This window comes from Dolichospermum compactum NIES-806, from assembly GCF_002368115.1.
Classification (GTDB): Bacteria; Cyanobacteriota; Cyanobacteriia; order Cyanobacteriales; family Nostocaceae; genus Dolichospermum; species Dolichospermum compactum.
The window spans coordinates 2,767,787-2,825,457 of the sequence record NZ_AP018316.1 but is presented as its reverse complement, the minus strand read 5'-3'; the positions used below and the strand labels follow the sequence as shown (position 1 = coordinate 2,825,457).

The following is a 57,671-nucleotide window of genomic DNA, read 5'->3' as shown; positions in this document are numbered from 1 at the left end:
GGTCCTCAGCGCGATCGCCTAAACCGCTCGGTCCATTGTGTCCGAGAAAAATAATATGATCACAAGTAACACTTTTTACTACCTTAACAATTTTATCTGCGGATTCCTCCAAACTAGAGACACCATAGCGTTCTTGACACATTTGGGCAAATCGCCATTCGGGTCCTCCCCAGGTAAAAGGACGACCACCCACCACAGTTAAATTCCACTGAGGGAAATCTAACTTACCATAACCGACTTGAGCAGAACCTAATAAATCTAGCTGTTCCTGTACCCAGTCTTCCTTCGTGCGGTCATAAGGACATTTTTTGCGTCCCCATTCAGTCGCCGAGTACCAGGCATCGTGGTTGCCCATTACCGCCGCTTTGGGAAGATCCAGAGAAGCGATCGCTTTTACCACTTCCACCGACTCATTCCCGAAATCACCGACAAATAGCGCCAAGTCAACATTGAGATGCTGGAGTGCTATGCCGTCCTCTACTTCCCATTGGTCGTGAACATCGCCAATTACAGCAATTTTGATAGGTTTTGATTGATTTTTCTGACTGGTCATGCCACTTTAAAAAGCCGTATATCTCCAGGATATGAAACTCCACCGGATTTGGACTTGACACTCTCCGGTCTAAAGACGCGGAGATTCTATAGAGAGTTTCAGTCTATATCCCTCAGTTATCCCAGTTTCAGGCACTGCCTTAAATATTTGGGTTCTTGCCCTGATTTCGTTGGACTTGGCGGGCGAAATCATATCTGACAAGCGTAACTTTCCGAGAGTCCCTCGGTAGCTTTTTACGTCTTTAGTGACAATATAGTTGTATCACGAATATGGATTAAAATCAATGCAGGATAAATCCTGCCTCTAGCCTTCATCCCTTGTCTAAAGCACAGATGTAGCTGACTTAGGAAGCTACATCTTCAAGGGTTTTCGGCATTTCCCTTATAAATTGCTAGAATCAATCCCTCACTCTTTTTGGTAAAAACTACTATAATTGAATTTACAAGGTAATCTTAATTGTACAAAAAAGCAGTTTTTAATTGTGTTTACAACTACACTTACTCAACCAAAATCAGGCATTTTACCCTTAGATTTATTTGCCGCCATTGCGGATCTCAAAACAGAACTGAATGCAGTGATATTAGCCCACTACTATCAAGATCCTGACATTCAAGATATTGCCGATTTCATTGGCGATTCCTTACAATTAGCTAGAGCCGCAGCTAATACCAAAGCCGATGTCATTGTCTTTGCCGGTGTTCACTTCATGGCGGAAACTGCCAAAATCCTCAACCCTGATAAATTGGTTTTATTACCAGATATCAATGCAGGATGTTCTTTAGCAGATAGTTGTCCTCCCCAAGAATTTGCCAAGTTCAAAGACGCACACCCAGACCATTTGGTAATTTCCTATATTAACTGCTCGGCTCAAATCAAAGCCATGAGCGATATCATCTGTACCAGTTCCAACGCTGTGAAAATTGTCCAGCAAATACCCCAGGAACAACCGATTATTTTCGCCCCAGATCGCAACCTGGGACGGTATGTAATGGAACAAACAGGACGGGAAATGCTGTTATGGCAAGGTAGCTGTATTGTCCATGAAACCTTTTCCGAAAAGAAAATAGTCCAGTTAAAAATTACACATCCTCATGCAGAAGCGATCGCTCACCCCGAATGTGAAACCAGCGTCCTCCGCCATGCCAGTTATATTGGCTCTACAGCCGCCTTACTCAATTATTGTCAAACCAGCCCTAGTCAAGAATTTATCGTGGCTACAGAGCCAGGAATCATTCACCAGATGCAAAAGCTAGCACCTGACAAACACTTTATTCCCGCACCCCCCCAAAGTGATTGCAACTGCAACGAATGTCCATTTATGCGGCTAAACACCCTAGAAAAACTCTATCTAGCCATGAAAAACCGCACCCCAGAAATTACCCTCCCAGAAGAAATCCGCATAGCCGCACTGCGACCCATGCAGAGAATGTTAGAAATGAGCAAATAAATAGGGCTTGCTGAAACAGTGAAGCCAGCAGGACTTACGCAAGCGGTACATTAGGAAGGTGCGCCAGATATCAATAATCTGTTTATTTGCTGGATTTATTCAGTCTGACGCACCCTAAAACTGTCAGGAGGTAGGGGCGCAGGGCTTGCGCCCAAGGAGTCAGGAAGAAGGAGTCGAGAATAGAAAAAATACATCCTGTTCATCCTTAAATCCTGGACATCCTGATATGGCTTACGCCACGCTTCGCTATCAGACATTGTTAAGATTTACTCTTTTGAGCTTCTTTCTGGGCAGCCTCACTAAACTTTTTATACAACTTAGTTCTAATCTGTGCTTCCTGATAGCGGCTGTGACTAGGTGCGACCTGACCCATTAAATCAGAAGCCCGTTGCCAAGTAGCAGCTAATTCCAACCACTGAGTTGAAGTTATAGCCGTTTTACCAGTCACAGTTGCCTGGTTCGCCAGTCTCACAGATGCCACAAACGGATCATCAGATGGAATCGAAAAACTTTGGCTCACAGAACGATTCGATGATTCTGGCGGTCTTTGGTTGACTGTTTGAGAAGAAGGAGAACCCACTAATGGCAACAGCTTCTTCAATGGATTACCTAACCGAAAATCTAGTAACCAAGCCAGTAACATTACTGAAGATAAACCAGCAACCCATAGAAATAAAGTTTTGACAGAAATTTTGCCCTGATCTTGATTCTTTAGCAAAGATTGGGGTTTTGTTAAAATAGGCTTTCTTGATTTGGTATAAACTTCAGTTAACTCTGGAATTAACCGCTTAAATAAATTTGGTTGGTATACAGTAATTTCCTGTAACCACAGTAATTGACCATCATTATCGCGGTTAATTTCCTCCAACCATAGTAATTGCTCTTCTCGAACAATTCGACTACTAATATTAACTCGGCGAATATGACGTGGTGTCAGTGAGTCCAAAATTTCTTGAATTTTTGGCACTAAGACAGATTGCTCCAGTTGCTCTACCGTAGCCGCTTCACACAAGAGTTGTAAAATGCCATTAACAAAAACTGCTCTAGTTCTGACACCAGACACAACTAGCCTTTCATTCAAAACTTGAATAATTGCCGCCACGCTGCCCTGGTGAGCTTGCCAAGCGATATCATTTATCCGATCTACCATTTGATATTTAGTGATAGCTCTCACACCCTGACCTGTGAAATAATATAACTTAAGTTACTAGTGGTCAGTGGTTAGTGGTCAGTGGTAAACTACTTTTGACTCTTGCCCCTTGCCTATTCTCAACTAGTAACTTACGTTAATATACATTCAATTTGCATATATCAATTGTAAATTTTAGCAACTCTATATTCTATTTGCTCAAGTGCAAATTGCCACACTTGATATCCTGCTAATGATAAATGTAATCCATCTGTAGTTAATTCGGGGCGCAAATTGCCATCAATATCCGTAAACCAATTGTGAATATTGAGGTAATTAGCCCCTTGCTTTTGGGCAATTACAGCCAGTTGGGCATTAATATGACGAATTCGACTATTAGGGATTTTCTGCGATCGCACAGGTAAAATAGATTGGACAATAATCTGACTGCTGGCATGACTCTGACGTAAGCTATGAATAATCCGCGAGGAATTGACCAAAATCGACTTGTCAGTAGCACCCTTACGTAAATCGTTAATCCCAATCATTACATAAATTACATCTGGTCTGGTGCCAGAAAATGCCGACAATCTTTTAGAAACGCCCTCGGAAGTGTCTCCAGATATACCTTGATTTAGCCATAATTTACCCGTAGGTAGTTTGTCTTTGGGAAACCACAAACTTAAAGAATCACCTACTAAAATACTCAACCGATTCGCACCTTGACCTTTGGCCATAGCTTTAGCTTCCATAGCTAATAAGCTTTTCCAGTCTTGATAAGTCAGTTTATATGCCTTATTAGATTCCCCGGACAATTCTAAATTTTCATCATTATCAGTGCGCGTATAAATTTGACCAGATACAAGTGATGCTAATCTTTGCTGGTAGAGTTGACTACCAGAAATAGGTGATGTAGTTGGTGTCGTTGGGGAATTGAAGTTAAAGGATGATTGCACAGGTACTGATAACCCATGCTGTCTAAATTCTGATAATAGAATCTCTAAGCTGGGGAGGTTTTTCCTGATTACTGATGATTGTTCAACCGTCGCCGGCGTTTGTCTACTAAATTCTGGTAATGAATTATCAGTCTTGACAAGACTCTTCTTTGCTGGTGAAGACTTTTCAATTTGATTACTAAATTCAGGTACAGCAATTTGACGTGGAGAATTTTTTTTGCCCTCGTAAACCTGGAAACCCTCGGCTAAATCCAATAAAGATAGAGAATCTTTGGGAAGATTGGTTATTTGGGGGGGTGCTGATGTTGGTATTACCAATCCTATTAATAAACTTGCAGCCAACAGATAAGGTTCACTCATCGTTGTTTTGTTCCTTGTGCGTATTCACTACTTTTCCTTATGACGGCGTTAACTAAGTGAATTCAGGAAGATTTCGATTTCTGTCTATACCCCATCTATTTTGCAACCTTGCGCTTTGCTATCAAAAAACTATAGGTTTTAACTTAGACTGGATTTATTGTGCTAGTTTACAATATTCAATATTATTAATTAATTCAATGCTATTCAATCCATTAAATCATAACAAATATCCTCCCGTCAGGATTAATCAACAGTAAATTTTGGGATTTTCCATATTAGAAGCTTTGCTGTATAAGCTTTATAGCTTTTTGAGTATCTCGCTGTTACCAGTATTTTTCAAAATCTTATTTGGTCTCATACTTTTGGTAGATGACAATAATCAATTGTTTATGATGTGAGTTGTAAGAAAAATTAATAAATAATTATATAGGTATCAATTTTTGTGGATAAAAAAATAGCAATAAAACGCCAGAAAGTCTAATTTATAAGGTTTAAATGTAGTTTTTTCTTTCTAAAATAGCTACGTTTATTTACACCTACTTACAAAAGAATCCTAGTAATTAATACTAGTGCAGTATCCGTCATTATATTGTGTAATTTTAGTGACGTGACTGGGTGTAACAGAGTAAGTAAATCGTTAAAATGCTTGCTACAGAAGAGTTATGTCCGTCGTTAAAAAGTTAGATTTGCAGAATTATTGAGTCTGTTTGCTATTTATAGTCTGGATTAGACATACAAAGATTTATCGAAACTAAAGTAGATCAGTTCCGGGGATGTAGAATAACTTAGCGAAAAGTGCTAAGATTTATCCGATGTCAATAATGTTTCTTTTTATAACGTGGCTAGAGCTAGTACAGCAATCGGTGTATCTCCCATCATTAAGGAGATTGTGCAAAAACAGGCACATTCAACTCGCTTAACTTTGAAAGAAGTTATTCTCATGGGAATGTTGGCAATTGATAAGTTAGATGATCAAAATTGTCAAGAATTGGCAGATCAAGTTCATCAAATGCAGGTTAATGGTGAAATCTAAAGCTGCTGGCAGGAGTCTAAAATTTAAAGTCTCAAGCCTTCAGTTCACAAGCTAAAAAATAGCGAAAGTGGTAGTTTGATTTATCAAGTCTCTACTTTTGACTAGAACCTTAGCTAGTTGCCATTAAATAGTTCTCATTTAAGTCCAAACTTAACTAACGGTGTTGCTAATTTACAGCAATAAAGTCCGTTATGTTAAAGGCAAAAAAGGGATCTGAAGCTAGATCCTTTTTGTCCGTCAAAAATTTAATAAAAAACTCAGCGAAAGTTTCATTAACTTTGCTAAATGATGTTTAATTTCTGCTTGTTTACAGCGGTGTAAATGGTCAATATTAGACTTGATAGCGGCGATTTCCAGTAAATTGGCAAGATTGCCTCCATGATTGGGAAATTGATTAAAAATATCATTTCCAATTCGTAAAATATTTTAGCCTCATAGCCATTTTCGAGTATTTTTGCATACTCTGGCGATGGGGCTTTAATATTTTTTAATTGAAAGAAGGGAATAGGGAACAGGGAACAGGGAACAGGGAACAGATAAGAAACTAAAGTTTCAGAGTCTGAGGAGAATAGTTGAAAAGAAAAAATTTAAAATAATGCCATGATTGCAGCGGGAGAACCAGAACCTCCTCTTAATCTGAGAATTCCAATGATTAAGGTGATACTATGCGGTGGTAACTGATCTAAATTGGTGAGGTTTTCGAGAACAATTAGCGATTCCTGCAACAGCAACCGGTTAATAGTAAAATTAGTATCCTGTCCAGAATCTACACCATGAGTATCAATACCTACTCCAGTAATTTTCCGATGTGCAATTAAAAACTCAGTTGCATCATAACTAAAACCAGGAAAGTGCATTTTTCCGTCTTTATCTTGATTAAAAAATGCCTGGTGATTTAACCATTTTTCTTGCCAACCAGTATATAATATCACTAAGCTCCCTGTGGGAATTTCTCCAAATTCAGTTTCCCAAGTTTGGATATCACTAATAGTCAAGACATAATCAGGATTTATTGATGCCTGCTCACAAATATTGATAACTATAGCTGGTAATATTAGGGATGATGCTGGATACTGGTCAATACTTGCACCGTTTGCATAAAAACTATTGGGACCATTAATATGAGTCCCGCTATGTTCTCCCAAGGAAAAGCGGCGTAAGTAATAACCATCATCTGGAATTTCTGCAACACTGGTAAATTCTACGGAAGGATCACCTGTCCATTTTGGTATATCTTGATCAATGAGATGGCTAAGATGGATGACGCGAGAGTAACTAATATTACTTAATGGTTGGAAATTTTTGCTGATCAAAGGGATTTTTTTATAAGTTTAAGACATTTTAACAAATATAGGACTTATGCACGCTCACTAAATTAAGTAGGTGGGCGTTAAAAATTGTCGTTGGGGCAAGGGAACAGGGAACTCTTAACTGGGAACAGGAAGAGAGTTTTGAGTGATTTTACTTTTCTTCACATACCTTTAAATTTTTCTGTTCACCTACTTACCATCATAATGAATGAAAGAAATTGCGTCATTTTCAGCTTTGGGAATAACTTATAAAAGTAGGGTGCGTCAGATAAAGGAAATCTGTTTTCTACCAAATTGTTGGGTCTGACGCACCCTACAAGAGATAAAATCCACATTGCATATTTAGGAAACTTTGTCAATGTGTAAGCCCTAAAATAATCCCCCAAACCTTTTCACTTGAAGGTAATGGGGGGGATTTTTAATGTTGCAGCAAAAAGTGAATTTAAACCTAGTGAACAGTAAAAAAGTTAAGCTTTATATAAGGAAGAGTTAATTTTACATGAATTTTAGAATGAGAATGATGACCAACCAGACTTCTGTAACCGTTCTAATTCTTCCTCCTGAACTCCTGACGGGGCGCAGGCCCTGCACCCCTACCGACTGACTTCAATTACCTATGACCTTGGGTACAACTAGGACTTTATCAACCCGATTTCCGTCCATATCCATGACTTCAAACCGCATACCATCCCATTCAAAATGATCTGCGGCTGCGGGAATCCGTCCTAAATGGGTGATGACAAAACCGCCTAATGTTTGATAATTTCCTCTTTCTTCATGTTCTAATTCTTCAAGATCAAATAGTTCTAAAAATTCTTCTATTCCTAACATTCCATCTACTAACCAAGAACCATCTTCCCGTTGTACGGCTTGGGGTTCTTCTTGTCCTGGTTCTGTGGGAACATCACCGACGATTTCACTCATGATGTCATTGAGGGTGACTAAGCCTTGAATTACGCCATATTCATCTACGACTAAAGCCATGTGTGTGACGGTTTGTTTGAATAATTCTAAAACTTTTAAACCGCGTGTGCTTTCGGGGACAAATACGGGTTGACGTAATCCTAGAGTTAAGTCTAAGGGTTCGTTGCGTAAACTTCTAGCTAGGAGGTCGGTGACGGGAATAATTCCCAGGACGTTATCTAATCCTTCTTGACAAATGGGATAGCGAGAATAACCGCTTTCTGCCATTTTCAGGCGGTTTTCTTCGGGGGGGTCTTCCAAGTCTAACCAAACTATATCAGGTCGGGGTGTCATAAAGGAGGTGACGGGGCGATCGCCTAACCGGAAAACTCTCTCTACCATGTCCTGTTCTGCTTCTTCAAATGTTCCCGCTTCTGTTCCTTGTTCGATGAGAATTTTGATTTCTTCTTCTGTGACTTGTGGTTCAGCAGAGGGTGTGATTCCTAATATTCGCAAGACTAAATCTGTAGATGCACTCAAAAGATAAACTATGGGTGAGGCTATTTTTGCTAAAGCCCGCATGGGTATGGCTACTGAAGCAGCGATTTTTTCGGGGTTATTTAAAGCCAGACGTTTGGGGACGAGTTCACCAACAATGAGGGAAAAATAGGTGATGAGTAAGACTACGATGCCAAAGGCGATCGCATTACTATAATTAGCTAAAATGGGAATTAGCTTGATATAATCTTCTAATCTTTTGGCAATGGTCGCACCACCAAAGACACCATTCAGAATATTGATCAGTGTAATCCCTACCTGGACGATAGAGAGAAAATGATTGGGAGATTCTGCGAGTTTTAATGCAGCCTTGGCGTTGACATCTCCTTGATTGGCTAACTGCTGTAGTCTGACTTTCCGGGCTGAAACTACGGCCATTTCCGACATGGAAAATACACCGTTGGCGAAAATTAGCACTAAAATCGTTAAAATTTCAAACGTGAAGGAAGACATTTTTAAAATTGCTGGTATAAAGAATAGAAGTATACGGTGATCAGAAGTTGCCCAGTGTTTATTCAATCAGACTGATCTTAGTATCCAGTATTTTAGGTAATTCTCTAAATACTTTGACTATACACAAAGTCATAGTTATATTTTTCGGTCTATGAGTAGTTGGGTTTGATTCTTTCCTATTTATCGTCAAGAGAGGGGTTAACACTTTTAAAATGGTTAACAGGAAATACTTCGAGATTTTCACATCAGCAGCGACTTCCTTTTTTTAGCGTAAAACTTATGGCCTTTTCTTCTATTGTGCGTGCTTTGGCACAATTTGTCACTAGCAAGTGTTTTAATTAATAAAGCACTTTTAATAACGCTTAGTTACAATAATTAAAGGAAGTAAGTTGAAAAACCCGGATGAAACCTGTCCCAATTCGTCGCGTTAGGTACTGTAGTATTTTCAGTCTGGCTATTGATAATTGCCCAATTTACTAAAAATATGGTTTAATATTTAGTTAATATTATTTACTATTCAATGAGAGAAATGAAATCTTTATTTTCTACAATATCAAAACAAATAGAATTACCTTTGCAATTAGTAATTTATCCAAATAAATTTACTTTTATTGACTTGTTTGCAGGTATCGGTGGATTTAGAATTGCTTTAGAAAAATTAGGTGGTCAATGTTTGGGTTATTCTGAAATAGATAAACAAGCTAGTAAAGTGTATCAACAAAATTTTATTAATTATTTAAATAAAAATGAGATTGAATTAGGAGATATTACAAAAATCAATCAACTACCTATTAATATTGACATAATAGTTGGTGGTGTACCTTGTCAACCCTGGTCAGTTGCAGGTTGTTTAAGAGGTTTTAAAGATCCTAGAGGTAAATTATGGTTTGATGTAATTCGTTTAGTTAATCAAAGTCAACCGAAGGCTTTTATATTTTAAAATGTAAGTGGATTAGCAAATCCTAAAAACCGTGATAATTTAGAACTAATTTTAAATGAATTGACACATATAGGGTATTGTGTGAAATGGAAAGTTTTAAACGCTTATGATTTTGGTTTACCGCAAAATAGAGATAGAGTTTTTATTGTAGGAATTAGAAATGATTTAGAGAAATATCAAGAATATAATTTCCCTCATCCTTTAAATATTCATCCTAAAGTTTTAGATATTTTAGATGAACTTAAAAATATCAAATGTGTTGAAAAAGTTAAATTGGATGCAGATACTTTATTTAAAGGTGCGATTCCAACATCAAGAACCCGATTTCAAAAAGATGATGAATTAAATGATTTTTTTATTTTCTCAGATTTACGAAATGGACATACAACAATTCACTCTTGGGATATTATAAAAACGAGTGATAGAGAAAAAATAATCTGTTTAACTCTTCTCAAATATAGAAGAAGTAAAAAATATGGGGAGAAAGATGGTAATCCTTTATCATTAGAAAATTTTCAGGAGATAATACCTGATATAGATATAAATGAATTAAATGAATTAGTTAAAAAACAAATATTCCGGTTAACTGCTGATAACAAGTATGAATTTGTTAATTCTAAAAATATGACCGGCATTAATGATATTTATCGCATCATTTTACCTACTGCTGATATTTTTCCAACTTTAACAGCTACTGGTGCAAAAGACTATATTGCAACAGTATCTATTCATGCAAATCATCCAGAAGATTATAAAAATCTTTTTCTAGAAAAAATTTATCAACCTAAAAAATATATACCAATCACTGCAAAACACGCTTGTAAATTGCAAGGTTTTCCTACAGATTTTGAATATCACCCGAAAAATGAGGTAGGTAAAAAACAATTTGGTAATGCTGTTCCTGTACCTGTGGTTGAGTATGTCACTAAAGAACTACTTAAAATTATTGATATCTAAACTATTTGGGATAAAAAATGTCATAAAATTCTCCTGCAAAATCTTCTTGTCCTAGTTCAATAAAAAGTGATTTTAATGCTTCAAATGTATTTTCAGTTCCAGAACAAAAATCCCAAAACTCATTTTCTACCCATATATCTTGAGTAATATCTAAAGGAGAACTAGATAAGATAACTTACTTTTTTGTTCTTCATACCAAGGTTTTGGAAAAGGGTTAAAAGGAATAGCAATACGAGCTTCTAAATTAGCATCAGGATTTTTAGCAAGACTGTAAGCAAACCATTCAAGCATTTGCTTATTAAATTTCTTAAAATCACCCAGATTTGGTTGTGTAGTTTTAATGTCAAATAGATAATTAACTCCGTCCTTAAATAAATGAATATCAACCCCAGTTCCTTTTGGAGGATATATATATTGAATGATATCTTGAGGATTAGTTTTTAAAGCAGTATTTTTTAGTCTCTTTATACATTCTTCCGTTGGAATTATACATTGATTAGGTTTATTTTCGCGCTCATGAACTAATTTATCTAATTCTTTCTGCAAAACTTGAGGAAATGGATTTGGTACTAAGATTTTCTCTGGGATGATTTTAAATCCATTTATCTCAGCTAATGTTTTAGCTATCGGTTCCCAAAAAGTTGTTCCTAAACTTGTTTCTAGTCCACCTACGAGAGATCGTATTCGTCTTTCATTAGGAAAAATATCATCTAATACTTGATATTTTATTTTTTTTGACTTTTTAAAAAATCTTCTAATTGAATTTCTAAGATTTTCTTTAATTATCTGTTTAATATGCTCATCCATAACTCAATTTTCTGATATGTTATTGCAGGTTACAAACAAATCAGATATGGATATATTTAGGGATTTGGCTAATTTTTCTATATTGTCTAGGGAAATATTACATTTTCCTGATTCAATACTTGAAATATAAGTGCGATGAAGTTCTGCTTTTTCTGCAAGTTCTTCTTGAGATAAATCTAGTTCTCTTCTTCGCTTTCTTATAGCACGACCAAAAATCTACCGTATATTTACTTCATTATTCGCTTCCATATTGTATAATCAGTTAATCAAAGATATTAAGTCTACAGATTATACCTGACATTTTGTAGTTTATAGTTAACATAGATGAGATTTACATAACGATACTAGTGTAAACTTGTAACACCCTTGAATTTACTGCTAGATATCCTGAATACCAAATCTGCCGTAGTTAGTTGACAATTGTTAAGATAGTATAGATAACGCAGTGGACAGGGTAGTTAGTGCATCAATTGATGATGAAACTCTTACTATTACGAGAGTTTTACGCCCGATTCCCAACTTCTGTTAAGCATATAATTTATGGCCTTTTCTTCTATTGTGCGTGCTTTGGCGCGATCGCCTCTTACCGCAGAACTCATTACTAAACTCAACAAACAGCAGGAATTGCGGTTAAATGGGATTTCTCGGCTACCCAAAGGACTGATAGCTTCAGCATTAGCAAGTTATGAAGATCAGGATTTATGTGTGGTCTGTGCCACTCTAGAGGAAGCTGGGCGGGTTTTTGCCCAAATGGAAGCAATGGGATGGAAAACTGTCCACTTTTACCCCACTTCCGAAGCTTCTCCCTATGAACCCTTTGACCCTGAAAATGAGTTGAGTTGGGGTCAAATGCAGGTGTTAGCTGATTTGGTCAATGGTCCGTCGTCAGTCGTCAGTCGTCAGTTGCCAAAACAAAGAACTGCCATAATTGCTACTGTGGGGGCGTTGCAGCCGCATTTGCCACCACCGGAGGCGTTTAAATCATTTTGTGTCACCTTGGAAAAAGGGATGGAATTTGATTTAGACGGGTTTGGGGAAAAAATCACGATTTTGGGATATGAACGAGTTCCCCTGGTGGAAACTGAAGGACAATGGAGTAGACGGGGAGATATTGTGGATGTGTTTCCCGTGTCCTCAGAGTTGCCTGTGCGCTTGGAATGGTTCGGGGACGAAATTGAACAAATTCGGGAATTTGACCCGGCTACCCAGCGTTCTGCCTTGGATAAGGTGGAAAAAGTTACCCTCACCCCTACAAGTTTTGCACCGATTATCAACACAGCACTTACAGAAAATGTAGAGACGTTTCATGAAACGTCTCTACAAGAGTTAGGAACATTAGAAGGAAGTCGGCGGTTTTTGGGGTTGGCTTTTGCAAAACCGGCTTCATTGCTGGATTATTTAGCAGAAAATACCCTTGTGGCCATTGATGAACCAGAACAATGTTATGCTCATAGCGATCGCTGGGTGGAAAATGCTAATAGTCAGTGGTCAGTGGTGAGTCAGCGCCGTCTTGGGGGTTTCCCCCATGAGGGACTGACGAACTCCGAAGGAGTCAGTGGTCAGTTGTCGGTTGGATTACCGAAAATTCATCGTAATTTTCATGAGTGTATAGGGGAAATTGGGAATTTTAGAAAGTTATATTTATCAGAATTATCGGAAGAAAATAGTGGACTAAATTTAGCAAGTAGGCCTTTACCTGTCACACCTCATCAATTTGCCAAGTTAGGGGAAACTATTAGAAATGAGAGAGAACGCAATTTTGCAGTTTGGATAATTTCGGCTCAACCTTCCCGTTCGGTTTCTTTGCTACAAGAACATGATTGTCCTGCCCAGTTTATCCCCAATCCCCGTGATTACCAAGCCATTGATAAACTACAAATTAATCATATCCCCATTGCTCTTAAATATTCCGGTTTGGCTGAATTAGAAGGGTTTATTTTACCTTCTTTTCGGTTAGTAATTGTTACCGATAGAGAATTTTATGGACAACATTCTTTAGCTAATTTTGGTTATGTTCGCAAACGTCGTCAAGCCACATCTAAACAAGTTGATCCTAATAAATTACGTCAAGGAGATTATGTTGTTCATCGTAGTCATGGTATTGGTAAATTTGACAAATTAGAAAGTTTAACAATTAATGATGAAACTCGTGATTATTTAGTTGTGCAATATGCAGATGGTTTGTTAAGAGTTGCGGCTGATCAAGTTAGTTCTTTATCTCGTTTTCGCACTAGTGCAGATAAAGCCCCAGAATTACACAAAATGACCGGCAAAGCTTGGGAAAATACTAAAAACAAAGTCCGTAAAGCCATTAAGAAACTAGCAGTAGATTTGTTAAAATTGTATGCTGCCCGTTCTCAACAACAAGGTTTTTCCTATCCCCAGGATATGCCTTGGCAAGAAGAAATGGAAGATTCTTTCCCTTACCAACCAACCACAGATCAGCTAAAAGCTGTACAAGATGTGAAACGGGATATGGAAAGTGAAAGACCGATGGATAGGTTAGTATGTGGAGATGTGGGTTTTGGGAAAACTGAAGTGGCAATTCGGGCGATTTTTAAAGCTGTCACCGCAGGAAAGCAAGTTGCACTTTTAGCCCCGACGACAATTTTAACTCAACAACATTATCATACAATTAAAGAACGTTTTGCCCCCTATCCTGTGAATGTGGGTTTACTAAATCGGTTTCGCAGTACAGAAGAAAAACGTAATATTCAAAAACGGCTGGCGACGGGAGAATTAGATATAGTTGTGGGGACACATCAATTATTAGGAAAAGGTGTGCAATTTAAAGATTTAGGACTTTTAGTAATTGACGAAGAACAAAGATTTGGAGTTAATCAAAAGGAAAAAATAAAGAGTCTCAAAACGCAAGTTGATGTTCTCACTCTTTCTGCAACTCCCATTCCTAGAACCTTATATATGTCATTATCAGGAATTAGGGAAATGAGTTTAATTACCACACCACCTCCCACCAGAAGACCCATTCAAACCCATCTTGCACCTTTAAATTCTGATATTGTCAGAAGTGCAATTCGTCAAGAACTAGATCGAGGTGGACAGGTATTTTATGTAGTTCCGCGAGTAGATGGAATTGAAGAAACAACTACAAAATTGCGGGAAATGGTTCCAGGCGGAAGATTTGCGATCGCCCATGGTCAAATGGACGAAAGCGAGTTAGAATCAACTATGCTGACTTTCGGCAATAATGACGCTGATATTTTAGTTTGTACGACAATTATTGAATCTGGTTTAGATATTCCGCGAGTTAACACCATATTAATTGAAGACGCGCACCGTTTTGGTTTATCTCAATTATATCAATTACGGGGTCGGGTAGGACGGGCAGGAATTCAAGCCCACGCATGGTTATTTTACCCCAAACAACGAGAATTATCGGATGCCGCTAGACAACGATTAAGAGCAATTCAAGAATTTACACAACTCGGTTCTGGATATCAATTAGCAATGCGAGATATGGAAATTCGCGGTGTAGGAAACTTGCTAGGTGCAGAACAATCTGGTCAAATGGATGTGATTGGCTTTGATTTGTATATGGAAATGTTAGAAGAAGCAATTCGAGAAATTAGAGGTCAAGAAATACCCAAAGTTGAAGATACTCAAATTGATCTGAATCTCACCGCATTTATCCCTGCTACCTACATTCCTGACCCTGATCAAAAAATGAGTGCTTATCGGGCTGTAGCCACAGTAAAATCAAAATATGAACTCAAACAAATTGCTGCTGAATGGACAGATAGATATGGGACTATACCAGTTCCAGCCAATCAATTATTGCGAGTTATGGAACTCAAACAATTAGCCAAAAATCTGGGATTTAGTCGCATTAAACCAGAGAATAAACAGCACATTGTTTTAGAAACACCAATGGAAGAACCCGCTTGGAATCTCTTAGCCGAAAATCTCACTCCCACCATGAAAGCCAGGTTTGTTTATTCTCCAGGGAAGGTAACAGCAAGAGGTTTAGGAGTATTTAAAGCAGACCAACAATTGCAGACTTTAATAGATACCTTCATGAAAATGCAAGGGGCAATTTCTGAAACTGCTTGAGTTTAATTTCGTAGGTTGGTTTAAGCGACAGCGCAACCCAACAAAAGTATTAGTTAATGTTGGGTTTCCTTGCGTCAACCCAACCTACATCTACATCTGGGAGAATATAATTGGAGAGTAATAGCATGGATCAATGGCTGATAGTTAAAGGAATATGGCAATGAAAATTAAAGTCAAAGATCTTGGCGCTTTACGAGAGGCCGAATTTACTATTGGTGACTTGACATTATACGTTTGCAGGTTATGAAACCACCTTTTGAATCATCGCAGAAAATCCCCATTAAACTATCATCTAATCATCCTCACTTATTGATAGGACTAGATAACTTTTTACAACTCGGTTTAATATCCGATGATCAAGTTAAACAATTAGCCCGTCAATATCTCATTTGCACTGTAGTATTTGTACCTCAGACTGAATCAGAACCAGAGGTAATTTTAACGCCTTCCACACCCTCACGAAAACCTTTAGTTGCTACTTTACCACCAATAACAAAACTACCTACAAAACCCAGTTTTGTTAATTCGATGTTACAATCTTTGGGTGAAGAGTTAAGTGTGCGGTGGTTGCTGTTTTTAGGTGTATTTTTAGTAGTGCTTTCCTCCGGAGTTCTGGCTGCAAGTCAGTGGGAAAGATTCCCCGCAGTTGGACAGTATGGGGTTTTATTTGCTTATACATTGAGTTTTTGCGGTTTTACATTATGGGCAGGTAAACAAAGCAATTTAAGACTAACTGCACAGACATTATTGATCATCACATTGCTATTAGTTCCTATCAACTTTTGGGCAATGGATAGCTTTAGTTTGTGGCAAAATCCATTAAACTTAGTTGTGATGGGAATTGCATCGCTAACCCTGACATTTATTACTAATCAACTTTGCCAAAACAGGAATATTATTAGTCATTTACCCAGTGGTAAATTACCTTTAGCTAATATTATTGGTTTGAGTTATTTACATTGGGGTTGGAAGTTATCAATTTTCCCCTTAATTGCTGTTTATTTAGCAATGATAGGAACAACAGCTATTACTGTTTATCATCAATTAACACAATCACAAGAAAGTACAAATACAGAAACTCCGCAATTGGGAATTAGTTTATATTTTACTTTCTTGATTTATGCTTTATTAACTTTACTGACAAGAGCTATTTTTATAGCTGGTGTTAATATTAACGATTTGGGTTTAGCGATTGGGATTTGTGGTAGTTTAGTAATTTGGTTATCAGAAAAAAAATCTTCTACAAATCCTTCTGTACTTTGGCAAAAATTGGGAGGAAGTTTACTATTATTAGGTTGGCTAGTTTCAGTAATAACGCAACCAGCCCAAGCTATCATAGTCAGTGGTTTGAGTTTATGGTCTTTTAGCCGTCCTTTACAAAGATATAATTTAAAACTTGATTTTCTAGCTATTTTATTAATTGGTTTACAGACAATTTGGCTAGGTTGGCGGTTAGTACCTAATGAATTACAAAGATTAGTAATTAGTACCGTTGCTCATTTATCAAATTCTCAAAATGAACCTTGGGCATTATTGAGTATTGCTTTATTTCCTTATATCATTTTGATGTTATGGATAACAAGTAAATTACATGATCAAAACAATCAAGAACTAGCAAATTTTGGAGAATATCTTACTTTATTTTTAGGAATTTGTTTAACAATAATTAGCTTAGTAAATCCGACATTAAGAACAGCTAATTTTTTATTATCTACGATTACTCTATCTACCTTTATTCAACGTCGGGCAGATTTTTATCCTCCCTTGATATATTTGACTCATAGCATGGGAGTATTGACGCTGATTTCTAGTATTAATTGGTTTTTACCCAATTTAAACCAAGAAATTTGGGCTGCTATCTTATTAGTTATCATGATAGCTGAATGGGGATTTAGTCTTGGTGAAGGTATATGGCGACGCAGTGCATGGTATATTGGTTTAGTATTAGCTGCAATCAGTTTTTCTTTATTGTGGGTAAATGTTGAAAGTTATTGGTATGGTAATTTACAAAATCGAACCTCTTGGGGAATAATTTGGTTAATTACACCTTTAGCATTAACAGCTTTAGCTATTCGTAACACTGAACCAAATCGTACTACCAACAGTTTTTTAAGTGTCTTAGCTGTGGGTGTTTCTCAATTATTAACTTTACCATTACCAGGAATGAGATTAATTGGTTTGAGTGTGGGTGTAACAGTAATGTTAGTCAATACTCGCTATTTAAGAAACCAAATATATGCGGGAACAATTATTGGTTTTGGGTTGAGTTTTCTGACAGCATTGTTATGGGAAGGTGTATTTGGTTTAATCCAATTAACAGTATCGGGTTGGTTTGTTGTTACTGCATTAACAATACTGAGTTTATGGCTATGGCGTGGTGTACTTTTACGCAAAGGTACAGAATTAGCGATAATTTATGCAGCCGCTAGTGATAAATGGGCGATCGCATTATGTACAATAGAATTATCAGCCCTAACTCTCCACTCTAGCTTAATTTATCAAGGCATTCTCAAAACAGAATATTTCTATGTTATCACCACAGCGATAATTTTAGGGGCAATTCTCTATCGCAGTTGGGGACAATCTAAAGAAGCAGCATTTTATGGTGTTGGTTGGTGTTTAGAATTATTAACAGCGGAAATTTTAGGATTTGGCGAACATTCAATGATGAGAATCGCCATAGCTAACATCATCCTGGGGTTAACAACTCAGTTATTTGGGGAATGGTGGCGACGCAAACATCAATTGCAAACATTACCCAATAGTTTTAATATTCTTCCCCTCATTTATGGTGCATTTAGTGTCATTTTCCGGTTAACCACCTTTGCAGACTTTACAGGTTTTTGTTCCTTGGGTGTAGCCTTAATTTTGATTGGGGTAGGAAGACGCAGAGAAGCATTTAAACCGCTGGTTTATTTTGGCATTATCGGCGTATTAATTTCTGCCTATGAACTCCTATTTTATCAAATGTCCCTATCTAGAGGTGGGGTTTTAGGCGATGGTTTAATTGCTATGTCAGCCCTGGGTACTAGCATTATGTATGCTTATCGTATTCTCACACCTTGGCTGATTAGTTATCTTTGTTTAACTCCAAGAGAATTAAAAAATATTGCCCATCTCCATTGGGTTTGGAGTAGTATTTTATTCCTATCAGCTATGAATTTGCCTATCCAAATTAACTCCTCTATCGTCTTAGGAACTGGATTATTTTTAGTTCGCTATGCAATTTGGCAAGGACGAGAAAATTCTCAAGAAACAAATCAAGAAATCTGGGTTTATTTAGGTTTAATAGAAGTAGGAATTATTGGCATTTATTTACCAAATTTACCAATAGGGAGGTTAATATTTGAGGAATTATTACCTTGGCACGGGGCGATATCCTGCCTATTTGCCTACTTCCTCTATATCTTACCTTGGCAAAGATTAGGTTGGTCAAAAACGCCTTGGCAACGTACAGCTTATATTCTTCCATTAATCATTTTAGGAACAACGGGATTACAAACTTATCCTATTACTTTAGTTATCGTGGCTGCTTACTACGTCTTTTTAGCGAAAGCTGCTAGACAAATCAGGTTTACATATATCAGCTTAATATTAATTAATTGGGCATTATTTACTTGGTTTAATGACTTAAATCTGAGAGATTCTCTTTGGTATGTTACACCAATTGGATTATCTTTACTATATATCGCTGAGGTAGATGAACAACTTAAATTATCAACAGTAAAGCCCCTACGTCACAGTTTACGAATGTTAGGAAGTGGTTTAATTTGCGGTTGGACAATTTTGTTCTATCAAAATCTGCCTTTTATTCCTGGTATTTTTAGTCTGATTACTATTTTCGCTGGCTTAGGTTTAAAAATTCGCGCTTTTCTTTATGTTGGTACAGGTACTTTTTTGATGACTAGCATTTACCAATTAGTAATTTTTAGCCTGAGTTATTCTTTCTTAAAATGGATTGTTGGTTTATTAGTTGGTATTTTGTTAATTTACATTGCTGCTAACTTTGAAACCCGACGCTCTCAAATAACTGCGCTACTTCGTAATATTAGTGATGAATTTGCCAATTGGGATTGATTAAACATCTCATAAAAAAGAATGTAGAGACGTTCCAGGAAACATCTCTACAACAATTTTAGAAAATGCACATTTAATCAATTGGATCAATACCCAGTGCGCGTAATTGTTATGCTAACCTTTTAGCTCTTTGGCTTTCCTATTCAGCCCGTTGACGTTCCTGTTCAGTCCGTTGCTGTTCTTGTTCTAGCTTTTCTACAGCCTAGTGTAACAGATTACCTGCTTGATCCCACCATCTTAGCCAGTAACCTGTACGCCCCTCTTTTTCTCCTTCCCACAATCCTAAACATAATCCCAGTTTAATTGATAGTAGAACTCACTCTTTGAATGTGAGTCGAAAATTTCTTTTTTCACTCTACTCTTGAGAATATGGGATAAAACATGACTTTAGTAACGTGCAAATTTAGGAAAAATCTTTAATACTAAGTTTATATTTCCAGAGAGCAATATAATATATACAGCAATGTCCACAGTATATCCATCAATAGAAATTAACTCTAAAAAATTTACATAGGAGCAAAATTAATGATTTTGGACATCAGGGTACTAGTCCTAGCACAACGTATATTTACGCCCTCAATGTTAGGAATAGCGCTATTGACAGCCAGTTGTGGTTCATTGCCAAAAGAATCAGCCAAAGCACAATCCCAAAGACCTCAACGTGCTAATCAAGAACCGGCTGTAGATGTGGCGATCGCTCGTACTAATCTTTTAAACCCCCAACCAGAGTATATTGGTAATACTGCCCCCTTGCGAATTGTTTCCGTGCGATCGCAAGTTGAAGGCAGACTCATCTCATTAAACTTAGATATCGGTGATATAGTCCAACGCGGTAAAATCATCAGTCAATTGGACGATACCCTCTTACTCACCGCAGTAAAACAAGCAGAAGCACAATTAGCAACCACTAAATCAGAAGTAGCCAGAGCGCAGACTCAAGTAAGTAATGCTCTCGCCCAAGTGGAAACAGCCAGGCTAGAATTAGTCCAAGCGGAGGCAGATTTCCGCAGACTAACACAATTATACAAAGAAGGGGCGATCGCCCAACAAAACGCCCAACAGGCACAAACCAGAGCGAGAACAGCCGCCCAATCCCTCCGCGCTGCCACCGCACAAGTCAATACAGAAAAGCAAGCTGTAGCCGCCGCCCAAGGTCGAGTATTTGCCCAAAAAGCAGCCGTTAGCGCCGCCATTGAACGCCGTTCTTATTCTCGGTTAATTTCCCCCATTACAGGTGTAGTCACCGAAAAAGTCACAGAACCAGGAAATTTATTACAACCTGGTAGCGAAGTTTTAAAAGTTGCTGATTTTAGTCGCGTTAAAGTTGTCGCCCAAGTTTCGGAATTAGAACTAGCAAAAATCCAAGTTGGGCAATCTGTAGAAGTCAAATTAGATGCCTTTCCTGACCAAAAATTGATAGGCAAAGTATCCCGTATTTCCCCAACTGCTGATACTACAGCCCGGTTAATCCCTGTAGAAATTGTTATGGACAACATTGGGGGGAAAATTGGTAGTGGGTTATTAGCAAGAGTTAGCTTTACCACCCAAACAAAACCGCTTGTAGTTGTCCCAGAAACCGCAATTAGTAGTCAAGACAAAAAACCACAATTAGAAAATAGTAACTCTACACTTTTCGTAATTGAAAAAACAGATAAAAAAACCACAGTTAAACAACGTCCAGTATCTTTAGGAAAAATTGCTAACGGCAAAATAGAAATTTTATCAGGCTTACAACCAGGAGAAAGTTATGTTGTTCGCAGCAGTAAACCATTAAAAGATGGTGCAGTTGTTAAATTATCAATGTTGTCGGAAAAGGAATAAGAGGTAGGGAGCAAGGAGCAGGGGGAAATAATTTTCCTATTACCTATTACCAATAAATTATCAAATCAGATTACTATATGCAACAAACAAATACAAATAATGGATTTAGTTTGAGTGCTATTTCCATTCGCCAACATATTGGTACATTGATGCTAACCTTAGCAGTTGTGGTAATGGGCGTGTTTTTCATGCTGCGATTACCAGTAGATTTATTACCATCAATTACCTATCCTCGGATTGGTGTTCGCATGGAAGCACCGGGAATTTCTCCAGAAGTAGCAATTGATGAAATTACCAAACCTCTAGAAGAATCTTTTAGTTCGACAGAAGGGGTATTACAAGTTTTTTCCCAAACTCGTGAAGGTAACATCAGTTTAGATTTATATTTCCAACCAGGGGGAAATATTGACCAAGCTTTGAATGATGCCACAGCTACCTTTAATCGGGCTAGAAATAGATTACCAGATACAATTGGAGAACCACGTTTATTTAAAGTTGATCCTTCTCAATTACCAGTTTATGAATTTGCAATTACTTCACCGACTCTCAAAGGTGTTGATTTGCGGGTATTTGCAGAAGAAGAATTAGCGCGTGAATTAAATGTAGTTCCAGGAGTCGCAGTAGTAGATGTATCAGGAGGAGTCAAAGAAGAAGTTAGAGTCAATATTAATTTAGAAAGATTACAATCTTTTGGTGTCGGTTTAAATGATGTTCTCAATGAATTAAAAAACCGGAATCAAGATATTTCTGGAGGCCGAATTTTAGGAAAAAATTCCGAACCTTTAACCCGAACTGTGGGACGCTTCAAAAATGCGGAAGAAATTAATAATTTATTGTTTGAAGTTTCTGTTCCTAATTCTAATGTCAAAAATCGGGTTTATTTACGTGACTTTGCCGAAGTCATTGATGGTGCAGAAAATCAACGGGTATATGTTTTATTGAATGGGGAAGAGTCGGTAAAAGTCAGTATTCAAAAACAACCAGATGCCAATACTGTTAATGTAGTTGATAGTGTTAAAAAACGATTAGAAGAATTACAACAATCTGGTTTAATTCCGCGAGAAGCAACACTGACACCAACTTTAGATGAATCTAAATTTATTCGTAATTCCATCGCTAACGTTACCACTTCGGGAATAATTGGTACAGGATTAGCCGCCATAGCAGTTTTACTTTTTCTAGGTTCTCTGAGACAAACTTTCATTATTGTTTTGGCTATTCCTCTGGCATCTTTAGCCGCTATCATTTTCATGGGATTATTTGGTTTATCTATCAACATTTTCAGCTTAGGTGGTTTAGCCTTGGGTGTGGGAATTGTGGTAGATAATTCCATAGTTATGCTAGAGAATATTGCCGAAGGTGTAAGCAATTCCCAGTTATCAGTTATTCAACAATCAGAACAAAGTAGCCGTGAAGTAGAATCAGCCTTATTAGCTTCTACAAGTACAAACTTAGTTGCGGTCTTACCCTTTTTGTTAATTGGTGGTTTTATTTCTTTGCTATTTAATGAGTTAATTTTGACCATCAGTTTTGCTGTAGCAGCTTCTATTTTAGTTGCTGTAACTATTGTTCCCATGATGACATCTCAATTGTTGGGAATCAAAGCTTCGAGTTCTTTACATAAATTTTGGCCCCTGCGAGAATTTAACCGTCAGTTTGATGCGTCTACAAGATTATATGGACGTTTTTTAGCAGGGATATTACGTTGGCGGTTGCTCACAATTGCGATCGCTATTATCATCTTAGGTGGTAGTAGTTGGTGGATGGCTCCCCAAATTCCTCAACAAATCCTCCCGCGCATTAACACTGGACAAGCGACTTTATCGGCTCAGTTTCCCTCTGGTACACCCCTAGAAACTAACCGAAAAGTTATGAAAGCGGTAGATGAAATTCTCCGCAATCAACCAGAAACAGCTTATGTATTTTCTACCGTTGGTGGTTCTCTTTTTGGTGGAAATACTAACTCCAACTCCCTGCGAAGTTCCAGCACCATTACCCTTAAATCTGGTAGTAATATAGATACTTTTGTCGAACGAGTTACCCAACAGTTCAAAAAACTCAACTTAGTAGATATTCGGTTGCGTCTTTTTCCTGGACAAGTTCGGGGTTTAATTCTCAATAACTCTCCCGTTAGAGGTGCTGATATTGATATCATTCTCCAAGGAAATGACGCAAAAACCCTAGAAACAGCCGGTCGTCAAGTTTTAGCAACTTTAGATGAGCAAATTACCTCAGTCAGATTCCGTCCTGACGCAGATACTCGTCAACCAGAAATTCAGATTCTCCCAGATTGGGAACGAGTCGCCAATGTCGGTTTGAATGCTCAGGAGATTGGGGACACAATTCAAACAGCAATTACAGGTAGTATCCCCACTCAACTCCAACGCGCTAACCGTTTAGTAGATGTGCGAGTTCAATTAAATGAAGCCGCACTACAAACAACTTCTCAATTAGAAAGATTACCGTTGTTTGTAGATAACAATTATCAAATTCGCTTGAGTGATGTTGCCAAAATTACATCCGGTCAAGCACCAGGAGAAATTCAGCGCATTAACCAAAGACGGGTATTATTAATTGCGGGAAATTTAACAGAAGGTGCTAGTCTCGGTCAGGCCATTTCTCAAGTAACCGAAGTTCTTAGCAGTCTAGATTTACCCAAAGGTATTAGCATTTTACCCAGTGCAGCCGTTGAATCTAATCAACAATTACAACAATCTCTCCTACTTTTAGGAGGATTAGCCGCCTTTTTAGTATTTGTCGTCATGGCGGTACAATACAATTCTCTCGTTGACCCATTAGTAATTATGTTTACTATTCCTCTAGCATTTGCTGGGGGTATTTTCGGACTTTACATTACTAAAACCGCTATTGGCGCAACGGTTATAGTTGGTGCAGTTCTATTAGTCGGTATTGTTGTTAACAACGCCATTATCATGATCGAACTGGCTAACCAAATTCGAGAACGGGATAAAATTGACCGCCGCACCGCTATTTTGCAAGCAGCACCCCAACGGCTCAGACCCATATTAATGACCACTATTACCACTGTTCTAGGGATGTTTCCTGTGGCTTTGGGAATTGGGGAAGGAGCAGAATTTTTGCAACCATTGGGAATAGTCGTCTTTTCCGGTTTATCTTTAGCCACACTACTAACGCTGTTTATTATACCCTGTTTTTACACACTGCTACATGATGTTTTGGGTGTGCGCTGGGCAAAACCAATATTAATCAGATTGCGTAGATGGAGAAAAACTTTCCTGAAAACCTAATTCAGGAGTCAGGAGTCAGGAGTGAGGAGTCAGGAGTCAGGAAGAAGAAAGAAGAAAAAGAAAGAATTATCTAGAACTTGAAAAAGTGCTTGCGTGTTTAGGTGATTCAACAATTTCTAATTCTTCATATACAGCCAATGTTTCTTGATGTACACGGGCAACATTTAACCATTCTAAATTTTCCTGCGATCGCTGTTTCCATTCCTGAAGTATATTGGCATCACTCAATAATTTTACTAATGCCTGAGCCAACTGATGACTATCCTCCACCGGTACTAATATCCCCGCTTTGCCATTATCCAACGCCTCTGGAATCCCGTCCACCTTCGTAGCCACAATTGCCAGCCCTGCTTCCCTCGCTTCCGAAAGCACCAAACCAAAGGGTTCACGGTGGGAAGCTAAGACAAAAATATCACAGGCTAGTAAATAACGTTGGGGTTCAGGCTGAAACCCTTCAAAGTGAATCCGATGACTCACAGACGTTGCTTGGGCTTGAGACTCAAATATTTCTTTATCTGGACCATTTCCCACCAAATATAAATGTACTGCGGGAAAATCCTGGGCAATTTCTTCAAAAGCCGCGATTAACTCAGTAATTCCTTTTCGTTTATACATTCCTGCTACGGTAATAATTGCAGGATGCTCTAAACTTAAAGGTTGATAATCGGATATTTTCCGAGTCCGCAGACTACCCAATGTCCCATTACAAATTACCCGTAATTTATGTTCAGGAATTCCCCGTTGCACCATCGAATTTTTGACAGCCTTACTAACAGCAATTACTCGATCTGCTAAACCCATTAATAAGCTACTCCGTTGAAATTCATTATGAACAGTAGCCACTAAAATATATCCATTCTCCCATCTCAAAGCCCGTGCTAACACCACACCAGTCATCATGTGAGCATGAACTATATCTGGTTGAAATTCTTGCACAATTTTCCGATAAGCGATCGCCGCCTTAATCATTGTTATTGGCTGACGATTTTGGTTAACTGCGTAATGTTTAACACCAAATTGATTTAATAATTTTTCGTATCCCCCTCCCGCTGAAATCACCGCCACATCATCGCCAGATTGGGATTGCAAACAAGCCATATCCACAGCTACATTGACAATACCATTACCGATTTCCTGGACATGATTTAATATATGTATGATTCGCATAAAGTTAAAAATGTGTATCAAAATTTAAATTGTCGGTCTTTTTGATAAGTCATGCTTACTATATACAAATTCATTATAATCTAACTGTACATTAAGAAACATATATCAAAGATAATTTGGGGTAGTTAACTTACGGCAGAATTTAGGAGTCACCAATTCATGAGTCACAGAGTAAAACTGGCTTTGTGTATAGGTCGCAATTTGGATTTTGTACCTCCTAACTACGCAACCTGTTGTATACTGAATTATTAATTAATAATCACTGTTTTCTAATCTGATCAGGATCTTCTTAATTAATTATCATTTAAACATTCAGTCCTCAGCTATCAGTTTTCAATACGGAAATACAGAATGTTAAATGTGTATAACTTTCTTCTTCTTCACCATTACTGCTGATAGCTGAATGCTGACATCAAATATTCAATCAAGGTGATAAACGCTCAATTTCCCAGCTGCCATCATCTACACGAGTATATAACAGGCGATCATGTAAACGACTCGATCTTCCTTGCCAAAACTCAATTTTTTGAGGAATCACCCGAAAACCACCCCAATGCGGAGGACGAGGAACTTCCTGATTTTCATATTTGCGCTGAAATTCTTGCAATTGTAACTCTAAGATTTCTCTGTTCGCAATTATTTCGCTTTGATTAGAAGCCCAAGCACCCAGCCGACTATATGCAGGACGGATTTCAAAATAGTTATCAGATTCTGCTGCGGAAATTTTTTCCACAGTTCCCACAATCCTCACTTGGCGTTCTAATTCCGCCCACCAAAAAACTAAAGCAGCATGGGGATTTACGGTCAGTTCCTGTCCTTTTTGGCTATTGTAATTAGTAAACAAGACAAACCCCCGTTCATCAAAATCTTTGAGTAATACCATTCTCGCTGAAGGTTGACCCTCGGATGTACAAGTAGCCAAAGTCATAGCATTAGGTTCAGGTAGCTGGGCTGCTAGGGATTGACCGAACCAAATTTTAAATTGTATAAATGGATTTGGATCAATTTGTTTCTCATTCAAATCCTGTAATGTGTAATCTTTGCGAAGATCAGCTATGTTAGTATCCATTTTTGTTATTTCCTCAAACTTTATCTAATGGCTTGCATTTTATTTCATTCTTTGTTTATGATTGTGTTTATAATACTTAATTAAGTATTTGAGTTCATAATGCGATAGATTTACATTTGGTAAGTTTCGCTAACGCATTCATTCCACCGTTAACCAACAAAGAGCGATAAACGATCGCTCTGCATTTTTGTTATTTTTAGGATAAAGTCAAGTATTTACTCATCTTCTTCATCTATTTCTTCCAAATTTAAAAGTGGTAACTCACTCTGAACTTCTAAAGAATTAAATTTTTCTAACTCTGTTGGTTGTGGAAACTCAGCAGATGTAAACAATTGACTTTTAATCACTTCATCGAATAAAGAAGATAAAGAGGGATATAAATCTACAGTCGCATCTAAAACCCAAAGTAAATCAAGTAATTCAAGATCAAATTGCCAAGTTTGAGGACGAATATCATCTAAAGGTGAAGACTTTTTACCAGCACCGTCTCTCATTCTATAAGCTAACCAAGATTTGACAACTTCTAAACCAGAAACACTAAAATTATAAACTTCTGGACGGACATTTTCAAATACACCTAGACCAACTTTTAATTCTTGTGTACCGACATCATAAGAAAATTCTGTGGGATAATCATTTACTGTATTGGGTATTCCTTTTTGACAACGAACTCTACCAACAGGAATTTTACCTGGTTTTTTACCACTGGGAACAAACCTTTCACAATAGGTATGTAACCAAACTAAAGTGCGTCCTATTTCTACTACTTTAATAAATAAATCCCTATTTTTGGTAATGGAAATCCTTGGACCAGGTGTTTCTAGTTCATTCCAAAATTCTTTTACATATTTGGGAGTTGCAAGTATTCCATAACAGTAAGCGAAAAAGTCCTCTGGGGAAATATTGTAATTGAATTTATTACTAAGAATTTCTAAAACTCCATTAGTAATATTAGGTTCAGTAGCTTCAGAATTTCTCCACAGAGGAATAATATGTTTAGCACCAAAAGAACCACGAAAATGATCTAAATCAGGAATTAATGAAGTAGCAACTGCTGATAGACCATTACCTAAAACATTAGTTAATAAACTTGTCATATAAACTTGCTTATCACTGTGATAACGCAGTAAGCCAGGTTTAGCATAATCACAGAGTCTATTATCTAATAAAGCCCACTGACGATCAAAACTACGATAAGCATAACGAATTGGTTCTAGAGAAGGACTTTTAGGTAATAAGTTCGTAATAGGGGGTAATAATGTTCCATCTTCTAATGATTTATATTGTTTAGTAATTTTGCGGTCACGGGTTTCTTTAAACAGTTTTTTCTGTATTCCTGGGGATTTACTAGCATTAATCAAAGTTTGCCAACGCTCATTTAAAACTTCCTTATTTTCACCAATTGTCCATGTTCGTTTAAATTGCACTCCACCACTTTGCCAAGGAAATAAATCAGTTAACTTTGCCCAATTTCCATAATCTGTATCACTAACAGGTAAAAATAAATCAGTCCAATTATTTGCACATTCTCGCCATTGTAAATCTTGAAAAGAATGAATATTCTCTAAACTTGCTAATTTTTCTTCAGTTGTACCATCAATTCTGGTAAAATGAACTTTAGCAGGAACTTCAGGTTGAGGTTTATTGTAACAAACACCAATAGCAATAGCCACAGGAGTTTGAATTGCAAATACATTTTCGGTTTTTCTTGCCCCTAAATTATCACCTTCTAAATCAATAATCCAAAGTTCATCAAATGTTTGACGCATGACTTTTCGCATTCCCGCAAATCCGGGTCCACGCAAATAGGAAGAAGCAGTAATAAAACTGATAATTCCGGCGCGATTTTCTGTATTAGCTTCAAATACTTTCCACAATGCCCATCGCCAAAAATAAACATAGTCATTATATAAATTTTTTGCATGAACACCATAACCCATTGCTGTTAATGGTTCAAGAAAATCCTCTAAAATAGGACGTTTTTTGATCAATTGCTCATTTTCATCAATCTTTTGTTCATCGTCTCCAAATCTTACCCATCCACCTTTTCTTTTCTGATTCATTAAATCATCTTCATCAATTGTTTGACGGTTATAAGGTGGATTTCCTAAACAAACCATCACTGGTGTATTTTGTTTAATTTTTTGAGCGCGTTTATATTCTTGCCCTAAAGATTTATAAATTAAAGGTAAATTACCACTTAATTTAGCATAGGGAGATTCTAAAGTATCACTTAAATAAACATGAACTCCATTTTCTGGTAAAGTACCACCTTCACTTAAAATCTGTTGAGTTAGACGTAAATGGGCAACAGCATAAGGACCAACCAAAATCTCAAAAGCGTGAATATTTGCCGCCGCATTTGTAGCAGCAGAAACTTTCATTCCTTTTCCTCTTAAATTACTAATTTGATCCACTCCATGTTTAATAGCTGTTAAAATATAAGTTCCTGTACCACAAGCAGGATCTAAAGTAATAACTTTATCATCTACAAAAGAAAATTCAGCATCAAAATGTTCTGCTAATAATTCAGCTACTAATCTAACTTGTGTTTTAATTACAGGAATTGGTGTATAATAAACACCTCTTTCTTTTCGCATTTTTGGATCATATTTAGCCAAAAAATCCTCATAAAAATATAACCAAGGATCTTCAGAACCATCTTTATTTAGTGCTGTAATATCAATAGCTGCAATTATTCTTTCTAATAAATTTACAGAAACTTCTATTTGTTCCCGTGCTGCTTCATCACCTAATATTTTTAAAGCATCAGCTAGTAAATTATGACCTGTTCTAATAGTTTTAACAGCTTGTGGTAAAGATAAATCATCTGCACCAGAAAATCTTGCTAATAACAGTGCATAAGTTAAGGTTTGAGCATAAGCATCTGCAAATTTTTGATTATCTGCATCGGGAAACAAATAATGTCGCCAATCTTTAGCAACTTGACTTAAATTAGATTCAGGATCTTCAAGAGCAGTTAAAAAATCTTTTCTTAATAAGCGACAAATAGGAGCAAGCATTTCTGCTAAAGCTTTAGGTGTAGAAGGAACAATAGGTTGCCAATTTAAAAAATCACGTAATAATATTAGTAAATCATTAGCATTTTGAGCAGTGATAGCTGATGCACCCTTAGCAGTAATATATCCTGAAAATTTAATTGTCTTTCCTACTTTTTCACCTGTGCGATAAAGTCCCCAACTATTACCATCTGTGTAAATAACATTGGGGAGACTTTTAAACTTTTCCCATTGTTGCTTATCATCTCCTTTCAATTTATTAGGATCTGCGCCCTTTCCTGGGGCTTTTAGTTCAATATGTCCCATTAAAAGACCATTAATTGTTATTCCCATATCTGGTCTTCCTGAAAGTACCTTTTCTCGGACTTCAGTAACTACTACAATAGATAAATTTAAAATATTGGCTGCTGATTTTAATAAATTTTCAATAGGTGATTTTAGTTCGTCTTCCGCACCAAAAGAAACAGCAGAAAGTGAAAATTTAGTAGTTAAATCTTTTGCATAGTCTTGAAGATGGGATAAAAATTGAATTTCAGGATTACTAGACATATTACAAAAACCCTAATAATGATTGACGCAGGATATATGTGTCTAATTATCTTAGTGTATATTTTTCAGGTTGATTTTATTGATACAGAGAACTATATTAAACTTAACAATTAATAGATAATTAGGTTAATAAAATAAAACCAAACTGTGTAAATAAAGGTAAAATTCCTGGAAACTTCTTCACTCTTGCCTTGCTATACTACAATTTTCAACCCCAACCTTATATCTTAGAAGTGGGCTTTCCCTCCTACATCCTGCTATATGATCAAAATCAGGAATTATTTACACAATAGATAAAGGAAGTGACAAAAGTATGGCAACACCATCCTCAATCATTCCTCTCTTACCCCTGAAGTCCTTGCTTATACATTAAATCAGATGCGCCGTTTTGCTTCTCTGCAAACTCTGTTAATTTACGGACTCAGTGGACCAATTATCGCCCTCAATATCTGGCTACTGTCTGTATTATTCCATTTTTTCCAGAATCCAATTACTATTCTCAGTATTGCGGCAATTCTGGCTTTTCTATTGAATTACCCAGTTAAGTTACTTGAGAAAGTCAGGATTACCCGCACTCAAGCAGTAATTATTGTTTTACTGCTGACCTTAACTTTGTTTATTGTTTTGGGTGTTACCCTCGTACCAATGCTAATTGACCAAACCATTCAATTGTTAAATAAGATTCCTGATTGGTTGGCGACTAGTCAAGCTAATTTAGATCATTTAGAAAGTTTAGCCAAGCAGCGGCGGTTATCTATAGATTTAAAACTGGTAACAAATCAAATAAATGCTAATATTCAAAATTTAGTACAACAAATAGCTTCAGGGGCGGTAGGATTTGCGGGAACACTATTATCAGGAATACTGAATGTAGTATTGGTAATCGTTTTAGCTTTTTATATGCTCGTATATGGCGATCGCGTTTGGTCTGGTTTAGTTAATATCCTACCGTCTAATATTGGTATTCCTTTTAGCCGCTCATTACAGTTAAACTTCCAAAACTTTTTTTTGAGCCAATTATTGCTAGGACTATTTATGGTCATAGCCCTTACACCCATTTTCTTATTTCTGAAAGTTCCATTTGCCCTGTTGTTTGCTATTATTATCGGTATTTCTGGGCTTATTCCCGTTGTTGGTGCAACTTTAGGCATTGGTTTAGTCACATTATTGGTATTAATCCAAAATTGGTGGTTAGCCTTTCCAGTCGCTACAATGGCAATTATCATGCAACAAATTAAAGACAATTTGTTAGCACCAAAATTAATGGGCAATTTTATTGGACTTAACCCTTTATGGATTTTTATCGCCATTTTAATGGGATTTGAAATTGCTGGACTATTGGGAACACTCGTTGCTGTACCAATTGCAGGAACTATCAAAGGCACTTTCGATGCCATTAAAGGCAGTGATCACAGTGATTTTGTCTCTAGTTTTCGGGCTAATTACGGCTCAGAATTTGAAGAAGATGAATAAATTGGTCATTGGTCGTTGATCATTGGTTATTAGTCATTGAGAAAATTCTTCTTTCTTCTTTCTTCTTTCTTCTTTCTTCTTTCTTCTTCCTTCTTCCTCCTGAACTCCTGAACTCCTGACTCCTGACTCCTCATATACTAAATTTTGAATTAAATGGATGCAGTCGAATTATTAGAAACAATTACACACCTTATTGAGCAAGCCGAAAAGGGGGAGATTGACCCTTGGGACGTGCGAGTTATCGAGGTAATTGACCATTACTTAGAATTAATGGCTCCAGAAGCAAGAACTATGAGAGGCTATGAAAATGACTTGTCTCAATCTGGACAGGCTTTTTTATCAGCATCAATGCTAGTATTATTTAAAGCTAATACATTAATGCAGTTATCAACAGTATATAATACTCCAGAAAAAGTTGTAGATGATACACTATTAGAAATTGAGGATGGATTATTATATCCAGCCCATCGCTTGCAATTGGAGCAACACTTACGCCGTCGTCCGGCAGCTATGCCACCCCCAAAACGTCGGGTAACTTTACAAGAGTTAATAGACCAGTTACAAATTATGGCCAGCCAACTTAAGCTGGTAGAAACAGTAAACAAACCTAAGCGACTGAAACGTCAACCTAGTGTGCAAACTATGAGGGAAGCCCTAGATTTAGCACACCAGGAAAATTTAACGGAAGTCGCGCTAGAACTAGAGCAGGTATTAAATTCTGCTGCTAAAGGGCAAAATTTAGAGGAACAATGCTGGAATTTAGAACAACTGATAGATTTGTGGATAAAGACAAAACAACCAGAGAAAAAAGCTTCTCATCATGAATCAGAACACGGTGACATAGTTAGCGTTTTTTGGGCGTTACTACTGCTATCGGCTCAATCTAAGGTAGAACTATTTCAAAAAGAATTTTACCAGGAAATTCAAATCCGCTTACTTACTTAAAGGCAAAGTAGTAATGGAAGTAGGGGAAGTGGGAAGTAGAGGGAGAATAAATTTCTATCTATTACCACTAACAACCGACAACTGACAACTGACTAAGGAATAAAATTTTATGAAAGCGATGATTCTTGCTGCGGGAAAGGGTACTCGTATCCGTCCCATTACGTATACAATTCCCAAACCGATGATTCCTATACTGCAAAAGCCGGTTATGGAATTTTTGCTGGAGTTATTACGTCAACATGGGTTTGACGAGATTATGGTCAATGTCAGCCATTTGGCGGAGGAAATAGAAAGTTATTTCCGAGATGGTCAGCGGTTTGGTGTGCAGATTGCCTATTCTTTTGAAGGTAAAATTGATGATGACGGTAAACTCGTCGGTGAAGCTATTGGTTCGGCTGGGGGTATGCGTCGGATTCAAGATTTTTCCCCATTTTTTGACGATACATTTGTAGTGTTGTGTGGTGATGCTTTAATTGATTTAGATTTAACTGCGGCGGTAAAGTGGCATAAATCCAAAGGGGCGATCGCAACTATTATTACTAAATCAGTTCCCAAGGAAGAAGTTTCTAGCTATGGTGTGGTAGTTACGGACGACGATAACCGCATTCAAGCTTTCCAAGAAAAACCAACTGTTGAAGAAGCTCTTAGCACTAATATCAATACAGGTATTTATATTTTTGAGCCAGAAGTGTTCAAGTATATACCCTCTGGCATGGAGTATGACATTGGTGGGCAATTATTTCCCCAACTTGTGGCAGATAATGCCCCTTTTTACGCCATTCCGATGGATTTTGAATGGGTAGATATTGGTAAAGTTCCCGATTATTGGCGAGCAATTCGTGGCGTTTTATCAGGGGAAATTAAAAATGTGCAAATCCCTGGACATGAAGTTTTTCCAGGTATTTTTACTGGTTTAAATGTATCTGTAAATTGGGATAAAGTTGATATCACTGGACCTGTTTATATTGGGGGAATGACTAAAATTGAGGATGGGGCAAAAATCATTGGTCCAGCGATGATTGGTCCAAATTGTTGGATTTGCAGTGGTGCGACTGTAGATAACAGTGTGATTTTTGAATGGTCGCGGTTAGCTCCAGGTGTGCGTTTGGTAGATAAGCTGGTGTTCGGACGTTATTGTGTGGATAAGACGGGAGCATCAATTGATGTCCAAGCTGCGGCTTTGGATTGGTTGATCACTGATGCTCGTCAAACTCCACCTTTACAAACGCCTTTAGAACATCAAGCGATCGCCGAATTATTGGGAACAAACTCAATTTAGTCAGTTGTCTATTGTAATTTACCACTGACCACTGACCACTGACCACTGACCACTGACCACTGACCACTGACCAATGACCACTGACCAATGACCACTGACTAATAACTATTCAAGTAAGTATACCGTTGTAAACTTTGCTCGTAAGTTTGTAGTAGTCGTTGGGACTCTGCTATAGTGATATGCTGTTCTTCTAAGGCTCGCTCACAACGTTGGCGAATGTTTTCTATCATGTCTTCAGAATCATACTGGACATAGCTTAAAACTTCACTCATGGTATCGCCCTTGACAACGTGTTCAATTTGATAACCCTTGGGGGTTAAATTAATGTGAACAGCGTTAGTATCACCGAAGAGGTTATGTAAATTCCCCATAATTTCCTGGTACGCTCCATTTAGGAACATTCCTAGATAATAGGGTTTTCCTGGCTCAAATTTGTGCAGTTCTAAAACCGATTTGACATCCCGTAAATCTATAAAGCGGTCTATTTTCCCATCACTATCACAGGTTAAATCCGCTAAGATTCCTCTGCGAGTTGGTTCTTCATCAAGGCGATGTATGGGCATAATGGGAAATAGTTGATCAATTGCCCAACAATCTGGTGCTGATTGAAACACAGAGAGATTGATGTAGTAAATGGAAGCCATGATTTTTTCTAGGTCTTCCAACTCATCAGGTACGTATTCTTCCTGACGGATGAGAGTTAAAACTTTTTGACAACAAGCCCAGTAAAGACGCTCGGCTTTAGCGCGTTCGTTGAGACGCAAAATACCTAAGTTGAAACGACTGATAGCTTCCTCCTTGAATTGAGCAGCATCGTGATAGAACTCTTGGTAGTTTTCTTTGTTGATGGATTGGTAAGTTTCCCAGAGATATTTAATGATTGGGGATTCTCCCTCTTGGTGAGGAGAAGGGGGATCAAGGGGGACATCGCTGGTGCTGAGAACATCAAAGATTAAAACCGACTGGTGGGAAGAAATCGCCCGACCACTTTCACTAACTAGCGTTGGTACGGGAATATGCTTTTCATCACAGGTGTCTTTTAACTCTGCCACGATGTCATTAGCATAGTTTTGCATATTGTAGTTTTTCGAGGTGTAGAAGTTGGTTTGAGAGCCGTCGTAATCTACACCCAAGCCACCACCAACGTCTAAATACTTCATATCTGCCCCTAGCATTGCCAACTCTACATAAATGCGGCTGGCTTCTTGGATGGCATCTTTAATGACATTGATCGCGGATATTTGAGAACCGATATGAAAGTGTAATAATTGCAAAGAACCGAGTAAGTTGGCTGCACCCAATTTTTCCACAGCTTCCATAATTTCAGGAATTGTTAACCCAAATTTAGCGCGATCGCCTGTGGAAGTTCCCCAACGCCCCATCCCTTGGGTACTTAATTTCGCTCTTACTCCCAAGATGGGCTTAATGCCTAATTGACGACTAGCCGCAATGGCTAAATCTACCTCTTCAATTTGCTCTAGGACGATAACTGGTGTTTGTCCTAGTCTTTGGGCTAACATCGCTGTTTCGATGTATTCCTGGTCTTTGTAGCCGTTGCAAATTAACAATGCTCCTGGTGTATCCAACAAAGCCAGAGCAATCATTAATTCTGGCTTAGAACCCGCTTCTAAACCAAATTGATGAGGTTTACCAAACCGAACTAAATCTTCGATCAGGTGGCGTTGTTGATTACACTTAACGGGAAATACGCCCCGATACACCCCAGGATAGTTATAGCGAGCGATCGCCTTCGCAAAACAAGCGTTCAATCGCTCAATTCGGTCTTCCAAAATATCAGAAAACCGGATTAACATCGGTAGACCCAAATTACGCTGCTTTAAAGCATTTACCAACTCGAATAAGTCCAATGATCCGCCTCGTTCACCCTTGGGAGAAACAGTGACATGACCAGCCGCATTAATCGAAAAATAAGGCTGTCCCCAACCTTCAATACGGTAAAGGTCTTCACTATTCTCAATTTTCCAAGGCACAGATAAATCTCCTGTACTTGTACTAGGTACTAAAAGTTGCTTCTGTTTTTGGCGTTTTAGTTCGGCTTTATGTCCATTAGATGGCATTTTCACAATCTCATCAGCGGTTGACTCGACACCCATTTTTTCCTGACCTCTGTATTGCGCCCACGAAATAACAATTTAACAAAATAGTCTGGTAACGGATATACAACTAGAAATAATTTCTGATTAAGAATTAGTAATTAGAAATATGGTTAATACCATGTTCCACTACCTATAGAGGGATAAGTAAGCCTTGCTAGGTTTTGGCTAGAAAGAAAAGAAGACTATGTTTTCCTAATTCCCTGATCTCTCCAAATTTTTCGGGAAAATTCGCAAGACTACTAGACAAAAGACATCAATACAACTGACAATTAACCCATCAAAATTAGATTATGTTTTTGGAGACAGATTTGGAACGCACATTTTTAGCAATTAAGCCTGATGGTGTCCAGCGCGGACTAGTGGGTGAAATTATCCGCCGATTTGAAACCAAAGGCTTTACCCTGGTGGGGTTAAAGTTTATGAAAGTCAGTAAGGAATTGGCGGAAAAACATTATGATGTTCACCGTGAAAGACCTTTTTTCCCTGGTTTAGTCGAATTTATCATTTCCAGCCCAGTGGTAGCAATGGTTTGGGAAGGTGAGGGCGTTGTAGCAGCAGCTAGAAAAATTATTGGCGCAACCAACCCTTTAACAGCAGAACCAGGCACAATTCGCGGCGATTTTGGCGTTAATGTCGGTCGTAACCTCATTCATGGTTCTGATGCTCAAGAAACCGCTCAAACAGAAATTGCGCTGTGGTTTAAGGAAGAGGAATTAGTTGCTTGGCAACCTCATTCTGCACCTTGGTTAAGTGAGTAGTTAGGGATTGGTAATGGGTAATAGGTAATGGGTAATGGGTAATGGGTAATAAAAATCTTACCTGTTCCCTGTTCCCTGTCCCAATTACTTCGACACTTCCGTTTTTTCCCGTTCTTCTGGGGCTAATTCTACAACATTGCGTTTAGAGAAGCCCCAGGCTAAGATGATACCGATGGCGGTCACTACGAGCCATTCTGGTGGGACTAAATCATCGTTGATGACTTTTAATAAGAGACGTAAACCTACGAAGGCTACAGTAATGTAACCTGCGTCTTCTAAGTTTGTATATTCATCTAACCAACGGATAAATAATCCAGCCATAAATCGGAGGGTGACAATCCCAATGGTTGTACCTGTGATTACTAACCATATTTCCTGAGAAACGGCGATCGCTGTGGTAACACTATCCAAGGAAAAGGCTAAATCTGTAAAGGCAATCACGGGTATAGCTTGCCACAGAGATTTAAACCGTGGTCCGTGATGGTGATTGTCTGCGTCTTCTTGGGAACTAAAGTGCTGGAAGACCAGCCACAACAGATAAGCAGCGCCCAATAGTTCAAATTGCCAAAATTTCTGTACCCAGGTAGCTGTTAACAGTAGAGTAATACGAAGAACATAAGCGAAGACTAACCCAATATTGAGGGCTTGACGTTCTAGTTTCTTGTCTTCTAGTCCTTGGGCGATCGCAGCGAGAGCGATCGCATTATCAGCTGATAGTACCGCCTCTAAAAACACTAATATTAAGAGGACTATAGAAGCTTCAACACTGAAATGAAAATTTAAGTAATCAAATATTTGGTCTAACATTCCAATTTCTCAGGCAAAAATTTAAGAATCTACAGGATACGGGATTAGAGATTTTTATTGTCGAAACTACAATAAATTACTATCTTCCATCTATTTTAACTTGCATTTAGCCTGCTCTTAATAAGTAACTCTTATCACCAACTGTATAGGCTATCAAACTAACAAGCAAGCAGGGCAAGAAGATAATTTTTTTCTGATCATGACCCGTCAAAATGTCTATAAGCAAAATTTTTTATAAAATAAATTGTATTTACAAATATAGCAAGCGCCAAGGCGGTTAGGAAATCAATTAACGGTCAAGCTCTTGCTACCAAAGGGTTTTTATCCTGACTCCTGACTCCTGTTATATACTTTACCACCTGACAAGTTTTTTGGTAAGGGTCAAATTCAGTGTCTAAAAACCTGAGAGTGTCAATTGCCTGATATGTCATATTTTCCTGACATTATAGTAATTCTTATTATTAACCACCTTTTTCCTCATTGATTCCACAGGATTTCCACAGGTGATTTTCGACTTTTCCACAGATGTTCCACGAGTTAATCAGTCATTGCTGACTTATTGGGGATTGTTACTTTTTCCCTACTAACAGGCTTGATAACCGAGTTTTTATAAAGTTATGTAACAAAAATATAGTTGTAAGGCTGATTATTGGGTCAAGATTTATTTTTGACTGCTAATTGTTAACATTTCGCAGCATTGACAAATCCACCCCTGGTGAGCGCAAAATGATGAGTCTGAGTTTGATTCCATTCGGCATCTGAATTTTGTGTTCTGGTTTATGTTAATCCCCCCTACGTCCCTCACAGGGTATGAATCAGCCCTCAGTAAAACTGAACACAAATAACTTCTCTTGATTGATCTACAGGAAAATTTTATGAACACCACAGTCCCTATCTTTACCGAAATTCCCGAAACATTACAGGAATCCATGAACAACTATCTAGAAACCCATCCTGATTGGGATCAAACTCGTGTCTTAACAGCGGCTTTATCGTTATTTTTGCTGCAAAATGGTGAGAGCGATCGCCGAGCGGCACGTGTTTACTTGGAAACCTTATTTCATCAATAATCCATAGAAATACTGGATTAAATTCATAAACCAAGTTTATTTATTTGATCCCACACCTTCAGTGCGTGGGATTGGCGGGGGTTTACAGGTGGTAGTCAAATTTTAGGCAGAAGTAGCGCATTCAAATTTGTACCCTACACCACGGATAGTATGAATTAATGTTGATTGAGTCGGATCTATTTCAATTTTCTTACGAATTTGACCGATATGAACATCCACAACCCGCTGATCCCCAACATATTCATAGTCCCAAACTTCTTGAATGAGTTCGGATCGTCGCCAAACTCTAGCTGGGTGACTAGCGAGAAAATACAATAAGTCAAATTCCAGCGCAGTTAGGGGAACAGACTCGCTATTAAGCATTACTTCCCGTCGCATAGAATCAATTGTTAATTTATCAAAAATTAAGCGTTGCTGTTCTGCATTAGTCACAACTCGCTGCCGCCTTAAAATAGCTGCTACTCTTACCTCTAACTCTCCCAAACCAAATGGCTTAGTCAGATAGTCATCAGCACCTTTAGCAAAACCTCGAATTTTATCACCTTCGTCGGTTCTACTGGTCAAGATTAGTACAAATACGCCACTACGGTTCTGCATTTCTTGACAAAGGTTAAACCCAATTACATCCGGCAGATTAACATCTAAAATTACTAAATCGGGATTAAATTTTTCAAACATACTCATACCAGTCTTCCCGTCTTCGGCGGACTCAACTTGGTAATTTTGTTTGAGCAAAAAGCGTTGGATTAAATTTCGCACCGCAGGATCGTCGTCAACTACAAGAATCTTAGCAACAGCCATAGGGATTAGTTTTTATAAAAGTGCATAGGATTAACAACCATGATTGCGTAGAGACGCAGGTTCTACTTTGGTAGTAATTCAAAATTTACAGGGGACAGGAATGATGATCCTGATTATTTGCATAAAATGTGATTTTTATTATGGATAGGGAAGAGGTAAATATGCTGGTATAGCAAAAGTTACGAGAAATTCAGTTTTGTTGAATTTATGTGCGGTTGACCCGACTCATGCTATTATTCTAATGGATGGATAAAATTGCCTAAGACATATAATTCAGATAGTTACCGATCTAGTTGTTGTCTTTATTTCTATAAAATCTAAAGTTGTTTTTCTGTAAAATAAAAAGTGCCGCCGATTAAGGCTAAAGTAATAACCTCCCATGAGTGATCAAAGTCCCTACGAAAAACTTGGGGTATCGGAAGACGCAAGCTTCGATGAAATCCAGGATGTTCGGAATCGCCTGTTGGAAAAACATGGTGGTGATGGTAATGTCCGAGAAGCCATTGAAGCCGCTTATGATGCGATTTTAATGGAACGCCTGCGGATGCGCCAAGAAGGTAAGATTAAAGTGCCTGAGCGCATCCGATTTCCAGAAATGCGAGTTCCATCTTCTCCTCAAACAAGTCAATCTCTTGGTCAGCAGTCTCCTGCATGGCTACAGCGAAGTCTAGACCAGCCCACGTTAACTGATGTCCTGCTACCAGGTGCTTTGTATTTAGGTTTGGGTGCAACGAGTTTGTTGTATCCCGGTAGTGGTGGACAGGTTTTACAACTGTCTTTGGCAGTTGGGGTGGGTGTTGGTATTTACTTCCTGAATCGCAAGGAAGGAAAGTTTGGTAGAGCAGTTTTATTCACGCTGGTGAGTTTAATTGCTGGTTTAATTGCTGGTGGTCTGATTGCTGGCTTGATATTACCATTGCCAGTGATCAATATGACGGCGAATCAGTTTTCTACGCTGTTGACTTTTATCTTGCTGTGGTTAGTAAGTAGTTTTTTACGTTAAGTAATGGGTAATTGGTTAATGGCCGATTACCCATTATTTTTGTGTTTACTGGTTGAGGATGAAATTTACAGCGGTTTTTAAGTCTGGCATAATCAGATTAGGTTGATAAGATTCTAGTTGTAAGCGATCGCGGATACCAGATTCAACAGCGATAATTTTAATATTATGTTTTTTGGCGGCGGTAATGTCGGCTTCTGTGTCTCCCACCATCCAAGTATCAGCAGCGGGGGGGAGTCCAGCTAAGGCTTTAGCCATTAACAATGGTTTATCTTCGACATCACGGGTTTTTACATAGTCGTTACTCAGGCAATAACGGCGATTTTCTGGGAAAAACTGGCTTAAATTATGTTGATTAAAGGCATAATCCAACTCTCTCACTCTCCGCATTGTCATTACTGCTAAATCAACACCGGCGGCTTGAATTTGACTGAGTGCGGCTAATGCTGTGGGGACAAGGACATCATACTGGAAATAAGGGAGGGTGTGGACTGTTTGTTTACGGATTTGGGAAAATTCTTGCCCTTGTTGGGCATCTAAACCTGATTTTAGGGCAATTTGGAGTTCGGGAGTGTGCGATCGCTTGAGTTGCCAAAATTCGGATTTAGACAGTTCTGTAATTGTTTGTTCAGGATATCGGGTTTTTTCTAAACACAATTGATAAACACGGTAATAGCGTTCCGAAACATCCATGATTGGCCCGTCAAAGTCGGTAATTAATCTCAGCATTAGTAGATAATTGGATATAGATGATTATAGATCCCCGACTTCTTGGAGAAGTCGGGGATCTGGGTATTACATCAATAATTGTAACTGTGAACCTTGCTGGTTTTTACTCACTTCTATTCTGGCTTGGAAGGCTTCTTTGAGGTGAGGCATATGGGTGACAGTAAGAATACAGGCAAAATCGGCGGATATGGCGTTAATGGCGGCAATTAGGCGATCGCATCCTTCCCCATCTTGAGTCCCAAAACCTTCATCTACTACTAATAATTGTAATGATGCCCCTGCTCTTTGTGCCAATAATTTTGCCAACGCTAAACGAATGGCAAAGTTAATTCTAAAAGCTTCTCCTCCTGAATAAGTTTCATAGGATCTCGTTCCCCTAGCATCAGCAATTAAGATATCTAATGTATCTATTAATTTGGCATTTTTCTTACTGGATTTGCCACTGCGTCCGGCTTTTTGGGTAATAAATTGGACGTGAAATTGATTCGCACTCAATCGAGAAAGTAGTTGATTGGCTTCTGCTTCCAGTTGAGGTAAAATATTTTCAATCATTAAAGCTTGAATCCCATTTTTGCCGAAAGCTTGGGCTAATTCTTGATACACACGCTGTTGTTGTTTACAATTTTGTAATTGTTGTATTCCTTGTTCATACTGATTTTGTAAAGTTGCCAATTGCAGGGACATTTGTTTTAATTGCCCTAACTGAGATATTTTATTATCTAGTTCCTGTCTGCGGTTTGCTAATTGTTGTTCTAAATTATTAATTTGGGCTGTGGGGTTGGCACTATCAAATAATTGTTTAACAATATTATCAACTTCTTGAGTTAATATTTCTCTTTCTTTCAGGATTCTTTGCAATGAATCTTCTAAATGTTGACTTTTATTAAGTAATTGCGGATATTGTGCTTGTACTGATAATAATTGTTGATGACGTAATTGCCAAACTTGCCCTTGTCGCACACCTTGACGCAAATAATTATGCTGTTCAGAACTATAGGCAATTTCCGCAATTTGCTGTTCTAAATTAGCAATTTCTTTGGCACAATCAGAATCAGTTTGTCCCTGTTGCAGTTGCCATTGTAATTGAGTAATATTCCCTGTTAATTCTGGCTTTTTAGCTGTTAGTTGTGCTTGGCGTTTTAAGGCATCCTTAATTTGTCCTTGTTTAATTTCTGCCCACCGTAATTTATCCACCTCACTGCGGGCAAGGGCGTGGTCTTGTTCACTATAATTAAGTTGTTGAAGAGATTGATCTAATTGCTGAATTTCTATTTGTTTTTCGGGGGCATAATCACCACTTTCTAAAGAACGTTCTAAATGTTCTTTTTGGGCAATAATTTGTAGTAACTGTTGTTGGACATCACTTGTAGCTTCTAACTGTGCGGCTAATTGTCCCCGTTGTTCTCGCAATGAATCATAACCTGATAATTTTTGAGATATTTCTCGATATTCCTGTCGAAGTACCTGAATTTCTCGATCTGAAACTGCAAGTTGTTCCCGCACTACCCAAAATTGTCCTTGAGTATCTTCATATTCTAATTGGGTTTTTTCGATAACTTTACTCCAATGATGTTCATCTAAAGGACGTTCACACAAAGGGCAACTAGCATCGGGATTTTGTAACATTTGCAATTTTTGTTCTAGTTCTCCTAACAACCTTTCATAATCTCGTTGATGGGCTTGCAAACGTTCAATAAAATGTCGTCTTTCCTGTCCTTTTTCTTGGACTCTTTGGAGATAAACGCGCTTTTTTTCTAATTCTTCAATTTGCGTTCCTATCTCTATTACTGCTTGTTGTAATTGGGGTTGTCGGTGATGTTGATTTTGTAATTGTTTTTCTGTGACTTGCATTTGCTCTAATCGCGCGACTAAACTGGCATGAGTGCGATCTAATTGAGTTTGTAACCTGGCTCTTTGTTGTAATAATGGTGTTACCTGCATTTGTAATTGATCTAAGTTAGTCAAATGCTGACGGGCGGTATTTAATTGTAATATAGCTGTTTCAATATCCCCAGATTTACTCAGGGTTTGAGTAATTTCTTGTTCTTGCTGTTCTAAAGCTGATAATTGAGCTTGGGCTTGTTGTAATTGACGTTCTAAATCTTGAGTTTGTTTATATAGTTGTTGTTGTTTTTGTTGTTTTAAATTGGTAGCGCGGGTATGTTGTTCAAATTTAGCAGCAAAGATTTCTTCTTGAGATTGCAGATTTTGATATTGAGTATAACCGGCTTGAATGTCAGTTTGTTGATTGATAATCTTTTCTAAATCTGCTAATTGGTATTTTACGGCTATTTGTTCTTGTTGTAAGCGATCGCTATCTTGGCTCAGATTATCATATCGTTGCCGCACAAAATTTAATTGCTGTTCCCAACTTTGTCTTTGATGTTGGATAACCTGTAAACTTTGTAATTGAATATTTTCAAAAGCTTGCACCTGTTGTAAATTACTTAGTTGTTTTTCTAACTCAATGCGTTGAATTTCCGTTATTTCCCGTTGTTGGAGTTGAATTTTGATATTTGCTAAAGAATTTTCTAACTCTTCTCCTTGGATTCTATAAAGTTTAGCTTTATCCTTGGCTCGTTCTTCCAACTCATCATACTGATTTAGTTTCAATAACTCTGCTAAAATTTCCTTGCGTTCAGCAGGACGTTTGAGCATAAATTCATCGGCTTTTCCCTGACGCAAATAAGCAGAATTGATAAAAGTCTCATAGTCTAGCTTAATATGTTCAAGAATGACATCCTGAGTGGCTTTTAATCCCTTACCCGTCAAAGGACGAAACCCAGTAGGAGTTTCAATTTGAAATTCTAAAATACTAGTTCCACCCCTAACCCGGTTGCGAATTACCCGATAAGTTTGCTGACCACTTTGGAAAGTGAAATCAATTCGGACCTCTTTCGCACCAGAATGAATCACATCATCCTCAACATTAGCACGGCTTTCACCCCAAATTGCCCAAGTGATAGCTTCTAGAAGGGAAGATTTTCCCGCACCATTAGAACCACAAATACACGCCGTATGCAAGCCGCTAAAATCTAAACTTGCGTCACGGTAACTGAGAAAGTTTTTAATGATAAGTTGGACTGGGATCATTCAGACTATAGTGCCACATTTACAATTTTGATTGTTAACAGTACAGATGCACTTAGTTTTTAGTTTAGTCATGTAATTAGCAGGTTTCTAGTCTTGAAGACATCAATTTTACAAAAATTTACAATATTGGGATTTACGCAAGTGTCACACTAAACATCTGTTGTAGGGTGCGTCAGATATCAATAATCTGTTTATTGGCAGGACTTATGCAGTCTGACGCACCCTACCAATGTGTCGGTTGCGTAAGTCCTGGAAAGAAGAAAGAAGAAAGCTGGAGTAGGGGCGAAGGGACTGCGCCCAGGAGGGAGTCAGGAGTAAATATATTTTATTGATAAATCTTCTCATTAATAGTTGACAAAGATTCTCAATCTGAGTTATATTATTTTCAAGTGTTCTCCTCTCTTTAAAGGATCGGCAGGCGGGATTAGTCAGCAGCAGCAGACTTTTCCCTCTTTTTTGGATTAAATTACAAATTATGAATTCCGAATTATTTGATGTCATTATTATTGGTTCTGGTATTGGTGGTTTAGTGACAGCCACCCAATTAGCAGCCAAAGGTGCAAAAGTTATAGTTTTTGAAAGTTATCTCATTCCTGGTGGTAGTGCCGGTTATTTTCAAAGCCAAGGATATACATTTGATGTTGGTGCATCAATGATTTTTGGTATGGGAAATAAAGGAACAACCAACTTACTCACCCGTGCCTTAGATGCAGTCAATGTTAATCTGGAAACCATTCCCGATTCTGTCCAGATTCACTATCATTTACCTGATGGTTTGGACTTAAAAATTGATAGAGATTATGAAAAATTTCTCCAAGATATAATTGCTTATTTTCCCCACGAAGCCAAGGGAATCAGAAGATTTTATGATGAATGTCAAAAGGTTTTTAATTGCCTGAATAATATTGAATTATTATCATTAGAAGAACCTAAATATCTTCTCCGAGTATTTCTCAAAAATCCATTAGCTTGTCTAGGTTTAGCCAAATATTTACCCTTAAATGTAGGAGAAGTAGCAAGAAAGTATATTCAAGATCCTCAGCTATTAAAGTTTATTGATATCGAGTGTTATTGCTGGTCAGTAGTTCCGGCGGACATGACACCAATGATTAATGCTGGCATGGTTTTTTCTGATAGACATTATGGGGGAGTTAATTATCCCAAAGGTGGAGTTGGGAAAATTGCCGAAAAATTGGTGACAGGTTTAGCACAATTTGGGGGTGAAATTCAATACCAAGCACGAGTCACAAAAATCATCACCAAACAGGGAAAAGCTGTAGGTGTACAATTAGCAAATGGTCAAGTTTATTATGGTAAAAAAATAGTATCTAATGCCACACGCTGGGACACCTTTACAAAACTACTACCAGCCGAAAAAATGCCAGTTAAAGAAAAAAATTGGCAACAACGATATATAAAATCACCTAGTTTTCTAAGCTTGCATATAGGGGTAAAAGCATCAGTTTTACCTGTAGGAACAGAATGTCATCATATTTTATTAACAGATTGGCAGGAAATGACCACAGCAACAGGAACAATTTTTGTTTCTATTCCTACCCTACTTGACCTGGATTTAGCACCACCAGGATATCATATTATTCATGCCTTTACACCTGACTCGATTAGTAATTGGCAAGGACTTTGCGAAAGCGAGTATACGGCTAAAAAAGAAATAGCAGCGGGGCAAATTATTGACAGATTAGCAACAATTTTTCCTGCCCTAGATGCTGGGTTAGATTATTTAGAAATCGGGACTCCACGTACTCACAGACGCTTTTTACAACGGATAGACGGCACTTATGGACCAATACCTAAACGTAAGTTGTGGGGGTTATTGGGAATGCCTTTCAATCGCACTGTGATTCCTAATTTGTATTGTGTAGGAGATAGTACATTCCCCGGACAAGGTTTGAATGCAGTAGCTTTTTCTGGGTTTGCTTGCGCTCATCGGATTGGAGTAGATTTACAACTGAGAAAATAGCTGGGAAAAAGATCCCCGACTTCTTAAAGAAGTTGGGAATCTGGTATTTAGCGAAATAAATTTTTATGGGAAAAGCTAACTTTTTTAGGCACGTATTCAGAACAGTCTATGGCTTCTTCTGTGAGAACAGTATCAGGCTTGACGGCACATTTTAAATAATGGTTATTGGCAAAAAATTGACATTTTTTACAGGGGACTTTTTGTAGAATTTTATTTTTTACGCATACTTTATCATCTGTATTGGTGCGGATTTTATGAAAAAGCAGGAGAAAAATAGCCCAAACAAAAATAAATCCCAAAGGAGCTAAAGATAGTGCTAAATCTGGTATTTGGATGTTGTGATATTGCACTTGGACTTTTTCTTGTTGAACTGCACCTTGAGCAATAGACAAGTTGGTATTGTCAGTCATAAATGTGTTTCCCAATACCTGATCTATATACATCTTATTTTCCTTAATTATCTATAATGGTTCTTACAACAATTTTCGTTTTCATGGAATACAATGAAGAGCGCAGGACATAATGGAGGGCGCAGACCCTGCGCCCCTACGGGTTTTGTGATAAAAAACTGTACCTGATAGCATCAGAAAGCGCTGTAATTGACAAATGTGACAGAACCAAGTGGCAAACCCCTCAATATAAAGTCTGTTTTAATTGTGACTGATGTTCGATTTTGAAACTTTTAATTTAAGTCTATGATTGGTTTGGGTAAAGCTGTATATGGCTTCTGATTATAGGTTTATCAAAAGTAAAGATTAGTTATCTCTGTCAATAGTTTTGTTTTTGATTCTGTGAATATATACCTGAAGTAGTACGTAGATATTAAAAATACAGTTGGTAATAGGGTTTTAAATTACATTAATTGCATCCTAGGGGCAATCCCCCTGTTGTTGCCCTTACCCCCTGTGGTTGTCATGATAGGGTTTTAGGGGCAAGCACGGGGGCATTGCCCCTACGGGAAATTGCCATTTTACAGGTTATTAAATTGGTGTTCTACCTATTCCTGGTTATTTAATCTAGCTTTGATATCAGCGGCGAAGTCTTCATATTTTCTTAAAGGTGTTACTTCTATTTGCACTTTTTGTCCGTTTTTTTTCATGATAGGCAAGTCTAGAAGAATTTGGTCTAATGTGTCTGGAGTGGGAACATCAACAATGACAATTACACGACGAGTACCAACACATTTCCATAAATCAACCACTATTCCGGCTTGTTTGGCTTGGAGGGCGACATCTGCTTCTTCACTCCATAAGGCAAATAGTTCTTGTTGATTCATGTTATCGGGGTATTCAACATGAAAATCTAAATGATATAGCATAGTTATATTTTCTGGGAAGATTTTATTTTATTATTTTAAACTAAAATCAGTATAATTCTGAGTTGAAATATCAGCTATTTAACCAGGAGGTATTTCGTTTTCTAGGGGACGAATAATAGTTGCTGGTGGTGCCAGTTCTGGTTGAAAGATTCCTTGCAGTGCTTGTTCTAAGGTGGGTGCCATGATGATGCGATTTTCATAGGCTACGACTACTCTGACTAATGTTGGTAAACTATTTTGTGTGGCTTCTAAATAAATTGGTTCAACATATAGTAATGATTGCTCAATGGGAACTATTAAAAGATTACCTTGAATTACTCTTGAACCTTGACGATTCCAGAGGGAAATTTGTTGAGAAATAACTGGATCTTGATTTATTCTGGCTTCGATTTGTTCTTGTCCATAAATTAAACGTTCTTTAGGGAAGTTATATAGTAGTAATTTGCCATAATTTTCACCGTCGGAACGTGCTGCTAACCAAGCGATTAAGTTGGTACGTTGTTTGGGTGTGTAGGGAAGTAAGAGGATAAATTCTTCAAAGGAAACGTTGGGGAGACTGGTTATTAAATAGTAGGGTTCAACTTTGCGGCTTTCGTTACCATAGATTTCATTGGGAATTTGCCATTGATCTTCCCGATTATAAAATACTTGGGTATCTGTCATGTGGTAGATCATTAAGCGTTCAGATTGAATTTTGAAATAATCTACTGGATAGCGGAGATGAGTGCGGAGATTGACTGGTAGATTCTTCAGTGGTTGAAACATTTTAGGAAATATTTTTGACCAAGCCGTAATTAATGGATCTTTGGCATCAGCAATGTAAAATCTGACTGTACCGTTGTTAGCATCAATGACGACTTTAACAGAGTTACGGATATAGTTGATACTATTTTTACCTGTGTCTGAGTAAGGATAGCGATCGCTTGTGGTGTAAGCATCAACTATCCAATAAAGATAATTTTCTTTGCCAGGAAATTGTTGATTTTGACCATCTATTTGGGCATCAGCTACAACTAAATAAGGATCACTATCGAATTTTAAAAAAGGAGCAATTGTGTGAATTCGCTCGTTAATATTCCGTCGTAATAATACTTTAGTTTCTGGTAAAAAATCTGTGGTAAATACCATTCTCCAGTCTTTTAAATATATGGAAAATAGCCATCTTCGCCATAGAGAGTTGATATAAATACCACCTAACCCATCATAAGTATTATAAACATTATCGCTGCCACTGGGATAATCTAATTCTTTAACTTTTGTCCCAGTCATGACGTGAGTATTACTAATTTCTCCATAATAAATTCGGGGTTTTCCGATAGGAATACTTTCCCGAATATTGGCACTAGAAGTATTTAATACGCTACCATTTTCACTAATATCCTTGACAAAGTATTCTGGTAATCCACCAGCAGCAACGGTATTAACGGGACTCATAGTGAAGCCATAACCATGAGTGTAAATCATATTTTGGTTTACCCATGTTTGTGCTTGGGGAGGAACATCTGGATAATTTAATTCTCTGGCTGCAATTAGTACCTGTTGTTTTTCTTGATTACCGTTATTTTCAATTAAATATCTATCAATATCAGCATCGGGAAATTTATAATAAGGGCGAATTTGTTGTAATTGACGGTTGGTTTTCAATAATGGTTCTTGATCCCAAAGCCGAATATTCCTAATTGTCAAGTCGTTAGTGTTAATATCTGCTTTTGTAAGTTTTCCTGTGGGGTTAAATATTTGAGAGTCAATGACATCTAAATTAAATGCTTGACGAGTGAGGGCGATATTTCGCATGATATAAGGTTGTTCTTTTTGTAATTCATTTGGCTCAACAATAAAATTTTGTACAGCCATAGGTACAATAAAATTACCTGTCACTATCAAGGTCATGTAAATATTTAAAGCAGCAATTACCCAGCGATGAGGTGAAGATTTTTGTTGCCAAAATACAGTTAACCATAATAAGTATAAAGCTATAGCTGCTGATAAAATATATAGGATTGTATCTGCTGGTAATTGGGCTTTAACATCAGTATAACTAGCTCCATAACTCACTCCGCGAACCGAGTAAAGTAATTGATAACGACTCAGCCAATAATTTAAAGATACTACTAACATTAAGCAGCCAGATAAGCCAGATAAATGGCGCATTTGTGGAGAAGAAAATCCAGGAAAAACGGCTTGACTGAGACTATTTGCTGATAATAAATAGGTGAGAATGACGCTAATACAACCATATAGGGATAATCCTGTTAACCAAAATCCTAAAAGTTCCCAAATGGGGAGATGGAAAATATAAAAACTGATATCCTTGCCAAATAATGGTTCAGGATGATCAAAGGAAATAGGATGAAAAGATAAGAGAATTTTTGCCCAATGTTGAGACAATATCCAGCCAAAACAGAGACTAAAAATAATAGCGATCGCTCCCAGGCACAATTTGCTATAAATTAATATAGCCATAGATAATCCCCCCAATAGTCCTAAAGACCAAGGTTGAGAAATTATCTGTCTTCCCAACTGTAAAATTATCTCTCCTCGAAATAACAGTGGTACTGATAAACTAGATTGATTAACTTTCTCTAACCAATAGGAGAGGGCAACGTTTCCATAGTGTGTTAGCATCAGACACACCAAAAAAATTAACCCTAATATGAGAGGCAAGAGCGATCGCAATTTAATTTTATTGGTATAATTATCCCATTGAAGAGATTGATTATTTCTAGGATACTGAGGACTAAGAAAACTTGTTAATTTTCGACTAATTTTTATCTCCTGTACCGGAATAGAATTAGGAAAAGGGGGATATTTCAACCTTTGAGCTAAAGTGAGATTTCCTAACAAGTAAACAGCACTCAAACTCACAACAAACAACCATAAAATCCCCTGAGTTAAAAATCTTTGCAAAAATACTTCTATATAACCAACTTCCTGAAACCAAAAAATTTCCGCACCCAAATGAGCAGCTATATCCAAGAATAGCCACAAACCCAAACATCCTATAAAAACTCTAATAAGTTTCATTTCTAAAACATTGATTTTTGCAAGGGAACAGGGAACAGGGAACAGGGAACTAGGAACATAACGGGTATCTGTGAGGTTAAAACTGGGGATGATTTCATTGTCAGGCTTGCTTCTGTGATGAATTAGTTATCCTACCCAGCTAATTATACAATCTTTCAGCAAGGACAAGAAGGGCGATCGCTGTATATCTTAGTCTCCGGTCGGGTGAAAGTCCATATTGGTGATATCAAGTTAGCAGAAGCTGATAAGGGAAACTACTTTGGTAAAATGGCGGTATTCGACACTCAGCCTCGTCCCGCGTTGGAGAATTTGAATCGGTAATTGTCCCGTTGAAAGTACATTACAAAAGTACCCCAATTTTCCCAACTCGAAGGCGGTAATGAAAAAATATTCAAAGCGGTTAAAACCGCTCGTGCCTTTTCCCTCTCAGGGGATGTTTGAAAAGTTTTTAATGTATATGTATAAATAAACCCCTCTCCAAACCTCTCCCCGACGCGGGGAGAGGCTTTGAAACCCCCATTCCCTTGAAGGGAAGGGGGGAAGGGGGGGTTAGGTTTCTGGAGATTATCGGTTTCATCTAATACTTTTAAAACAACCTCTAAGAAGCTAATTTTTGATTTTTTAAACATTCCTGGATAAATCTTTGAGGAATTTCTCTACTTTCTCCCCAGTGTTGATGAATGTAAGAAGCATGAACATTGGGTAAATTCCAACCTTCAAAACCTGTATTTTCATCACAATCATAGCGATAGGTATTAAATAATGGTTGGGGAGAATTAGTGATTACATGAGAACGATGAAATTCATGTCCAAAAATGTTTTTATTGCTATCAAGTAAAAAGGTGTTTTCTAAAACTACTGCGCGACGATATCCTAATGTTAATCTTTTATCCATTTGTGCATGAGTCGGTAATATTCCTACCATTGGCCAAGAGTTACCATCAAAATCAATAATTTGCTCACATAAATACATTAATCCTCCACATTCTGCAATTGTGGGTATTCCTGCTAAAATTAAGTTTTTGACTGCTTGTATTAGGGTGATATTGTTAGATAATTTTTGTGCGAATACTTCAGGAAAACCTCCACCAAAATACATTCCTTGGATATCTTTGGGTAATTGATTATCATTTAATGGACTCCAAAATACTAATTCTGCTCCTAATTTTTCTAGTATATCTAAGTTGTCTTGATAGTAAAAATTAAAGGCTTGATCTCGCGCTACAGCAATTTTTATGGAAGAACTGGGAATTGGTGATTGGGAATTGGGAATTGGGGAAGATGCTGATTTTAAAAGTGGTAGAAGTTGATCCCAATCAAAACAAGTATCACCTAAATCAGCTAAACTATTAACTATCTGATCTAATTCTGGTAATTCTGCGGTGGGAATTAAACCGAGATGACGGTCAGGAATAGTAATATTATCTTGTCGTCGTAAGACACCAAGTATGGGTAATTGTAGAGGGGTAAGAGAAGCCTTTAATAATGATAAATGTCGCTCACTTCCGACTCTATTTAAGACTAATCCAGCAATTTTAATTCTCTGATCTAAAGAACAATAACCGTGTGCGATCGCAGCTACTGAACCAGATAAACGACTACAATCAATTACTAATATTATTGGTATATCTAATAATCTCGCAACGTGGGCTGTACTAGCAAAGTCGGTTTTTTCATTTGTGTTTGATAAATGGCTAATACCATCAAACAAACCCATTACCCCTTCAACTAAAGTATATTCAGACTGAGGAGAATGATGGTAAAAACATTGCTGCACATAGCTTTCTGAAGTTAGCACAGCATCTAAATTTCGACAAGGAAGACCAGTAACATATTGATGAAACATCGGATCAATATAATCGGGTCCCACCTTAAAAGATTGCACTTTTACACGACGACGACGCAAGGATGCTAATAGGGTAAGTGTAACTGTTGTTTTCCCGACTCCACTCCGTTCTCCAGCAATAATTATAGACATAGATAAGTAATTAAAAAAAATTGTACCTGGCGACTAGAATTCGCGGCTACATAGACAAAACCCACCTTCGTGGGTTCAAAATTCTTGATTTTTCTTAGTCCACGTTCGCGTATGGTTCCGCAGGAATAGGTGGACTTTGTTTGTGTAGTAGCGACTTCTAGTCGCCGATACCTACATATTCTTTTACCCTTCCCGTTGTCTTTCTTCAATGTCCGTTGGAGAAATCATACTATTGATTTTCTCCACGTCTGTCATCATGATAATAATACCTTCCACTGTTTGTTTTAGTAAGGGACTACAGGCGATATAACATTGGATTTTTTTACCGCGACGATTAGTGGCTTTCAGAAGTATTTCCTGGAATTTCTTCTTACTAGATATAATATCACGAATGGGGTTTCGCAGTTGTTCTACAGGTAAACCAATATCCAAACTAAACCAAGATTTATTAATTACTTCGTCACTGCGTAAACCCCACATATCTTCAACTGTATGATTCCAAATTAAAATATTAAAACTACTATCTAAGACTACCATTCCCATTTGTAGAGAGCTTAAAATAGAAGACAGAAAAATATTAGTGTGGTCAAGTTCACTGGTGCGATCGCTTAATTCATGATTTATTGTTTGTAATTCTTCATTAGAAGATTGGAGTTCTTCATTCATTGTCTCCATTTCTTGATTTGTTGATTGGAGTTCTTCATTGGTTGTTTCTAGTTCTTCATTGGTAGATTGCAATTCTTCATTGGTTGTTTCTAGTTCTTCATTAGTAGATTGCAATTCTTCATTGGTTGTTTCTAATTCCTGTCGAGAGCGTTGTAATGCTGTTTGGAGTTTCAGATAACGGGTGACATCATTAAAAGAGATTGTTACACCGAGAATGGTTTGATTATCATCTTGTAAAGGAATCACTCGCACATCGAAATGTTGAATTTCTGAATTAGGTTGATAACGTTCAATATTTGTGAGTATAACAGGATGGCGGTCATTATATACTTGCTCGATTAATGAGCGTAACTCTACAGGTCTATAGGATAATTCTAAATCCTGAAAGGGGCGATTTAAATCTTTATTTGTCAGGTTAAATAAACGCCGAGCTTCTTCATTAATCATAATTAATATACCATGATTATCAATGACAACTTGGGAGCTAGACGCTGTATCAAAAGCCAACTCTCTAATTCGCAGTTCTTCAGAATAAACATTATTAGAGGACTCTTTATTTTGCAAATTTGTCATAACTAGTTGACGATTACGGATGTTTCCCAAAGATACTTTCGCAAATACACGATCTTTTAAATGTATAGGTATAAATAAATTAGAGTGCATAACTAACATCTCTGCTTTTCCTAAAAACAGATAGCCATGATCATTAAGCGCAAAATGGAACCGATTGATAATCTTTCCTTGGGTTTCCGAATTAAAATACATTAAGGTATTGCGACAAACCAATAAATCTAAACGAGAAATTGGTGCATCCTGAAGTAAATCATGACGACCAAAAATCACGCAACGACGCAAATCTTGACGAAAAACATAATTTCTATTCACTAAATCAAAATATTTATTGCGCAGTTCTAATGGAACTTCAATAATATTTTTGGCTGAATAACTAGCATGACGAGCTTGGGTGAGAGATTCTTCATCTACATCTGTCGCGTAGATTTTTACCCGCTTCCGAAACTCTCCGACTCCTAATATTTCCGATACAACCATTGCTAAAGTATAAGCCTCTTGTCCAGAAGCACAACCGGCACTCCAGAACCGAAGCTGTTCATCTTTTTGTTTATTTTTGATGATATTAGGGATAATTTCTTTGGCTAAATAGTCCCAAGCTGAACTATCTCTAAAAAAAGCAGTCACATTAATTAAAATAGTATTAAATAAATTTTTAAATTCATCTGGATGAACTTCTAAATAATCTTGATAATTCACAAAACTATCTATATTTAAAGTTTCCATCTCCTTAATAACACGACGCATTAAAGTTGAACGTTTATAACCTGTGAAATCAAACCCTCGATTGATTCTCAAATATTGGAGGAGATTTTCAAAATCAAGGTCTTTGTGTGGAGCATTCATAGAATCAATTAGGGTTTTACTAGAAATAAATACATATCCTCAGATGATTGTAAACTAAATCAATCTTGCTTACGGACATTGGATTTGCAAAACTATTGTTTATACACAGTCAGCTTTTTATAATAACCTAAATTAGTGATATGTTATGGCAAACTAGCATGAGACATGACCAAAGTTATCAAAGCTAAAGAAATTTCTGTTAAAGGGAGGATGAAATCCACATTCCCTGTCTTAATCGCTGAAGATGGCATTCCCGGAAATTCAGCACTTTTGTCATCCTGGACAATTACCGTCCCACCCATTTTTTTGATTGCTTCTACTCCCATTGCCCCATCACTGCCAGTTCCTGTGAGGACAACAGCGATCGCTCTTTCTTTATAACTTGCTGCCACCGATTCAAACAACAAATCCGCCGAAGGACGGAGAAAATGCACCATTTCCGACTGAGACAAAGAAGCTGTACCATCACTATTCACCAACAAGTGGTTATTCGGAGGAGCAATATAAACAGTCCCCGGAGTGAGTTCATCTCCTGCTTTTGCCTGGACTACTTTCAGTGGAGTCCGACGACTGAGAATTTCTGCCATCAGGGATGGATGACGGGGATCTAAATGTTGAACCACAACAATTGCTGCTCGAAAATCTGTTGGTAAATCTGCCAGCACCTCAATTAATGCCGTTAATCCACCAGCAGAAGCCGCTAAAGCCACAATATCAAAGTTAGGAAGATTTTGCATAGTTATCCTGAAAATTATCCTCTTTCCCAACTCTAAGATATCGAAATTCTCAACTCATTCCCTGTAACTATAGACGGATAGAACTTTCTAAATTAACATTTGGGGATACAATATAGAGACGTTCCATAAAACATCTCTACACAGGATCTTTTTATTCACTAATTTTCTGCTTCCAGATTTTTTTTAGCTTCCTGTAATTGCTTTTTATTTTCCTCACTAATTTCAGGATATTGCAAATTTAATTCCTGTAACTTTGTGCAAATAATATCTGCTACCACCAACCGTGTAAACCATTTCCGATCAGCAGGAACAATATACCAAGGAGCTAATTCTGTACTTGTATTGTTAAAAACTTGCTCATAAGCATCCATATAATCATCCCAAAAAGCCCTTTCTCGGATATCACTAGCAGAAAATTTCCAATGTTTTTCCGGTGAATCAATCCGTGCTAAAAACCGCTTTCTTTGCACCGATTTTGAGACATTTAGAAAAAACTTCAGCACAATTACCCCATTATTAACCAAGTATTTTTCAAAATTATTAATTTCCTCAAATCGCTGTTTCCATATTTGATTACCTTGAGGAAACTTGGGTAATTGTTGTTTTTTAAGAATTTCTGGATGGACACGAACTATAAGTAATTCTTCATAATATGAACGATTAAAAATGCCAATTCTACCCCTTTCCGGGAGAGACTTCATCGAACGCCATAAATAATCATGATCTAATTCTTCCTCACTAGGAGATTTAAAACTAAATACCTGACACCCTTGGGGATTCACCCCCGACATCACGTGCTTAATGGTGCTATCCTTACCAGCAGCATCCATAGCTTGAAAAATAATTAACAAAGAATAACTATTTTGGGCATAGAGAACATCTTGATATTTAGCTAGTTGTAAAACACCTGTTTTTAATTTTTTAATCGCATCAGTTTTTGGGTGAAACTCGCATCTATAACCTGGATTATAGTCCTTGATCAAAGAAATATGAGAACCTGGTTTAACAATATAAGGATCATGATTCATATCAAAAAATTATCACTCCAATGAATTATACCTGGCGAATATAATATAGCGAAGCCATTTTATATTCGCCGTCTTGCTAAGAAACAGAAGATTGCAACTTGCCCAACATTTCCAAAACTTCCATACTGTGAATACTAGGATTAACCTTCACAAAAGTTGCTCGTAATATCCCTTGAGGATCAATAATAAAACTATGGCGCATAGAGACAACACCTATCCAAGAACCATAAGCCTTACTAACTTCACCCTTAATATCAGCTAATAAAGGAAATCTTAACCCCTCCGAGTCACAAAATTCTGCATGAGAATCAACATCATCAGCACTGATACCAATAATCTCAGTATTTTTCTGAATATATTTAGGTAAATCTTGCTGAAATCGTCGTGCTTCAATAGTACAACCAGAAGTAAAATCTTTGGGGTAGAAATAAAGAACCACCCACCTACCCCGAAAATCAGCCAAAGAGACTTTACCATTGCCTGTATTAGTTGGTAAAGTAAATTCAGGTGCAGGTTGATTAATTGTGGGTAATTTACCACCTAAAGCTTCAGCAGGGGGCGTAAAATTAAACCAACTAATAACAGCCAAACAAGAAGCAAATAAAATGCTAATAAAAGTGCGACGGGAACCCATTTTCTCAACCAGAAGAATAACTTAATATAAGTTTACATTCTTGTTGTTCTCTATCTTCAATCTGATTGCGGTTCGGACGAGTTTTCGATACTTTCAATGTATTGGCTGTCTATGAGAAAAGCGCCTCTAGTAAAGCGCACACCCCAATAACCACCAGGGCGACGGTCAAGAACTATACCTTCTTCCCCAATATGAATTACTTCAGTGGGACGTAACATCGGCATTGGTTCAGCCGTTTTCAGGTATGGTGGCAATGATACCACACGAACTTTGCTACCAATTGGAAATTCTGAAGACATTTTGCAATACTTTGTAATTTTGAATAAATAGACAAGCAAAATAAATTATATAAAAGATTTAGATTTAAT

The 57,671-nt window shown here is 37.5% G+C and carries 37 protein-coding genes and 2 pseudogenes (1 of these 39 cut by a window edge); 15 read left to right on the top strand and 24 right to left on the bottom strand.

The genetic code is table 11. The features are described from left to right. A protein-coding gene (locus tag CA730_RS13365) for a TIGR04168 family protein (protein WP_096667958.1) crosses the window boundary here: on the bottom strand, positions 1-553 show its 5' portion. It extends 377 nt beyond the left edge of the window; only the first 553 of its 930 coding nucleotides appear in the window; its start codon is at positions 551-553; its stop codon lies beyond the left edge, outside the window. Positions 554-1,034: 481 nt separating this feature from the next. Between CA730_RS13365 and nadA the strand changes: the two genes are divergently transcribed. Next, positions 1,035-2,000 carry a quinolinate synthase NadA gene (gene nadA, locus CA730_RS13360; RefSeq protein WP_096671521.1) on the top strand — a complete coding sequence of 322 codons (966 nt, stop codon included), beginning with the start codon at positions 1,035-1,037 and terminating at the stop codon, positions 1,998-2,000. Between the two features lie 259 nt (positions 2,001-2,259). Here nadA and CA730_RS13355 read toward each other — a convergent pair whose 3' ends face one another. Continuing rightward, positions 2,260-3,150 (bottom strand): hypothetical protein, encoded by an 891-nt coding sequence (locus tag CA730_RS13355; RefSeq protein ID WP_096667956.1) that lies wholly within the window; start codon positions 3,148-3,150, stop codon positions 2,260-2,262. Between the two features lie 161 nt (positions 3,151-3,311). After that, positions 3,312-4,445 carry an SGNH/GDSL hydrolase family protein gene (locus tag CA730_RS13350; protein ID WP_096667954.1) on the bottom strand — a complete coding sequence of 378 codons (1,134 nt, stop codon included), beginning with the start codon at positions 4,443-4,445 and terminating at the stop codon, positions 3,312-3,314. A gap of 838 nt (positions 4,446-5,283) precedes the next feature. Between CA730_RS13350 and CA730_RS13345 the strand changes: the two genes are divergently transcribed. Then, positions 5,284-5,478 (top strand): hypothetical protein, encoded by a 195-nt coding sequence (locus CA730_RS13345; protein ID WP_015083627.1) that lies wholly within the window; start codon positions 5,284-5,286, stop codon positions 5,476-5,478. A gap of 587 nt (positions 5,479-6,065) precedes the next feature. Here the strand turns inward: CA730_RS13345 and CA730_RS13340 are convergent. Next, the gene (locus tag CA730_RS13340) at positions 6,066-6,791 is read right to left on the bottom strand and encodes a cyclase family protein (RefSeq protein ID WP_231939829.1); all 726 of its coding nucleotides are present in this window, start codon (positions 6,789-6,791) and stop codon (positions 6,066-6,068) included. 603 nt (positions 6,792-7,394) lie between these two features. Continuing rightward, the gene (locus tag CA730_RS13335) at positions 7,395-8,702 is read right to left on the bottom strand and encodes a hemolysin family protein (protein WP_096667952.1); all 1,308 of its coding nucleotides are present in this window, start codon (positions 8,700-8,702) and stop codon (positions 7,395-7,397) included. A gap of 520 nt (positions 8,703-9,222) precedes the next feature. On the opposite strand from CA730_RS13335, the pseudogene CA730_RS13330 reads away from it, so the two are divergent. Beyond that, positions 9,223-10,599, top strand: a pseudogene (locus CA730_RS13330) (DNA cytosine methyltransferase). Between the two features lie 150 nt (positions 10,600-10,749). Here the strand turns inward: CA730_RS13330 and CA730_RS13325 are convergent. After that, positions 10,750-11,406 (bottom strand): TdeIII family type II restriction endonuclease, encoded by a 657-nt coding sequence (locus tag CA730_RS13325; protein ID WP_231939828.1) that lies wholly within the window; start codon positions 11,404-11,406, stop codon positions 10,750-10,752. A 3-nt stretch (positions 11,407-11,409) separates the two neighbouring features. After that, entirely contained in the window at positions 11,410-11,607 is a 198-nt protein-coding gene (locus CA730_RS13320) for a helix-turn-helix transcriptional regulator (RefSeq protein WP_330221299.1), read from the bottom strand. A 339-nt stretch (positions 11,608-11,946) separates the two neighbouring features. Here CA730_RS13320 and mfd point away from each other — a divergent pair, with 339 nt between their 5' ends. From mfd to CA730_RS13300, 4 genes are all read left to right on the top strand, one after another. Further along, positions 11,947-15,477: a transcription-repair coupling factor gene (gene mfd / locus CA730_RS13315; protein WP_096667950.1), complete on the top strand. Its 3,531-nt coding sequence runs from the start codon at positions 11,947-11,949 to the stop codon at positions 15,475-15,477. 243 nt (positions 15,478-15,720) lie between these two features. After that, complete coding sequence (locus CA730_RS13310) at positions 15,721-19,554, top strand: DUF2157 domain-containing protein (RefSeq protein WP_096667948.1); 3,834 nt, start codon at positions 15,721-15,723, stop codon at positions 19,552-19,554. A 525-nt stretch (positions 19,555-20,079) separates the two neighbouring features. Continuing rightward, entirely contained in the window at positions 20,080-21,375 is a 1,296-nt protein-coding gene (locus CA730_RS13305) for an efflux RND transporter periplasmic adaptor subunit (RefSeq protein ID WP_096667946.1), read from the top strand. 77 nt (positions 21,376-21,452) lie between these two features. Continuing rightward, a complete protein-coding gene (locus tag CA730_RS13300) occupies positions 21,453-24,644 on the top strand; it encodes an efflux RND transporter permease subunit (RefSeq protein ID WP_096667944.1) in 3,192 nt (1,063 codons plus the stop codon). A gap of 66 nt (positions 24,645-24,710) precedes the next feature. On the opposite strand, the gene CA730_RS13295 is transcribed toward CA730_RS13300, so the two are convergent. From CA730_RS13295 to CA730_RS13285, 3 genes are all read right to left on the bottom strand, one after another. Beyond that, positions 24,711-25,811, bottom strand: a complete 1,101-nt coding sequence (locus CA730_RS13295) for a glycosyltransferase (protein ID WP_096667942.1) — start codon at positions 25,809-25,811, stop codon at positions 24,711-24,713. Between the two features lie 424 nt (positions 25,812-26,235). Further along, positions 26,236-26,880, bottom strand: coding sequence for a pyridoxamine 5'-phosphate oxidase (gene pdxH, locus CA730_RS13290; RefSeq protein WP_096667940.1), 645 nt, complete (start codon positions 26,878-26,880; stop codon positions 26,236-26,238). 215 nt (positions 26,881-27,095) lie between these two features. Continuing rightward, positions 27,096-30,449 (bottom strand): type ISP restriction/modification enzyme, encoded by a 3,354-nt coding sequence (locus CA730_RS13285; RefSeq protein WP_096667938.1) that lies wholly within the window; start codon positions 30,447-30,449, stop codon positions 27,096-27,098. Positions 30,450-30,827: 378 nt separating this feature from the next. On the opposite strand from CA730_RS13285, the gene CA730_RS13280 reads away from it, so the two are divergent. The 3 genes from CA730_RS13280 to CA730_RS13270 all read left to right on the top strand — a co-directional run bounded on the left by CA730_RS13280 (position 30,828) and on the right by CA730_RS13270 (position 34,146). Beyond that, on the top strand, positions 30,828-31,922 hold the full coding sequence (locus CA730_RS13280; protein WP_096667936.1) for an AI-2E family transporter: 1,095 nt from the start codon (positions 30,828-30,830) through the stop codon (positions 31,920-31,922). A gap of 153 nt (positions 31,923-32,075) precedes the next feature. Then, positions 32,076-32,867 (top strand): segregation/condensation protein A, encoded by a 792-nt coding sequence (locus tag CA730_RS13275; RefSeq protein WP_096667934.1) that lies wholly within the window; start codon positions 32,076-32,078, stop codon positions 32,865-32,867. A 109-nt stretch (positions 32,868-32,976) separates the two neighbouring features. Further along, entirely contained in the window at positions 32,977-34,146 is a 1,170-nt protein-coding gene (locus CA730_RS13270) for a sugar phosphate nucleotidyltransferase (protein ID WP_096667932.1), read from the top strand. A 98-nt stretch (positions 34,147-34,244) separates the two neighbouring features. On the opposite strand, the gene speA is transcribed toward CA730_RS13270, so the two are convergent. Continuing rightward, on the bottom strand, positions 34,245-36,260 hold the full coding sequence (gene speA, locus CA730_RS13265) for a biosynthetic arginine decarboxylase (protein ID WP_096667930.1): 2,016 nt from the start codon (positions 36,258-36,260) through the stop codon (positions 34,245-34,247). A 311-nt stretch (positions 36,261-36,571) separates the two neighbouring features. Here speA and ndk point away from each other — a divergent pair, with 311 nt between their 5' ends. Next, positions 36,572-37,021 (top strand): nucleoside-diphosphate kinase, encoded by a 450-nt coding sequence (gene ndk / locus CA730_RS13260; protein WP_096671517.1) that lies wholly within the window; start codon positions 36,572-36,574, stop codon positions 37,019-37,021. An 84-nt stretch (positions 37,022-37,105) separates the two neighbouring features. On the opposite strand, the gene CA730_RS13255 is transcribed toward ndk, so the two are convergent. Then, positions 37,106-37,828: a TerC family protein gene (locus tag CA730_RS13255; protein WP_096667928.1), complete on the bottom strand. Its 723-nt coding sequence runs from the start codon at positions 37,826-37,828 to the stop codon at positions 37,106-37,108. A gap of 875 nt (positions 37,829-38,703) precedes the next feature. On the opposite strand from CA730_RS13255, the gene CA730_RS13250 reads away from it, so the two are divergent. Further along, the gene (locus CA730_RS13250; RefSeq protein WP_027401370.1) at positions 38,704-38,898 is read left to right on the top strand and encodes a DUF2811 domain-containing protein; all 195 of its coding nucleotides are present in this window, start codon (positions 38,704-38,706) and stop codon (positions 38,896-38,898) included. Positions 38,899-39,000: 102 nt separating this feature from the next. Here CA730_RS13250 and CA730_RS13245 read toward each other — a convergent pair whose 3' ends face one another. After that, positions 39,001-39,699: a response regulator transcription factor gene (locus CA730_RS13245; RefSeq protein ID WP_096667926.1), complete on the bottom strand. Its 699-nt coding sequence runs from the start codon at positions 39,697-39,699 to the stop codon at positions 39,001-39,003. A 379-nt stretch (positions 39,700-40,078) separates the two neighbouring features. Between CA730_RS13245 and CA730_RS13240 the strand changes: the two genes are divergently transcribed. Further along, a complete protein-coding gene (locus CA730_RS13240; RefSeq protein WP_096667924.1) occupies positions 40,079-40,702 on the top strand; it encodes a CPP1-like family protein in 624 nt (207 codons plus the stop codon). A 45-nt stretch (positions 40,703-40,747) separates the two neighbouring features. On the opposite strand, the gene CA730_RS13235 is transcribed toward CA730_RS13240, so the two are convergent. Both CA730_RS13235 and sbcC read right to left on the bottom strand, forming a co-directional pair. Continuing rightward, positions 40,748-41,428, bottom strand: coding sequence for an HAD family hydrolase (locus CA730_RS13235; protein WP_096667922.1), 681 nt, complete (start codon positions 41,426-41,428; stop codon positions 40,748-40,750). Between the two features lie 66 nt (positions 41,429-41,494). Further along, on the bottom strand, positions 41,495-44,521 hold the full coding sequence (gene sbcC / locus CA730_RS13230) for an exonuclease subunit SbcC (RefSeq protein ID WP_096667920.1): 3,027 nt from the start codon (positions 44,519-44,521) through the stop codon (positions 41,495-41,497). Between the two features lie 475 nt (positions 44,522-44,996). Between sbcC and crtH the strand changes: the two genes are divergently transcribed. Further along, complete coding sequence (gene crtH / locus CA730_RS13225) at positions 44,997-46,502, top strand: carotenoid isomerase (RefSeq protein ID WP_096667918.1); 1,506 nt, start codon at positions 44,997-44,999, stop codon at positions 46,500-46,502. A gap of 47 nt (positions 46,503-46,549) precedes the next feature. Here the strand turns inward: crtH and CA730_RS13220 are convergent, their stop codons facing one another. From CA730_RS13220 to CA730_RS13210, 3 genes are all read right to left on the bottom strand, one after another. After that, on the bottom strand, positions 46,550-46,912 hold the full coding sequence (locus CA730_RS13220) for a hypothetical protein (protein WP_231939827.1): 363 nt from the start codon (positions 46,910-46,912) through the stop codon (positions 46,550-46,552). Between the two features lie 587 nt (positions 46,913-47,499). Beyond that, positions 47,500-47,820, bottom strand: a complete 321-nt coding sequence (locus CA730_RS13215) for a muconolactone Delta-isomerase (protein WP_096667914.1) — start codon at positions 47,818-47,820, stop codon at positions 47,500-47,502. A 78-nt stretch (positions 47,821-47,898) separates the two neighbouring features. After that, positions 47,899-50,844 (bottom strand): UPF0182 family protein, encoded by a 2,946-nt coding sequence (locus tag CA730_RS13210; RefSeq protein ID WP_096667912.1) that lies wholly within the window; start codon positions 50,842-50,844, stop codon positions 47,899-47,901. 87 nt (positions 50,845-50,931) lie between these two features. On the opposite strand from CA730_RS13210, the pseudogene CA730_RS13205 reads away from it, so the two are divergent. After that, positions 50,932-51,144, top strand: a pseudogene (locus tag CA730_RS13205) (cyclic nucleotide-binding domain-containing protein); the annotation flags it as partial. A 298-nt stretch (positions 51,145-51,442) separates the two neighbouring features. On the opposite strand, the gene CA730_RS13200 reads toward CA730_RS13205, so the two are convergent. The 6 genes from CA730_RS13200 to sipA all read right to left on the bottom strand — a co-directional run bounded on the left by CA730_RS13200 (position 51,443) and on the right by sipA (position 57,602). Beyond that, on the bottom strand, positions 51,443-52,822 hold the full coding sequence (locus CA730_RS13200) for a cobyrinate a,c-diamide synthase (protein WP_096667910.1): 1,380 nt from the start codon (positions 52,820-52,822) through the stop codon (positions 51,443-51,445). Between the two features lie 183 nt (positions 52,823-53,005). After that, positions 53,006-54,904 (bottom strand): CheR family methyltransferase, encoded by a 1,899-nt coding sequence (locus CA730_RS13195; RefSeq protein ID WP_096667908.1) that lies wholly within the window; start codon positions 54,902-54,904, stop codon positions 53,006-53,008. Positions 54,905-55,047: 143 nt separating this feature from the next. Then, a complete protein-coding gene (locus CA730_RS13190) occupies positions 55,048-55,641 on the bottom strand; it encodes a chemotaxis protein CheB (protein ID WP_096667906.1) in 594 nt (197 codons plus the stop codon). Positions 55,642-55,799: 158 nt separating this feature from the next. After that, positions 55,800-56,669 (bottom strand): polyphosphate kinase 2 family protein, encoded by an 870-nt coding sequence (locus CA730_RS13185; protein WP_096667904.1) that lies wholly within the window; start codon positions 56,667-56,669, stop codon positions 55,800-55,802. 76 nt (positions 56,670-56,745) lie between these two features. Further along, positions 56,746-57,303, bottom strand: coding sequence for a peroxiredoxin (locus tag CA730_RS13180; protein ID WP_096667902.1), 558 nt, complete (start codon positions 57,301-57,303; stop codon positions 56,746-56,748). 56 nt (positions 57,304-57,359) lie between these two features. Beyond that, a complete protein-coding gene (sipA, locus tag CA730_RS13175; RefSeq protein WP_096667900.1) occupies positions 57,360-57,602 on the bottom strand; it encodes a regulatory protein SipA in 243 nt (80 codons plus the stop codon). Positions 57,603-57,671 lie beyond the last annotated feature (69 nt).

Excerpts from the sequence above, each read along its gene's own strand:
- CA730_RS13180 (WP_096667902.1), bottom strand. The coding sequence starts at position 57,303 with ATGGGTTCCCGTCGCACTTTTATTAGCATTTTATTTGCTTCTTGTTTG.
- CA730_RS13215 (WP_096667914.1), bottom strand. The coding sequence starts at position 47,820 with ATGCTATATCATTTAGATTTTCATGTTGAATACCCCGATAACATGAAT.
- CA730_RS13240 (WP_096667924.1), top strand. The coding sequence starts at position 40,079 with ATGAGTGATCAAAGTCCCTACGAAAAACTTGGGGTATCGGAAGACGCA.
- crtH (WP_096667918.1), top strand. The coding sequence starts at position 44,997 with ATGAATTCCGAATTATTTGATGTCATTATTATTGGTTCTGGTATTGGT.
- CA730_RS13300 (WP_096667944.1), top strand. The coding sequence starts at position 21,453 with ATGCAACAAACAAATACAAATAATGGATTTAGTTTGAGTGCTATTTCC.
- CA730_RS13285 (WP_096667938.1), bottom strand. The coding sequence starts at position 30,449 with ATGTCTAGTAATCCTGAAATTCAATTTTTATCCCATCTTCAAGACTAT.
- CA730_RS13185 (WP_096667904.1), bottom strand. The coding sequence starts at position 56,669 with ATGAATCATGATCCTTATATTGTTAAACCAGGTTCTCATATTTCTTTG.
- CA730_RS13200 (WP_096667910.1), bottom strand. The coding sequence starts at position 52,822 with ATGTCTATAATTATTGCTGGAGAACGGAGTGGAGTCGGGAAAACAACA.
- CA730_RS13335 (WP_096667952.1), bottom strand. The coding sequence starts at position 8,702 with ATGTCTTCCTTCACGTTTGAAATTTTAACGATTTTAGTGCTAATTTTC.
- CA730_RS13295 (WP_096667942.1), bottom strand. The coding sequence starts at position 25,811 with ATGCGAATCATACATATATTAAATCATGTCCAGGAAATCGGTAATGGT.
- CA730_RS13220 (WP_231939827.1), bottom strand. The coding sequence starts at position 46,912 with ATGACTGACAATACCAACTTGTCTATTGCTCAAGGTGCAGTTCAACAA.
- CA730_RS13305 (WP_096667946.1), top strand. The coding sequence starts at position 20,080 with ATGATTTTGGACATCAGGGTACTAGTCCTAGCACAACGTATATTTACG.
- CA730_RS13245 (WP_096667926.1), bottom strand. The coding sequence starts at position 39,699 with ATGGCTGTTGCTAAGATTCTTGTAGTTGACGACGATCCTGCGGTGCGA.
- CA730_RS13190 (WP_096667906.1), bottom strand. The coding sequence starts at position 55,641 with ATGCAAAATCTTCCTAACTTTGATATTGTGGCTTTAGCGGCTTCTGCT.
- CA730_RS13310 (WP_096667948.1), top strand. The coding sequence starts at position 15,721 with ATGAAACCACCTTTTGAATCATCGCAGAAAATCCCCATTAAACTATCA.
- pdxH (WP_096667940.1), bottom strand. The coding sequence starts at position 26,880 with ATGGATACTAACATAGCTGATCTTCGCAAAGATTACACATTACAGGAT.
- CA730_RS13210 (WP_096667912.1), bottom strand. The coding sequence starts at position 50,844 with ATGAAACTTATTAGAGTTTTTATAGGATGTTTGGGTTTGTGGCTATTC.
- CA730_RS13325 (WP_231939828.1), bottom strand. The coding sequence starts at position 11,406 with ATGGATGAGCATATTAAACAGATAATTAAAGAAAATCTTAGAAATTCA.
- CA730_RS13255 (WP_096667928.1), bottom strand. The coding sequence starts at position 37,828 with ATGTTAGACCAAATATTTGATTACTTAAATTTTCATTTCAGTGTTGAA.
- CA730_RS13355 (WP_096667956.1), bottom strand. The coding sequence starts at position 3,150 with ATGGTAGATCGGATAAATGATATCGCTTGGCAAGCTCACCAGGGCAGC.
- CA730_RS13250 (WP_027401370.1), top strand. The coding sequence starts at position 38,704 with ATGAACACCACAGTCCCTATCTTTACCGAAATTCCCGAAACATTACAG.
- speA (WP_096667930.1), bottom strand. The coding sequence starts at position 36,260 with ATGGGTGTCGAGTCAACCGCTGATGAGATTGTGAAAATGCCATCTAAT.
- CA730_RS13195 (WP_096667908.1), bottom strand. The coding sequence starts at position 54,904 with ATGAATGCTCCACACAAAGACCTTGATTTTGAAAATCTCCTCCAATAT.
- CA730_RS13235 (WP_096667922.1), bottom strand. The coding sequence starts at position 41,428 with ATGCTGAGATTAATTACCGACTTTGACGGGCCAATCATGGATGTTTCG.
- mfd (WP_096667950.1), top strand. The coding sequence starts at position 11,947 with ATGGCCTTTTCTTCTATTGTGCGTGCTTTGGCGCGATCGCCTCTTACC.
- sbcC (WP_096667920.1), bottom strand. The coding sequence starts at position 44,521 with ATGATCCCAGTCCAACTTATCATTAAAAACTTTCTCAGTTACCGTGAC.
- CA730_RS13280 (WP_096667936.1), top strand. The coding sequence starts at position 30,828 with ATGCGCCGTTTTGCTTCTCTGCAAACTCTGTTAATTTACGGACTCAGT.
- sipA (WP_096667900.1), bottom strand. The coding sequence starts at position 57,602 with ATGTCTTCAGAATTTCCAATTGGTAGCAAAGTTCGTGTGGTATCATTG.
- CA730_RS13275 (WP_096667934.1), top strand. The coding sequence starts at position 32,076 with ATGGATGCAGTCGAATTATTAGAAACAATTACACACCTTATTGAGCAA.
- CA730_RS13350 (WP_096667954.1), bottom strand. The coding sequence starts at position 4,445 with ATGAGTGAACCTTATCTGTTGGCTGCAAGTTTATTAATAGGATTGGTA.
- CA730_RS13270 (WP_096667932.1), top strand. The coding sequence starts at position 32,977 with ATGAAAGCGATGATTCTTGCTGCGGGAAAGGGTACTCGTATCCGTCCC.